Below are 57,671 nucleotides of genomic sequence, written 5' to 3'. Positions count from 1 at the left end.
GTTGAAGCAATGCGTGCCAACGACTATAATTTAGGTGGCGAACAATCTGGGCATATTGTCTTCTTAGATTTAAATACGACTGGAGATGGTATTTTAACGGGTGTCCAATTATTAAATGTCATGAAACAAACTGGTAAAACTTTATCTGAATTAGCATCGGAAGTTGCAACATATCCACAATTATTAGTCAATATTCGTGTATCAAATAAACATGAAGCGATGTCTGTACCAGCCATTAAAGAAATTGTAGAACAAGTTGAGTCAGAAATGAATGGAGAGGGACGCATTTTAGTACGTCCGTCGGGGACTGAACCTTTATTACGTATTATGGCAGAGGCACCAACGCAGGAGCTTTGTGATGACTATGTGCACCGTATTGCAGAAGTGGTAGAAAGAGAGATTGGATTGTCAAATGAGTAGACGACATGCAAGAAAAAGTAAATTACCAATAATGATGTCTATCAGTGTTTTAGTAATCTTAAGTGGCGTTATAGCAATATGGTTTTTATGGCAAAAACCAAGTGTTAAAATGGAGCAATCAAGCCAAAGTATGTCTGAAACGACAAAAGCATCTAGTACAAATGTATCGAATACGACAACAACAGTTGCCCAAGAACAAGGTGTAACAATTGTGAATGGCATTTTAGTCGTGAATAAAAAGCACCCATTACCTAGCACGTATAATAAAGGTGAAGATCCACAAGCAAAAGCAGCATTAGAACGTTTAAAAGCGGATATGAAAGCTCAAGGATTTTCTATTTCTGACCAATATAGTGGTTTTAGAAGTTATGAATATCAACAAGAAGTATATGGTAATTATGTAAAACGTGATGGTGTAGAAATGGCAGACACCTATTCTGCACGTCCGGGATATAGTGAACATCAATCAGGGTTGGCATTCGATATTTTAAATGGTAGCGGACAATTACTAGGTGACTCTCCAGATGATACACAAGCGGTTGAGTGGTTAGCAACCCATGCACATGAATATGGTTTCATTATTCGATTTCAAAAAGGAAAAGAAGCATTCACAGGGTACCAAGCTGAACCTTGGCATATTCGTTACGTGGGAGAGCAAGCTGGTGAAATTTACGAATCAGGTAAGTCTTTAGAAGAATACTTGAATGTGTCAGGTGGGAATTACGAATAATCAATAAAAAGTCTTGTTCTATATAGACGATGTCGCCTATAATAGATACAAGGCTTTTTGTAAATAAAGATATAATATCAAGTGAATGATGTAAGGAATGAAGCATGATGAAAAAAATAGGTATTCTCCCAAAATTGATTGTACTCATGGTTTCTGTTGTGGCAGTTTCTTTATTTATGACCTCCTTGTTTATGCGTGAATACATTTATACACGCGAAAATGATGTCATTGCCGAAGAAATCAAATCAACAGCAAAATTAGTTTCAAAAAATGATAAAATAAAAGATATTATTAAATCAAGAAAACAAGATATATTTGTTCAAGAATATGCTTTAGATGTGATGAAATTAACTCAAGTTGATTTTATTGTTGTCATGGATATTGATTTCATTCGTTATTCGCATCCGACCTCTGATTTAGTTGGAGGTGTTTTTTCAAATGTTGAAGATGCTAGTGCAACATTAACACTTGGTGATCATTATAGCGAACAAAAAGGAACGCTGGGAGAAGGTATTCGATTTTTTACGTCTATTTATGATGACGACGGTACAATTATTGGTGTTGTTTGTGTAGGCTATACTAAGAAAACTGTGTCCGCTCAAATTTGGAAAGCACAACTTCAATTATTAACAGCACTTTGTATAGGATTATTTGTTGCGGTGATTTTGGCAGTACTCTTTGCAAAATGGTTAAAAAAAGTGTTGTTAAATTTAGAACCCGAAGAAATTGCTCAATCGGTTATTGAAAAAGAACTTATTTCAGAGCATGTTACCGAAGGGATTATAGGAATAGGGCTGGATAAACGTATTATTTTTGCCAATAGTAGTGCCAATGCATTATTAAAAAAAGCCAATATAAAAGTGTCTTTAGAAGTAGGAAAAACATTACCAGAAGATTTATACGACTTATTTTTTAAAAATGCTTTAGAAAAAGAGCTAGTTAAACACGATATGCAAATGATTGTGAATGATACAGAATTTTTAATGAATAGCAATCCTATTTATTTACATAGAAAATTATATGGAGCTGTTGTCACATTAAGGGACCAATCTGATATGCAACAACTCATTACAGAATTAAGTGGAACAGAAAAATATAATGATAGCCTAAGAGCTCAAAATCATCATTTTATGAATCAAATGCATGTTTTGCAAGGCTTGATTGATTTAGGATTATTTGATGAAGTTGAAAGCTACATTAGCTATTTAAAACAAGATTATCATGCACAAATAGGGCATATATCAGACACAATAAAAGTACCTGCTATTACTGGTTTATTGCTTGGTAAATCAAGAGAAGCAAGTCAACAACATATTACGTTTACGATTGACTCTGATTCAGCGATTGAGCAAAAAGCAGGAAGAGATACTTTATATCATGATTTAACAATTATTTTAGGTGTTCTTATTGATAATGCTATGGAAGCTGTACAATCAACCCCAACAAAAACGATTGAAGTTTATTTGATGGCTAATGATGACGAGCGTGTTGTATTATGTACCGTCACAGATACTGGAGTAGGTATTCCGGAGACATTAAAACAGATTATTTTTGAAAGGGGTTATTCAACAAAAGGGGCAAATAGAGGATATGGGTTAGAAGCTGTCGCAACAATTGTTCAAAAATATGGTGGAACGATTGATGTGATTAGTCAAGTAGATAAAGGAACACGAATAAATATTGAGTTACCAATAACGGAGGAATAAGCATGCGTATATTGATTATTGAAGATGACCCAATGGTAGCGATGATTCATCAAGAATATGTGAAACGATTAGATGAAAAATATGATGTCAAACATGTGAAAACATTAAAAGAAGCGAAACGGGAATTAGAAAACTATCTATTCGATATTGTTTTATTAGATAATTATTTACCAGATGGACAAGGGGTGTCTTTTTTAGAACATTGTAAAGGGTTAGCAGTCATCATGATTACAGCAGCTAATGATAGTATGACTGTAAAAACAGCACTTTCTAGTGGCATTGTCGATTATTTAGTAAAGCCCTTTGTGTTTGAACGGTTTTCACAAGCGATTGAAAAGGCAAAAGTGTACTGTGGTTTGTTATCTAAGGAAAAAATTAGTCAAGACAATATTGATAAATACTTTAATTTTGAAAAAGAAACAATAACATTAGATTCTCTTCCAAAAGGATTAGCAAAAATTACATTAGCAAAAGTCATTGCTCAAATTCTGACACATCAAAGTGGATTTACGACACAAGAAATTGCAGATGAATTGGATATTTCTAGAATTACCATAAAAAAATATTTGAACTATTTAGTAGACGTAGAGGCTTTATTAGAAGATGTTAATTATTTAACCTTAGGCAGACCGGTATCTATTTACACAATAAAAAACATGGATATATTAGAAAATCTATAAATTGTGTTAGGTGTCCCGCTGTTAGCAAAAACATTGATATAATGTTGTTTATAAGCTGTTGTAAATGGTTGTTTTTTAATAAATCACATTTTCATTTACATAACTTACATAAGTTTAAATACTTTTTTATAATTGAATATTCTTTCACAAATGGGTATAGTAGTTCTTGTCAGTATTATGTGAAAAAACGTACATACTAGATATATTATGATAAAGGAGTTTATTATGGAAAACGGAAATATTATTGATATATTCGTCAAAACATTAGCGACAGAAAAAATCAATACAGCTATCATTTCAAGTATTGCAATTATTTTATTAGGTTACTACTGTCGTAAAAGAAATCTTTTCTCTGAAAATACAGGTAAAGTGTTAACAAATGTTGTACTAACAGTATCATTACCAGCATTAGCTTTTAACTCATTTTTAGCAGATATTGATCAAAAGAAATTAACACAAGGTATCAACATTTTGATTTGGGGTATTTTAGTTTATATTCTATTGATTGTTGTATCAAAACCATTATTTGCGAAATTTAAAGGTGATCAACAAGATACAATGCGTGTGTTATCAATTTTTGGTTCAACAACATTCTTTGGTATCCCTATTGTTACAGCGATTTATGGTCCAACTGGAACATTATATGCATCAATTTTTAACATTGGTTATCGTATTTTCTTGTATTCTTATGGATACATTAAAATGAGTGGCTTGAAAATGACAAGCAAAAACATTAAAACAATGTTCTTAAATCCAATCGTTATTGCGACATTCTTAGGTTTATTCATTTGGTTATTCCAAGCGTATTTACCACAAGTAGCAGTGGCTGTGAAAGATGCAAAAACAGGCGAAATGGTTATGAAAAACTACGCATTCTTACGTTTTGACCACACATTGCCACAATTTAAACAAATTTTAACATATTTAGCAGGTTTATGTTCTCCACTAGCATGGTTGGCTATCGGTTCAACTTTAGGTTCAGTAGACTTCAAAGAAGCTTTAGCAGACAAACCAACATGGTACTACACTCTTGTTAAATTGATGATTATTCCTGCACTTAACGTTGCTATTTTAGCTGTATTAACAATGACAGGTATTCTACCAGTTGACTTGACAGCTTTAGGTACAGTTGTTGTCATGATGGCAACACCACCAGCAACAGTAGCAGCAGCTTATGCAATTAGCTTTGATAAAGATGCGGTATTAGCTTCAAACGCTTCTTTATTAGCAACATTAGGAGCTGTTGTATTAACACCAATCTGGATTGTTATTGTACAACTTATTGGTTCAACAGGTTTATTTAAATAAAGTATGTGAAAAAAGTATTTTGAAGCTCTTGCTTTTGAAATACTTTTTTTTCAATCACAAAATGATATAATAGACAATGCGAGGGATTAAAAAATTCGCATTATTAACGATTTGAAATTAAAGGAGAATAATTATGGCATTTAAAGTAGTATGTTATGGCGTACGTCCAAACGAAGTACCTTATTTTGAAAAATTAAATAAATACAACTATGATTTAGTATTAGTTGAAGACTTATTAACAGCAAACAATGCAGAAGAGGCAAAAGGTATGGATGCTGTGATTTTACGTGGAAACTGTTTAGGTAACCGTGCAAACTTAGAAAAATTTGCAAGTTATGGTATTAAATACGTATTTACACGTACTGTTGGATTTAACCATATTGATTTGCAAGCAGCTGCAGATTTAGGATTAAAAGTTGCACGTGTACCAGGTTATTCACCAAATGCTATTGCAGAATTAGCTTTAACATTAGCTATGTCATTATTGCGTCATGTGTCACATACTGTTAATAAAACATCAAACTATGATTTCCGTGTGGATAGTACAATGTTCAGTAAAGAAATCCGTAACTGTAAAGTGGGTATTATCGGAACAGGTAAAATTGGTTTAACAGAAGCATCATTATTTAAAGGCTTGGGTGCAGACGTTTATGGATACGATGTATTCCAAAGTGATGCTGCAAAACAAGTGGTTAAATTTGTTGAATTAGATGAATTATTAAACCAATGTGATATTGTAAGTATTCATGTGCCATATTTCCCAGGACAAAACGACAATATGGTAAATGCAGAATTTATTTCAAAAATGAAAGACGGTGCTATTTTAATCAATACAGCCCGTGGCGAATTACAAGACAACAAAGCGATTTTAGAAGCTTTGAAATCTGGTAAATTAGACGGATTTGGAACGGACGTATTCGCCGATGAAGCACGATTCTTCTTCAAATCATTTGAAAACGGAAGCGATATTCCAGATGAAACAGTTCGTGAGTTAGTTGATATGTATCCACGTGTGTTAGTAACACCACACGTTGGTTCAAACACAGACGAAGCATTATCAAATATGATTGAAATCAGTTTTGATAACTTAAATGATGTGTTAACAAAAGGTGAAACAGTAAACGCTGTTCAATTACCTGAAGCAAAATAATCAAAAAAGCAAAAACAGAAAAACCATTCTTACAAATGCAAGAATGGTTTTTCTATTTTTATCTATTTTTAGGAGCTCTTTTTAATGAGCGCTAATTGTTTTATCCAAAGAAATTTCAATAAAATAAGAGCAAGTTAACACTTCAAGACGCTTGTCATCTTTTGTCGTTTTGAATAATTTATTTAAAACAAAATCAATTTCAGATTCTTTAATTTTTCGTTGTTTATTGATAATCACAAGATTATTGTGTTTTTTTGCTTCTGTATAAATAACAGTTGTTTGACCAAGTGAATAAATTTCAACCAATTGTGCATCGGTATGTGCTAATTGTTCATTGACAAGTTGAGGATGACTATTGGTAATGTTAACAAGCCTCATAAAAAACACCTCTTTTATTTTATATAATTCTATTATATACTAAAATGTGAAAATATAAAGGTTTTTTGTGAAATCGGGTGGAAAAATGTATGATTTTTTTGAAAATTTAAGGCATCAAACAATTTTATCCTTTGTTCCTTTTCAACAAGAACATCTTTTATATGCTGTTACAGCTAAAGAACAAGAAAAAGTGATTGGGACAGGGGTTATAGGACGTAATCCCTATCATCCTTATTGTGATGAGATATTTATCTTTGTTGAAAATGCACATAGAAGAAAAGGTGTTGGTACATCATTATTGAAGCGTTTGGAAAAGTATTCTTCACAAACATTAAAATGTTCGGTGTATTCTGATGAAGATGTTGCTGTTTCGTTTTTACAAAAAAATGGATTTAAACGCAGACGGCAATGTTTTGAATATGACACATCGCTAGCCTTGTTATGTTTAAGTCCAAAGGTTGATATTGTATCATGTGGTTCTGCCATTCCTGCTATTTTATTAGAACAACTTTACATAGATTATAGTAAAAATCATGAGCAAGTAAGTCCTATGAGCAATCTAATAACGAAACAAGACTGGTACGATGTATTTCTTAAAGATGTAACGACCCACTACTGTTATTATACTCTTGACACATCAGCCTATGTGATTGCTGAACAGGTAGATGAAAAAACCATTGCCATTTGTTATATAGGCGGAACATTAAGCAAACCAGATATGCTTGATTTTATTGAAACTGTCTTATACACATACCAACAAACATTCGATGTACTATTTGTTGAAATAGATAGTACTGATATGCGTGCTTTATTATTGCAACAATTTGTCGGATATTCCACGCAACCGAGCTATGATGCATATTTAAAAAATACTAAAAATAAAGTATAATAGAAAAGATTTGAGTGAATAGAAGAAATAGGAGAAGAAAATGAGTTTAACGAGTGAAATACAAAAACGTCGCACATTTGCCATTATATCGCATCCAGATGCAGGGAAAACGACGATTACTGAACAATTACTACTATACGGTGGAGCGATTCGTCAAGCCGGAACAGTTAAAGGAAAGAAAACAGGAAAATTTGCTAAGTCTGACTGGATGGAGATTGAAAAGCAACGTGGTATTTCTGTGACAAGTTCTGTCATGCAAGTGGATTATGACGGAAAACGCGTTAATATTGTCGATACACCAGGGCATGAAGATTTTTCGGAAGATACGTACCGTACGTTAATGGCTGTGGACAGCGCCGTTATGGTTATTGATTCGGCTAAAGGGATTGAACCACAAACAAAAAAACTATTTAAAGTTTGCCGTATGAGAGGTATTCCGATTTTTACATTTATCAATAAATTAGACCGTGACGGGCGTGAACCATTAGAATTAGTTGCTGAATTAGAAGATGTCTTAGACATACACGCCTATCCAATGAACTGGCCAATGGGAATGGGGAAAAACTTTTTAGGATTGTATGACCGCTACAATAAACGTGTCGAGCTTACTCATCCAGAAGAAAATGGAGGCAATGATTATTTACCACTGAATGATAGTGGTGAAGTTGACGGTGACTATGCATTCAAAACATCATCTATTTATGATCAAACATTAGAGGATATTTTATTATTAGATGAAGCAGGAAATGCCTTTTCTAAGGAAGCTATCGAACAAGGTGAATTAACACCTGTATTTTTTGGATCAGCCTTAACAGGTTTTGGCGTTCAAACATTCTTAGATGCATATGTTGACTTTGCACCAGAACCTCAACCAACAAAAACGGAGACAGGAGATGCTGTTGAGCCAAATACACCTGAATTTACAGGATTTATTTTTAAAATCCAAGCGAATATGAATCCTGCTCACCGCGATAGAATAGCATTCGTACGTATTTGTTCAGGGGAATTTACACCAGGAATGGATGTTGTGGTGAATCGTACCAATAAAAAAATGAAACTATCGCATACAACACAATTTATGGCAGACTCTAGAGAAACAGTCCAAACAGCTGTTGCAGGTGATATTATTGGTCTATACGATACAGGAAATTTCCAAATTGGAGATACCATTTATACAGGTAAAAAGGCAGTGCAATTTGAAGCCTTACCACAATTTACACCAGAGATTTTTATGAAAGTAACAGCTAAAAATGTTATGAAACAGAAATCATTCCATAAAGGCGTTGAACAACTCGTTCAAGAGGGGGCTATTCAATTATACAAAACTTATCATACAGAAGATTATATTTTAGGAGCAGTTGGGCAATTACAATTTGAAGTGTTCCAATATCGCTTATTAAACGAATATAATTCCGAAGTAGTCATGACACCAATGGGAAATAAAATTGCAAGATGGATTAAAGAGGAAGACTTAGATCCAAATATGTCATCGAGTCGGAATTTACTAGCAAGGGATAGATTTGGAAATCCAGTATTTTTATTTGAAAATAGTTTTGCAGAACGTTGGTTTATAGATAAATATCCAGATATTGAATTGATGACATTATTATAATAACAAGAAAGTACACATTGATTTGTGTACTTTTTTGTCATTTTTAGCAATAAAAAGAGAAATTCCGTATTATTTTTTTTTGAAAAGTGCTTTTTTTATTGAAAAACTATTTTCATTCGGGGGGGGTATGGTATAATTCGGTTAATGTTTATTTTACGAATAAAAGGTAAGTGAAAATAAAGATTCTATATAGTAAGAAAGGATACGACAAGTCGTTTATGAAAAAAAAGAAAATTTATGATGGAGAATTTGTTGAAACAGACCGTGTCACGCGTTTTGCATTGCATAAATCAGGCAAAAATTGGATTCGAATTGCTCTATCAAAAATAGGGTTGTTTAGGCTGTTTCGTGGTGCCAAAGCAGAAGTACTAATGGATACTACGTCCTTAGAAATTGATGAATTAGACACACAAAAAACAAATGCCAATTTATTAAAAGGGCTAACTACAGCTGGTGCTTTACTTGGTGGAACTGCCATTGTGACATCAACACAAGCATATGCCCAAGATGATACAACTTATATCGAAAAAGTAGCTGAAACAGAAAATGTTATTGCGAATAAAGAGAAAGTTGTATTAACAACAGAAAAGAATACGGAAGATAGTGCATCTTCTGAAAAAGATGCATCATTGTCTGATTCTGAAAGTGTATCATTATCTCAAAGTACCTCAGAATCACTAAGTACATCTGATTCTGAAGTGATAGCTCACTCAGAAGTACTCTTAAATGAGAAAGATACAACATTAACGGAAACTGTCAATAATGAATTAGTAGACATTCGTCCTGCCATGTTTCGTTCTGCACTTCAAGGGCAACCAATCCCTGCTGGAACATCATTTAGAACAGGTGAAACTGTCGATAGTAAAAGCTTATCATTAAGCACAAGCGAAAGCTTGTCAACAAGTCAGTCATTAAGCACAAGCGAAAGCTTGTCAACAAGTCAGTCATTAAGCACAAGTGAAAGCTTGTCAACAAGTCAATCACTAAGCACAAGCGAAAGCTTGTCAACAAGCCAATCCTTAAGTACAAGTGAAAGCTTATCGACAAGTCAGTCATTAAGCACAAGTGAAAGCTTATCGACAAGTCAATCCTTAAGTACAAGTGAAAGCTTGTCAACAAGCCAATCATTGAGCACAAGCGAAAGCTTGTCAACAAGTCAATCACTAAGTACAAGCGAAAGCTTGTCAACAAGCCAATCCTTAAGTACAAGTGAAAGCTTATCGACAAGTCAATCCTTAAGTACAAGCGAAAGCTTGTCAACAAGTCAATCACTAAGCACAAGTGAAAGCTTATCGACAAGCCAATCCTTAAGTACAAGTGAAAGCTTATCGACAAGTCAGTCATTAAGCACAAGTGAAAGCTTATCGACAAGTCAATCCTTAAGTACAAGTGAAAGCTTGTCAACAAGTCAATCACTAAGTACAAGCGAAAGCTTGTCAACAAGCCAATCCTTAAGTACAAGTGAAAGCTTATCGACAAGTCAATCCTTAAGTACAAGCGAAAGCTTGTCAACAAGTCAATCACTAAGCACAAGTGAAAGCTTATCGACAAGCCAATCCTTAAGTACAAGTGAAAGCTTATCGACAAGTCAATCACTAAGCACAAGTGAAAGCTTGTCAACAAGCCAATCCTTAAGTACAAGTGAAAGCTTGTCAACAAGTCAGTCACTAAGTACAAGTGAAAGCTTATCAACAAGTCAGTCATTAAGCACAAGTGAAAGCTTATCGACAAGCCAATCCTTAAGTACAAGTGAAAGCTTGTCAACAAGTCAGTCACTAAGCACAAGTGAAAGCTTGTCAACAAGCCAATCCTTAAGTACAAGTGAAAGCTTATCGACAAGTCAATCCTTAAGTACAAGTGAAAGCTTGTCAACAAGCCAATCATTAAGTACAAGTGAAAGCTTATCGACAAGTCAATCCTTAAGTACAAGCGAAAGCTTGTCAACAAGTCAATCACTAAGCACAAGTGAAAGCTTGTCAACAAGCCAATCCTTAAGTACAAGTGAAAGCTTATCAACAAGTGAGTCACTAAGCACAAGTGAAAGCTTATCAACGAGTGAGTCACTAAGCACAAGTGAAAGCTTGTCAACAAGCCAATCCTTAAGTACAAGTGAAAGCTTATCGACAAGTCAATCCTTAAGTACAAGTGAAAGCTTGTCAACAAGCCAATCCTTAAGTACAAGTGAAAGCTTATCGACAAGTCAATCCTTAAGTACAAGCGAAAGCTTGTCAACAAGTCAATCACTAAGCACAAGTGAAAGCTTGTCAACAAGCCAATCCTTAAGTACAAGTGAAAGCTTATCAACAAGTGAGTCACTAAGTACAAGTGAAAGCTTGTCAACAAGCCAATCCTTAAGTACAAGTGAAAGCTTATCGACAAGTCAATCCTTAAGTACAAGTGAAAGCTTGTCAACAAGCCAATCATTAAGTACAAGTGAAAGCTTATCGACAAGTCAATCCTTAAGTACAAGCGAAAGCTTGTCAACAAGTCAATCACTAAGCACAAGTGAAAGCTTGTCAACAAGCCAATCCTTAAGTACAAGTGAAAGCTTATCAACAAGTGAGTCACTAAGCACAAGTGAAAGCTTATCAACGAGTGAGTCACTAAGCACAAGTGAAAGCTTGTCAACAAGCCAATCCTTAAGTACAAGTGAAAGCTTATCGACAAGTCAATCCTTAAGTACAAGTGAAAGCTTGTCAACAAGCCAATCCTTAAGTACAAGTGAAAGCTTATCGACAAGTCAATCCTTAAGTACAAGCGAAAGCTTGTCAACAAGTCAATCACTAAGCACAAGTGAAAGCTTGTCAACAAGCCAATCATTAAGTACAAGTGAAAGCTTATCAACAAGTGAGTCACTAAGTACAAGTGAAAGCTTGTCAACAAGTGAGTCATTGAGCACAAGCGAAAGCCTATCAACAAGTCAGTCATTAAGTACAAGTGAAAGCTTGTCAACAAGTCAGTCACTAAGCACAAGTGAAAGTCTGTCAATGAGTGAAATATCAGGGGGTAATAACCATAACACAGATATTATTCCAGGTATTTCAGATAAACCTCTATTGATTTTAGTCGGATCAGAAACTCCAGAGAATGCAGATGGTGCTTCAAGTATGTTAGATAATAGTGGTACTACAACTATGTCAGAAATGGCTGATAAAGTACAACAAGTATTACCTCATACGGGACAAAAAGATCAAAGTGCTGGATTATTAGGTGTAGGTATGTTACTTGGTGGTGCAGGTTTAATCGCTGCTAAAAAGAAAAGAGAAGCAGAGGAACCTTTAGATTAAAAATGTCATAAAAGAGAGTAGGTAGGCCTACTCTCTTTTTAAGTAAATATAAGACATTATCTGAAAAATGTGTTACAGTATTTTTATGATAATATACAGAAGATAATGAGAAGGAGATAAAATATGAGAGTTCATATAACAAGTTTGCACGGGCATGCCAGTATTAGTACTGCTCAAAATGCACAACAAATGATAGCATCGGTTGCAAGAGATATGGGGTTTAATGAATTATCTATTTATGCTTATCCTGTTTCTGTTGATTCAGAATCAGAATTAAGCAAACGATTGGATGGGATTGTGGCAGGTATTTCTCATCAAGATATCGTATTCGTCCAATTTCCAACTTGGAATGGTATGGAATTTGATAAAAAATTGATTTATAAATTAAAATTATATAATCGCTTAAAATTGATTATTTTTGTTCATGATGTCATTCCATTGATGTTTGACGGCAATTATTATTTAATGGATGAAACAATAGAATTATTCAATTTAGCCGATGCATTGATTTTACCAACTGCTAAAATGTACGAACGTTTAAAAGAAGCTGGATTAAAAAATGAACGTGTTATTTTCCAACAAATATGGGATTTTACACACCATTTAACATTGAATAAACCTAGTTTTAAGAAAATTGTTCATTTTGCAGGACAAGCACGTAAGTTTGAGTTTTGTAATAACTGGCATTTAGACTATGTTTTGCGGTTATATGGCTCTGATGCCGAATTAAAAGAGGGTGTTAATGTTCAATTTAGAGGATGGCATAATCGGGATCAACTATTATTAGCTTTATCTGAAGGTGGGTTTGGTTTAGTATGGTCTGAAAATAACTTTTGGAGTCAATATATGACAATGAATGTATCATATAAAATAAGCACATATTTATCTGCTGGGATCCCGATTATTGCTAGAAAAGGTATTTCTAATCAACAACTTATCGAAGAGAATGGATTGGGGATTATTGTGGATTCCCTAGAAGAATTAAATCATGTTCTTTCGGAAATGACGGAGCAACGTTATCAAGAATTAGTGACGAATGTTGAACAATTTAGCTATTTATTACAAAATGGCTATTTTACAAAAAAAATATTTGTTGATGCAATTCATGCTGTTCAAAAAAAATAACCGTGCATACGGTTATTTTTGGTTCTATAATCAATCTTATTAGCGGAAGTAGAGTCCCACCAATAAGATTTGACGAAGAGCCTATTTTTTTTGGTTTTTATATAGACTAGCAATACGTTTATTTGATTTGAATAATGCATCAATAATAAAAATAGCTAAAGCAATTAACGTCGCAATTTGAATGGTTTCTGATAAATATTGATTAAATTTTATAGCATTTCCACTGATGTAAAAATAAACACATCTAAAAATAGCTAGTCCAGGTACTATTGGTAAAAAACCTGGAATAAAAAACATTGTTACAGGTGTTTTGTAAACACGAGCCATGAGTTGACTGTATAGTGCAACGAGTAAACTGGCATAGAAGTTGGCTAGCATACCAGTTATTGGGAGTAATAAAAAATATGCAATCCAACAAATAAGTCCACCTATTCCTGCAGGGATAAGAAATTTTTTAGGAGCATTAATCATGATAGCTCCCGCATATACAGCAACAAAGGACGATATAATTGCAACAATTAACGACATCATGAAATTAAGTTCCCTCCTCCTGATAAAATAAGCCCTACGGCTACTCCTAACGCAATAGAAAGAGCAATGATGACAGCTTCTGCACATCTTGCAAAGCCAGATAAATAATCACCGTGGAATGTATCTCGAATGGCATTTGTAATAATTGTTCCTGGTACCATTGGCATGATACTACCTACCATGATGGCGTCTAATGACAAATGATGAGGAAATTGTTTCACGAAAATAGTCCCAATAATTGCGGCAATAATAGAGGCAATCACGTTTGAGAAAAAAGTTGTAGATTTTAAAAAACGCCCCACTCTAAAAATAAGAACAAGAAAAATTGCATTTAATAATGTTACAGTACTGTCATATATATTTCCACCTAACATAATAGTAAATCCAATGGCTAAAATCAATGTCGCAATATCTATTGATAACTGACTATATTCTTGTTCATCAAGTGTTGTTAATTGTTCATAAGCATCCTCGATTGATAATCTATTTGCGCATAAATTTCTAGAAATATCGTTTACTTTATGGATTTTCCTTAAATCAGTTGTTCTTGTTTTCACCCTATGTATCAATGAAATAGCCTTAATACTTGTATCATCTAATGTAATCATAATGCCAGTAGGTAGAACAAATGCTTCAGTATGTTCTAATAACGACAGTTTTAAAATATGTTCGACTGTTTCTTCAACACGATATGTTTCAGCATTGCTCTCTAACATGATTTTTCCAGCTAATAATGCTATATCTGCAATTTTTTTATAGTCCACGATGCAAGCCTCTCTAGTTTTTTTCTTTATTATAAAGTGGTTCACACATGTCGTCAATGAAGAACAAAGATAAAGATCAGTTAAATGAAGAGTATATATCATACAGAATAAGGATTATATACGCTTGTAGAGAAATTGAAAATAACGAGATGAACTGATTGTTTGTGGAATCAATCAGTTCATCTCGTTTAAATTATTTTGAGGGTAGTTCTATAATCTTTATTTCACTAATTTTATTAAGAAGTAATGCTTTTTACCACGACGAATAATAATAAATTTTTCTTCAAAAGAATATTCACCTGTAATAGTAAAGTCAATATCGGTTATTTTTTCACCATTCAAGGTAATCGCACCATTTTTAATATCTTCACGTGATTGACGACGACTAGGTTCGATACCAATATCAACTAACCACTCTGCAAAATTAGCATTAGGTGTAGTCGTTTCAAATGTAGGCATATTTTTAAAACCTTGTTCAATTTCTGAAGCATTTAATGTTTTAATATCTCCAGAAAATAGAGCTTGTGAAATTTTTAAGGCGTCTTTTAAAGCTTGCTCTCCATGAACGAAGAGTGTGACTTCTTCAGCCAAACGTTTTTGAGCTTCTCTTTTATGAGGTTCTGTTTCAACACAATGTTCCAATGTTTCAATTTCTTCTTTAGACAGGAAAGTGAAGTATTTTAAATATTTGATAACATCACGGTCATCTTGATTTAACCAAAATTGATAAAATTCATAAGGAGTTGTTTTTTCGGGATCTAACCATACAGCACCACCAGCTGTTTTTCCAAATTTAGTACCGTCAGATTTTAACATTAAAGGAATAGTTAATCCATATGCTTGAGCTTCATGACCTTTTTTCTTACGAATCAATTCAAGTCCTGCTGTAATATTTCCCCATTGATCTGCACCACCAATTTGTAGTTGGACATTCTCATGTTCAAATAGATGTAAAAAGTCCATAGATTGTAAAATTTGGTACGAAAATTCAGTAAATGAAATCCCAGTTTCTAAACGACTTGCCACAATATCTTTAGAAAGCATTGTATTCACATTAAAATGTTTACCGAAATCACGTAAAAAATCTAGTAATGATAAATCTTTTGTCCAATCATGATTATTAACGAACTTAACAGCTGATTTATCTTCATCAGATGTTACAAATAATTTTTTCATTTGAGCTGTTAATTTTTCAACATTTTTTTGTACAGTTTCCATAGACTGTAACTGACGTTCGCTCGTACGACCACTAGGATCACCAATAGAACCAGTTGCACCACCAATTAAAATAACGGGTTGATGTCCTGCTAATTGAAAGCGACGTAAAATCATAAATGGAATTAAGTGACCAATATGCATGCTATCACCTGTCGGATCGACACCGCAATAAACAGCAATTTTTTGTTTATTCGTAAGCTCTTCTAAACCTTTCTCATCTGTTTGTTGATTGATAGCACCTCTCCATGCTAAATCTTGAATAATTGACATATAAAAACCTCCTAAAACATAAATAAACGTCCCTAATCCAAAGGACTAGGGACGATTAATACCGTGTTACCACCCAAATTATTTGTTTATAAAACAAATCACTCGTACAATTATCGCTTGTTAAACGCTTGTTCACACAAGTAGCTCCAAAGTGTACTTCACTTATTGATTGTATTAGCTTTCACCCAACGCTAACTCTCTTCAAGACACGATCAATAAACTACTATCTTTTTCATCGCTTATAATATTGACACGATTATAACAAAGCGATAAAAGTGTGTCAAGAAAAATTCTTGCTCTACAACTGTATTAAGTATATAATACAGTTGTAGGAGGGTTATATGTCTAGTAAAAAAAGGATATTTTTTAAATTATTTTTAGTATGTACTTGCGTTATTTATATCATTTCTTCGCTTTCAATCACATTGGCACATCAACAGATTTCTTTGGTAGATATTGTTAAACAAGAAGGTCTGACATCGCAACAAGTACCCGTATCTGCACTTGTTGTAGATGCAGATACGGGACAAATTTTGTTTGAAGAAAATTCTGAAAAAATTTGGGAAACAGCGAGTTTAGCTAAATTGATGACCGTTTATTTAGTGTTAGATGCAATGAAGAGTGGACAATTCACAAAAGACACCATTCTTTATGCAACAGAAGAAGATGAAAAAATAAGTCAAATTTATTTATTAAGTAATACAACAATCGTCAAAAATCGAGCATATAGTATTGAAGATTTACTATTCATGTCTTTAATGAGTTCCTCTAATGTTGCTACGATTATGCTAGCAAAAGCTGTCACAAATAATGATATATCATTGTTCATTGATCAAATGAATCAAAAAGCAAAAAAATTAGGTATGGTAAAGACTTCTTTTACAAATCCTACTGGAGCTATTACACACGATTTTCAAGGCTTTATTCATACCCCGCATTACGATGAATCAATGCCTAGTCAATCTACGGCGCAAGATTTAGCACGTTTATGTTTTTCTTTATTGCAAGAGCATGAAGAGATTTTAGAATATACGAAGTATTATGAAGTTATCGTTAATGAGAAAACACCTTATGCAGAGTTGTTAACAAATACAAATGTGTCATTACAACAAGGAGGAACTTTTTTTGAAGGTGTAGACGGCTTAAAAACAGGTTCTAGTCCGGGAGCACAATTAAATTATATTCAAACAGTTAAACGTGGAAACAAACGATTGATTGAAGTCGTATTAGGTGTAGGAAAGTGGGATAATGAAGAAGATAAATATGCACGGCACAAAATAGCAAATGCTCTAGCAAGCCACGTGTATCGTGACTATGAAGAAACAGAATTATTACCAGTAGGAACACACACCATTCACAATACAAAAATAGAATTGGATAAATCGTTTAGTGTATTTGTCAAAAAAGATAGGCTAGGAAATATTTATTTAAAGGAGAATACAGTCGTCTATGATGCTCCGTTAGGATATATTGGTGAACCAATCCGTTTTCCAATGAAACAAGTAGGTTTTGTGCAAGAGATTATCGAGCAACCACTCGATATACTATTTATTTTATTCGTAAGTATTTTAGTACTTATTTTAGTTGTTGTTATAATCATAAAGAAATTCCTTTGATAAATCAATAATTGACAAATCAATTATTGTTTGGTAAACTACATAAAAGAGGTGATGTGATGTCATTAAGAGAAATGAGTCAGTTGTTTTATCAAATTAAATTACTCGATCAAAAAATAACGCAATTATTTGAACACGTAACAGGTTTTAGTTTGACAAGATACGAAATGATTATGGAAATTAGCCAAAATAATGGTTGTTCACAAAATAGACTTCAAGAACATTTACAAATTGATTCAGCCGCCGTTACACGACATTTGAAAGTGTTAGAGGAAAAAGGTTATGTCACTAGAAAAAGAAATCCTGAAAATAACCGAGAAGTTTTAGTGTATTTAACAGATAAAGCAAGAAAAAGCATTGAAAAATGTCATGAGCATCAAACTCTATTACAAAAAGCTATTGATGAAAGTTTTACACAATCTGATCTTCATCAAACAGTAGATTTATTAAGGAAACTTGATGATAGCTTAAATACTATAACGGAGGAATAGCATGTCTATTTTATCAATCATTTTAGTTGTTTTAACGGCCCTAGAATGTTTTTATATTATGTATTTAGAAACGATTGTGACAGATTCTAAAAATACATCTCGTGTATTCAATATTTCACAGGAGGAATTAAAAGGAAGTACAGTTAAGACATTGTTTAAAAATCAAGGTATTTATAACGGATTACTTGGAGTCGTTTTATTATACGCTACTTTATTTTCTGAAAATGCTATTGAAATCAGTGCCATTATTCTTGTGTATATCTTTATATGTGCCCTTTATGGAGGATTTACTTCACAAAAATCCATTATATTAAAGCAAGGCGGACTACCTATACTTGCTTTATTAAGTTTATTCTTTTAAATACATCAAAAGAGATAAATCGATAACAGATTTATCTCTTTTGATATACAATTACCCACGTTTTACGGAGTATTTTGAAAAGTCCCAAATATCTGTGATAAGTCCTTCGTAAAACTCTGGTTCATGACACACCATTAAAATACTTCCTTTATATTCTTTTAATGCTCGTTTTAATTCTTCTTTAGCATCTACATCTAAGTGATTGGTTGGTTCATCTAAAATGAGTACATTACTTTCTTGATTTTGTAGTTTACATAAGCGCACTTTTGCTTGTTCTCCCCCACTTAAAACACGTACTTGACTTTCGATGTGTTTTGTTGTTAAGCCACATTTTGCAAGAGCAGCTCTCACTTCAGCTTGATTTAAATAAGGGAATGTGTCCCATATCTCATTTAGGCATGTTTTAGATAAATCTCCAGACATTTCTTGTTCAAAGTAACCTATCTCTAAAAATTCTCCTTTTTCAACTTTCCCCTCAAGAGTTTGGATAAGCCCTAACAAACTTTTTAACAAAGTTGTTTTCCCGATACCATTTGAACCAATAATTGCAATTTTTTGTCCACGTTCCATTGTTAAGTTTAAAGGCTGTGTTAAAGGTGTATCGTAGCCGATAACAAGATTTTCTGCTTGAAAAATAAAACGTCCAGGAGTTCTAGCGGGTAGGAAATGAAAAGACGGTTTTGGTTTTTCTTGAACTAGTTCGATTTTATCCATTTTATCTAATTTTTTTTGACGCGACATAGCCATGTTACGTGTCGATACGCGTGCTTTATTACGTGCAACAAAATCTTTTAAGTCTGCAATTTCTTTTTGTTGACGATTATAGGCTGCCTCAATTTGTGCTTTTTTCATAGCATATACTTCTTGGAATTTATCATAATCTCCGATATAACGTGTTAAAGACTGGTTGTCCATGTGATAAATTAAATTGATAACACTATTTAAAAATGGAATATCATGAGAAATTAAAATAAACGCATTTTCGTATTCTTGTAAATATCTACGGAGCCATTCAATATGCTCGGCATCTAAATAGTTTGTAGGCTCGTCTAATAATAAAATATCAGGTTTTTCCAAAAGTAATTTTGCCAGCAAAATTTTTGTACGTTGACCACCACTTAGTTCTGTTACATCAGAGTCTAAACCGAATGCACTAATGCCAAGAGCACGAGCAACTTCTTCAACTTTTGCATCAATAATATAAAAATCATGATGCTCTAGTAACTCTTGAAGTTCACCTACTTCTTCCATTAAGCTATCCATGTCAGCATTCTCATTTGCCATTTCCATATAGATGTCGTTTATTCTTGTTTCAATGTCATACAAGTGTTCAAATGCGCTTTGTAGTACTTGACGAATACTCATTCCCTGTTCTAAAACAGTATGCTGGTCTAAATAACCAACACGTACACGCTTTGACCATTCGACTTTTCCTTCATCGGGTTGTAATTTTCCCGTGATAATATTCATAAATGTAGATTTTCCTTCTCCATTCGCACCTATTAGACCAATATGTTCCCCTTTTAATAATCGAAATGATACATCATCAAAAATAGCACGATCCCCAAAACCATGTGTTAAATGTTCAACGTTTAATATACTCATGGATAACTCCTTTTCTTTACTCAATATGCGTATTATATAAAAATGAAAAAACTCTCGCAAGAAAAAATACTAAGAAATCTATTTTTCTATTAGACATCGACGTGTTTACTAGTATTACCCTATGAATTTTGGTATACTTTTTAGAAGAATATAGTCTTATGACAAAGGATAGATAGATGAGTAAATTACTTGAAAAAATGAACGAACGTCAAAAAGAAGCTGTTCAACATACAGAAGGACCATTACTGATTATGGCGGGTGCTGGTAGCGGAAAAACACGTGTTTTAACACATCGTATTGCCTATTTGGTGGAAGAAAAGCATGTCAATCCGTGGAATATTTTAGCCATTACATTCACAAATAAAGCCGCAAAAGAAATGAAAGAGAGATTAGAGTTATTAGTAGGTCATGTGACCCGTGATATGTGGGTATCGACATTTCACTCCATGTGCGTACGTATTTTAAGACGAGAAGCAGAACTGATTGGTTATTCTCGTCAATTTTCTATTGCCGATACAAGTGAACAAAAAACATTGATGAAGCGTGTTATCAAAGAAAGAGGATACGATCCAAAAAAGGTAAATGAAAAAGTATTACTTTCTGTTATTAGTGATGCAAAAAACCAATTATTAACACCCGAAAGTATGAAAGAGGAAGCATCTACGTGGTTTGAGGATGTTATTGCAGACTGTTATCAAGATTATCAAAACTTGCTGATGAAAAATCAGTTGTTTGATTTTGATGACCTAATTATGAAAACTGTGGAATTATTTGAACAATATCCTGATGTATTGAGCTATTATCAACAAAAATTCCACTATATTCATGTTGACGAGTATCAAGATACGAATAAAACACAGTATACATTAGTTAGACAATTAAGCCGTTATTTTAAAAATATTTGTGTCGTTGGGGATGCCGATCAAAGTATTTATGGTTGGCGTGGTGCTGACATGAGCAATATTTTAAATTTTGAAAAAGACTTTCCAAATGCAAAAACAGTTTTACTGGAACAAAATTATCGTTCCACTAAAACCATTTTAAATGCAGCGAATAATGTAATAGATAATAATCAAGAGCGTGTCGCTAAAACATTATGGACACAAAATGATACAGGAGATACGATTACACTTTACAATGCCTTTTCAGAAAAAGATGAAGCGAGTTATGTTGCTCAAAAAATTAAGCAATTACAAACAGAAAAAGTGTATGTATCAAAATATAATGATATAGCTGTATTATATCGTACCAATGCACAATCTCGTTCTCTTGAAGAAGCATTTATGCAATACGCTATACCTTATAAAATTTACGGGGGATTACGATTCTATGATAGATTAGAAATCAAAGATATTTTAGCGTATTTACGTTTGATTGATAATCCAAAAGACGATTTGAGTTTTGAGAGAGTTGTGAATGTACCTAAGCGTAGTGTTGGAAAAACAAGCTTGGAAAAATTAGCTAGTTTTGCAAGAGAACGTAATTATTCTCTTTTTGAAGCAACAGAGCACTTAGAAGAAACTGGTTTAGGAACAAAGGCAAAAAATGGGATTTTATCTTTTGTAGCGCTTATTAAAAAATGCCAAATAGCATTGGAAGAATCGACGATAACACAATTATTAGATATGTTACTAGAAAAATCAGGATATACTGAATGTCTTGAAATGGAAGGGACATTAGAAGCTCAAGCAAGACTAGAAAATATTCAAGAATTTAAGTCTGTTACCAAAACATTTGATGAACAATTACAAACAGAAAATTTAGAAGATATAGAAGAAGTAATTTCTCCATTAACGCGTTTCTTGTCCGATTTTGCTTTGGACGGAACGCTTGAAGAAGATGAAACAAATGAGCATTATGTCACATTGATGACACTACATGCAGCCAAAGGATTAGAATTTCCAGTTGTGTTTATAGTGGGTATGGAAGAAACTATTTTTCCTTCAAGTAGAAGTGTGTTTGAAGAAGATATAGAGGAAGAAAGACGCTTGATGTATGTTGGGATGACTCGGGCAGAGAAAAAATTATTTCTGACACATGCCAGTTCTAGATTGCTATATGGTGATGTTAAACGAAATAGAGCTTCACGCTTTTTAGAAGAGATTAGCGATGTGTATGTTGATGTACCTGAAAATATAACACCACAAACAACGATAACAAAACCATTTAAAGTACCTTTTGTACAAAAGAAAGTTGTGACGCAAGAGAACCGACAATTTAGTGTTGGTGATAAAGTAAAACATACAAAATGGGGTATTGGTAGAGTTGTGCGAATTAGTGGTAAAGATGTAGATACAACAATAGATATTGCATTTGAAAACCAAGGCATTAAGACACTGTTAGCAGCATTTGCACCAGTTGAAAAAATCTAAATTTATCTTTTACTTTGATAATTTTATAAGACGAGGAGTATACAATGGCTAATCAAATAGCAAAAAAACGTATTGAAGAGCTACGGACGGTGATACAAAAACATAATTATCAATATTATGTTTTAGATAATCCAACAATAAGTGACTCTGATTATGATGCTTTATACAAAGAATTAGTGGCGTTAGAAAAAGAGAATCCAGAATTTATAACAGAAGACTCCCCTACACAAAAAGTAGGAGGTGTGATTTTACAAGGTTTTCAAAAAATAGAGCATGATACACCGATGTTAAGCTTGTCAAATGCTTTTAGTAAAGAAGACTTAATACAATTTGACAAACGTATAAAAGATAGTATTCATCAAGAAGTTGCCTACACTTGTGAGTTGAAAATTGATGGTTTAGCTATCTCGTTAAAATATGTTAATGGAAAATTCGTGACGGGAGCAACAAGAGGAGATGGGCGCATTGGCGAAGACATTACGCAAAATTTAAAAACCATTTCATCTATTCCTTTAAAGTTGCAAGAAAATATCACATTAGAGGCACGTGGAGAATGTTTTATGCCTAAAAGTGCATTTGTTTCTTTAAATGAACAACGTGAATTATTAGGAGAGCCAATTTTTGCCAATCCACGCAATGCAGCAGCGGGAAGTCTTAGACAGTTGGACAGTGCCATTACGGCAAAAAGGCAATTAGATGTATTCCTATATGGTGGAGATATTCCTAGTATTGACACACAAGAACAATTGTTACAAGCATTAAAACAAGTTGGTTTAAAAATTAATCCAGAAACAAAAATATATCGTTCGATTGATGATGTTTGGTCATACATAGAAACGATTAGCCAAGAACGACAAAATTTACCGTATGATATTGATGGTATTGTCATTAAAGTCAATGATTTCCAACAACGAGAAGAAATAGGTTATACAGTAAAAGCTCCAAAATGGGCGATTGCCTATAAATTTCCGGCAGAAGAAGTGCAAACAAAAATACTCGATATTCAATGGACTGTCGGCAGAACAGGCGTTGTGACGCCAACAGCCATTATGGAACCTGTTTTTGTTGCAGGTTCAACTGTGCAACGTGCCAGTTTGCATAATGTTGACTTATTGAAAGAAAAAGATATTCGTCTAGGGGATACTGTTATCTTACATAAAGCAGGCGATATTATACCTGAAATTAAAACCGTACTATTAGAAAAAAGACCGAAACAATCAGTGGTATACGATATACCTACACATTGTCCAGAATGTCAAAGTCAACTTGTTCATTTACAAGATGAAGTAGCTTTGCGTTGTATCAATCCACACTGTGCTGCTCAAATTAAAGAAGGTGTTTCCCACTTCGTTTCACGACAAGCCATGGCAATATTAGGTATGGGTACAAAAATCAGTGCAAAAATATTTGATGCACATTTGATTGAAGATGTTGCAGACTTATACTATTTGACACTTGAACAATTATTAGAATTGGATAAAGTACAAGAAAAAACAGCAACTAATTTATTAACGTCTATCGACAATAGTCGTCATCACTCAATGGAAAAATTATTATTTGGATTAGGTATTCGTCATGTTGGTAGTAAACAAGCACAACAATTATCAAGTGCTTTTGGGAGTATACAAGCTTTGCGACAAGCCACCATCGAAGAATTAGTTGCGATTGATGGCATAGGTATGGTTATTGCAGAAAGCGTTGTGACATATTTTAAACTTCCAGAAGTGCATGTATTATTAGAGAAACTAGAAAAAGCACATGTGAATATGACGTATACAGGTATTCAAAAGTCAGATGTTGCACAAAGTGTCCTAACAGATAAAACAGTTGTTTTAACAGGGAAATTAGAACGTTTCACAAGAACACAGGCGTCTGAGTACATTGTTAAATTAGGTGGAAAAGTGACAGGAAGTGTATCTGCTAAAACAGATATTGTCATTGCAGGAGAAGATGCCGGTAGTAAGTTAGAAAAAGCAAAAGCGCTAAATATTTTAGTATGGAGTGAAGATGATTTACATCGTTTAATTGAAGAACATATAGAAAGTATAGGTGGATAATGAGTGAAATTTTATAAAAGAGCACTGCTAATTGCGTTTCTTTTTGTCCTTGTTGGATGTGCTAAAAATAACAGTACACCTCAAACACAAAAAGTCTCCGATGAAGGAAATGTTGTTGTGACAAATAATAGTGATAATGCTAATGACTATAAAATGATATTATTAGACGGGAAATATCCGACATCAAAAACAAGAGGAGCATCATTGACATTATTAACACCAGTCAATATTGCTGAATTTGAAGTAGGATTGACTGACTTATCTAAAATACAATTTCCTGCGAATCAATATTATTTTTTAGAAGGTCAATACCTACCAAATCAAGATATCCAAAAATGGTTACAAGTTCAAAATGGAGAAAATCCAGATGGATTAAATAAATCTAACACACCTAAAGCTATCTCAACTATTTTAGAACAGGATTATATGCTTTTAGTAGATAATGGATATGAGTTAAATGGTGTTAGTATTGGTATTGCCTTAAATCCGCAAGTAAACGATACACTATTATCGGACAATAATTTATTAGAATTAGGAAAAGAAGCAGCAACAAAAATTGTTGAACGTATTAGAACGAAAGAAGGCATGGGAAATATCCCTATCCTTATTGGTTTATTCAAACAATCTATTGATAACGGCGCCTCACGAGGTTCGTACTTATCTTATGCCGTATCTAAATCAGGTGTGTCTTTATCTGAATGGAAACCAGTAAATGTTGAAAAACGTCTATTTCCCTTAGATAATGATAAAACAGATGATGTCAGTGTTTTCTCTACTTTTAAAAAATCTGTTGAAAGCTTCTTCCCTAACTTAAATGGGATTGTAGGGGAAGCAACATTTATTGACGGCACAATGAGTGAATTGAATATAACCGTGACAACACAATTTTATGGACAGTCTGAAATGATTGCTTTAACACAATTTTTAGTTGAAAAAGCAAATGCATATAGCGCAAGTAATCTCAACGTTAAAATCAAAGTCGAATCTGTTCGTGGAACAGAAGCCGTTATTCATAAAAAACAAGGCGAAACAGTATTTCATTCCGTTGTGTTGCACTAATAAATCTTTTACAGTGGTTGACCCAAAAAATCATAATTGGGTCAACCACTGTTTTTCTATTGACATACTATAGTTTCTATTCTACAATTAGTTAAACGGTTAGTTAGTTAAGTGACTAACTAATGAACGGGTGATAAATAAAAAGAAAGGAGTCCAATATGCAAATCAATCCAACGAGTAATATTCCAATTTTTTTGCAAATAGCAGAACAGTTAGAAAATTTAATTTTTACGGGTGTCATAAAAGAAGAACAACAAGTTCCCTCAACTACAGAATTGTCGGTATCTTTGTCTATCAATCCACATACCGTATTAAAAGGCATGAATAAACTTGTTGAAGAAGACATATTGTATAAAAAAAGGGGAATGGGAATGTTTGTAAAAATAGGTGCTCAAGACAAAATTCGTGAAAAAAGAAAAGATATATTTAAAGAAAAATTATTAAAACAGTTTATCGAAGAAGCAAAAAAATTAAACATGACACAAGAAGAAGTTGTTGCAGTCATTAAGGAGGGATTTGCTCATGAATAGTATTCAAGTAAAAAATATAAAAAAACATTTTGGTAAATCTATTGTATTAGAGAATGTCAGTATGACTTTTCAAGAAGATAAAATTTATGCTTTATTAGGTAGAAATGGTGCTGGTAAATCTACACTAATGAAAATTATTACAAATCAATTATTTGCAGATGAGGGAACTGTACTACTCGACAATGAAGTGCTAACAGAAAATGCGAATGTTTTAAAAGATGTTTATATCATGAGTGCTGAGGCAACTTTTCCCAAAGATATGAAAGTCAAAGAAATTTTACATTGGACACAGCAGTTTCATCTTAATTTTGATAAAGAAAAAGCTTTAAAACATGCAGAATTATTTGGACTACCTCTCAAGAAAAAGCTTCTAAACTTTCTACAGGTTACCAAACGATTTTGAAATTAGTCTTAGCTATGAACAATCATGTGCCGTATGTTATTTATGATGAGCCTATTTTAGGATTAGACGCCAATCACCGTGAATTATTTTATAAACTTTTATTACAAGGATATGAAGATAGACCACATACCATTATTATTGCTACACATTTAATTGAAGAAATTGCACATGTGGTAGAGCACGTTGTTATTATTGATAAAGGAAGAGTGCTCCTTGATGAAGATGTCGATACATTATTAGAACGAGGATATAGTATATCTGGAAACACACAAGATGTTCAACAGTATGCAGCTGGTAAAAATGTTTTAGACATTGACACAATAGGAGCATTGAGTGTTGCTTATATATTAGGTACAGTAGAAGATGATTTACCTGAAACACTAACTGTTTCAGCAATTAACTTACAAAAAATATTTGTGAAATTAACAGATAAAGGAGTTGTTTAAGATGGTATATCATGCACCAAGCAAGTTTCTTTTAAAACAAATATTCTATGGAATGAGTGTCATATTTGTTTATTTATTCACATTGTTAATTGTTGCTTTTCCTTTTCCATTAAAATCAGTGAGTACTACTTCTATTACGGTATTACTGATAGCAAGTGCTACAATGATAAAATATTATTCCTTTTTCTTAACAAATCAATTCACTCGAAAACAAATCTACATTAGTTTTTGTACGACATTTTGTATCATGGCTTGTATGATGTATGCACAAAATTTGATTTTTGAACAACTGGCGTTTTCTTTACATAAACTTAGTCCGTATGAAAGTGCTCTTTCTTTTTATAATACTTTTGGTTTTTTGGATAAAGTATTTTATATTGGTTTAGGTATTTTGATGACACAAATTGGTATGCTAATCGGGCTTCTCTATTTAAAATTCAATAAAAAAATAGTTGTGATAATAGCGGTTATACTGTGGTTTACTTTACCGGTTAGTCTCGAAATTCTCATGTATTTTTTTAAAGAATCAATCGTAATTTTAGTCATTCGCTTAACAGGTTTTCAAAATGGAGCCTTTCATGCATTTAATCTTGTCGAAATTGTATTTGGATTGATTGCGTGTTTTATGTTTATAAATGCAGCTATCAATAAAAAAATAGTGATGAAATAAAGGAGAATAAGTATGAAACTACAGCAATTATTCCTCTTTCAGTTCCTTAAACTATTAAAGATAAGTCTAATAATATCGAGTATATTAAGTGCGCTCGCTTTAATTTCTTATTTTTTAGTAGGATACTACTTACAAGATTTCACAATAGATATTGTGAGTATTTTAGGAATAGGTATTTTTTTTATAGGATACAATGTAGCAACTTATTTTGAGTTTTTGTTGAGAAATCAATATACAAGAAAACAACTCTTTTTCTCAACGCTATTAGTGGCAATAGCCATGATTATGACCATGTCTATACTAGTCGTTGTGAGTGGCTTCCTTTTAAAAAACTTAGGTATCCGTATATATGTAGATGGTGCCGTTTATCATCATACGTACATATTTAGCGGTGTTGTCATTTTAGTTTTTGAAGCATTTTTAATTGCCATGGTGTCTATTTTAATGGGAAGTTTATATGTGAAATTCGGTAACTATTTATTTTATACATTGCTTATCATTAGTTTTGGTATAGGTTTTATTGGTTCTGAAGTGAACTATCATGAAGTGTTGTTAAAATGGATGATAATATTATTTGATATACAACACGGTGTGATGAATGCTATTCATATGACTGTGTTTTTAGTCGGTATGAATGCTTTGTTAATAGCTATTTATTATATAATCAATCGAAAACTACTTATCAGATAAAAAATCCTCACAAAGAGAGTAATCTCCTCTCTTTGTGAGGATTTTCTCATATTTTACGATAAATAAAGTATTTTGGTTTCGTGTTTCTAAAATACTTATGGTATACTATATTTTGTATAACTATCGAAAGGAAGAATTTAATGGCGATTACAGAAAAAGATGTGTACCATGTTGCCAAGCTAGCAAAATTGTCTTTTAAAGAGAATGAAATAGTAGGATTTACTGAAAAATTAAGTAATATCATTGACATGGTTGAACAATTAAACGAAGTCGATACAACAGGTGTACCTGTTACAACACATGGGTATCCCGTTGTAAATGTATTTAGAGAAGATATTGCAGAACAAGGAACCGATAGAACAGAGTTGTTTGAAAATGTTCCACATGGTGCAGATGGGTTCATTAAAGTACCTGCAATGATAGAAGGTGGAGGTGACGCATAATGTTTGAAACATTATATGAGATGCATACAGCTCTAGCCAATAAAGAGATCACATCTGTCGAATTGACAGAACGTGCTTTCGATAGAATTGCACAAGTGGACGGAAAAGTTGAGGCATTTTTAGCGTTAAACAAAGAACAAGCCTTAGAGCAAGCAAAACAAAGTGATGAAAAAGGGTATGATAAAGATAACTTTACCTTGCAAGGCTTACCAATTGGTATTAAAGATAATATCGTTACAAAAGGTTTAAAAACAACGGCAGCAAGTCGTATGCTAGAAGATTTTGTACCAATTTATAATGCGACAGTTATGGAAAAATTAAATCATGCGGGTGCTGTGACAATCGGAAAATTAAATATGGATGAATTTGCCATGGGTGGAAGTACAGAAACATCGTACTTTGCCAAAACAAAAAATCCATATGATTTAACTAAAATTCCTGGTGGTTCTTCTGGTGGTTCTGCAGCGGCGGTTGCCTCTTTAGAAGTACCAGCATCTCTAGGGTCTGATACAGGAGGGAGTATCCGTCAACCAGCAGCATTCACGAACTTGATCGGAATGAAACCAACATATGGACGTGTATCTCGCTATGGTTTAATTGCATTTGCATCAAGTTTAGATCAAATTGGTCCAATGACGCATACGGTTAAAGACAATGCACTTGTTTTACAAACGATTAGTGGAGTAGATAAACATGATTCTACATCGTCTGCTTTATCTGTTCCGGATTTTTCTGAAAAATTAACAACAAGTGTTAAAGGATTACGCATTGCTTTACCAACAGAATATTTACAAGAGGGTATTAGCAAAGAAATTCGTGAAAGTATTTTAAAAGCGGCGGATATATATAGACAATTAGGTGCCATTGTAGAAGAAGTGAGTTTACCGCATTCTAAATATGGTATTCCAGCATATTATATTATTGCTTCATCTGAAGCATCATCTAATTTACAACGTTTTGACGGTATTCGCTATGGGTATCGTTCTGAAAATGTATCTAATTTAGAAGATGTTTATGTCAACAGCCGTTCGGAAGGTTTTGGAACAGAAGTAAAACGTCGTATTATGTTAGGAACATTTTCATTAAGTTCTGGTTATTACGATGCTTACTTTAAAAAAGCAGGTCAGATTAGAACATTGATTAAACAAGACTTTGAAGATGTTTTTGAAAAATACGATGTTATCTTAGGACCAACAACAACGACAACAGCCTTTGGTATTGGAGAGCATTTAGATGATCCTATCGCTATGTACATGGCAGATTTATTAACTGTACCAGTAAACTTAGCGGGTGTTCCAGCTTTATCTATGCCAGCAGGTTTTGATAAAAATGGATTACCAATTGGTATGCAGTTAATTGGTCGTTACTATGATGAAGTAACATTGTATCAAGTGGCACAAGCATTTGAAACAGAAACACAATACTATAAACAAAAACCAGTACTATAAGGAGAGTAAAAAATGAATTTTGAAACAGTAATTGGACTTGAAGTTCATGTTGAATTAAAAACAGATTCTAAAATGTTCTCTCCAACACCGGCTCATTTTGGAGCAGAACCGAATACAAATACAAATGTGGTTGACTGGGGATACCCAGGTGTTTTACCAACATTGAATAAACAAGCAGTAGAATTTGGTATGCGTGCTGCACTAGCATTAAATTGCCAAATATCTCAAGAAACAAAATTTGACCGTAAAAACTATTTTTATCCAGATAATCCAAAGGCTTATCAAATTTCACAGTTCGACTATCCAATAGGACATGATGGTTGGATTGAGATTGATGTAAAAGGTGAAAAGAAAAAAATCCGTATTGAACGTTTGCACTTAGAAGAGGATGCAGGGAAAAACACGCATGGTACAGACGGCTATTCGTACGTAGACTTAAATCGTCAAGGTGTTCCATTGGTGGAAATTGTATCTGAAGCTGATCTACGTTCACCAGAAGAAGCTTATGCTTATTTAGAAGCATTAAGACAAATTATTTTATACACCGGTGTTTCTGATGTAAAAATGGAAGAAGGATCTATGAGATGTGATGCGAATATTTCCATTCGACCTTACGGACAAAAAGAGTTTGGAACAAAGACAGAATTGAAAAACTTAAATTCGTTCAATAATGTACGTAAAGGACTAATTTTTGAAGAAAAACGTCAAGCAAAAGTATTGCGTTCTGGTGGTGTTATTCAACAAGAAACAAGACGTTACGATGAAGCAACAGGAGAAACGGTGCTTATGCGTGTTAAAGAGGGAGCGAGTGATTATCGTTACTTCCCAGAACCAGATTTACCACATCTATCTATTTCAGATGAATGGGTGGAAACGGTACGCCAAAGCATCCCAGAAATGCCTGCAAAACGACGTCAAAGATATGTTGCTGAATATGGATTACCTGAATATGACGCAATGGTCTTAACTTTAACAAAAGAAATGTCAGACTTCTTTGAAGCAACTGTGCAAGAAGGTGCAGATCCAAAACAAGCATCTAACTGGTTAATGGGAGATGTTTCAGCTTATTTAAATACTGCTAAACTAGAATTGTCAACTATTCAACTAACTCCTCAAAACTTAGCTGGAATGATTCAGTTAATTGAAGATGGTACAATTTCTTCTAAATTAGGAAAAACTGTCTTTAAATTACTTGCAGAAAAAGGTGGTAATGCCAAAGAAGTTGTGGAACAAAATGGCTTAGTACAATTAAGTGATCCATCAGTATTGCGTCCTGTTATTCAAAGTATTTTAGATAACAATGCGCAATCTATTGAAGACTTCAAAAATGGTAAAGATAGAGCGGTTGGCTTCCTTGTTGGACAAATTATGAAACAAACAAAAGGAAAAGCGAATCCGACTATTGTGAATACATTATTATTAGAAGAGTTAGGAAAGAGATAAAATGAGTGAACCAGCGATTAAATATCGTTTAATAAAAAAAGAAAAACATACAGGTGCTAGATTAGGAGAAATCATTACACCTCACGGGACGTTTCCAACACCCATGTTCATGCCTGTTGGGACATTAGCGACTGTGAAAAGTATAGCACCAGAAGAACTAAAAGAAATGGGTGCTGGCATCATTCTAAGCAACACATATCATCTATGGTTAAGACCAGGAGAAGATATTGTTGAACAAGCAGGTGGTTTACACAAATTCATGAACTGGAATCAAGGTATTTTAACCGATTCAGGTGGTTTCCAAGTGTTCTCACTAAGTGATATGAGAAAAATCACAGAAGAAGGTGTACACTTTAGAAATCATTTAAACGGTTCTAAAATGTTTTTATCGCCAGAAAAAGCAATCAATATTCAAAATAAACTTGGTCCAGATATTATGATGAGTTTTGATGAATGCCCACCATTTTATGAAAGTCATGACTATGTTGAAAAATCGATTAACCGTACAACAAGATGGGCTGAACGTGGACTGAAAGCCCATGCTAATCCAGATAGACAAGGATTGTTTGGTATTTTGCAAGGTGCCGGTTATAAAGATTTACGTTTACAACATGCAAAAGACATGATAGGACTTGATTTTCCCGGATATTCCATCGGCGGTTTATCCGTAGGTGAATCAAAGCAAGAAATGAATGATGTGTTAGATTACTTAACACCCGTCATGCCTGAAAATAAACCACGTTACTTAATGGGTGTTGGTTCTCCCGACGCATTGATTGACGGTGTCATTCGTGGTGTAGACATGTTCGACTGCGTATTACCAACACGTATCGCAAGAAATGGAACATGCATGACAAGTAAAGGACGCCTAGTTGTCAAAAACGCTGTTTACGAACGTGATTTCAGACCGATTGACGAAAAATGCCAATGTTACACATGTAGAAACTACACAAGAGCGTACGTCCGTCATTTGTTTAAAGCAGATGAAACATTTGGATTACGCCTAACAAGTTATCATAATTTGTATTTCTTGTTAAATTTGATGAAACAAGTAAGACAAGCCATCATGGACGATAATTTGCTTGAATTTAAGCAAGCATTTTTTGAAGAGTATGGACTAAATGTAGAAAACCCTAAAAATTTCTAAAGGAGCATAAAAATGGAAGGATTATTAAATTTTTTACCAATGATTATTATTGTTGGTGGTATGATGTTTTTCATGTCAAGAACACAAAAAAAACGTATGCAAGCAATGCAAGAAATGATGAATTCAATTCAAAAAGGAACTGAAATTGTCACAATCGGTGGTTTACATGGAGTTGTAGAAGAATTAAACGACGATACAGTCGTTCTTGATTGTGAAGGTGTGTATTTAACATTTGAACGCCGTGCGATCGGACGTGTTGTTTCAACCTCAACTGTTTCAGTAGAAGACTTACAACCACGTGATGATGTTGAAGTTGAAGAAGAAACAACGGCAGAGTAAACATGATATTAGAAGAGTGGTTTCAACTAAAAGCTAAACAATTTCACTGTTTAGGATATGACCAAGTGACGTCTACTGACATTGCATCGTTCTTTTTTGAGTTTGCTTGGAAAAGAAAAACACCAAATTTTTATACAGAACAAGTGAATGTCATTGTACGTTTAACACCGAACCAATATTTTGATTTTAGAACAATGCAAATTCAAACGAATCAATCTACCACTTTAGAGGATATTGATTTTTCAGAATTATTTTAAAAAAATCATTAAAAAATATTGAAAATACAATGACGGTTTTATATAATAAGAACAAATAAATCAAATGTGATGTGACTAGTAATTATAGAATCTTTTTCAGAAAGCTAGTGGTTGTTGTGAACTAGTAAAGAGATATAGTGAATCCACACATCAAAACAAAACTTTGAAAACATATTTATATATGACTAAATTGTTTCGCTTGGGACCGTTAAATCCCGTTGAGTGCAAAGTAGATATGACTACTTTGAAACTGGGTGGTACCGCGAAATCAATCCATTTCGTCCCTTGTCTAAGACAACGGACGAAATGGATTTTTTGCATTTTAATCAAAACAACAAAAACGAAAAAGAAAGGAAGAAAAAATATGTTAGATATTAAACAAATTAGAGAAGATGTGACCACTTTTAAAGAGCTAGGGAAAACAAGAGGTGTCGAAGAACAAATTTTTGATACATTGATTGCCTTAGACGAAGAACGTCGCGAACTGATTGTCCAAACAGAAGATTTAAAAAAACATCGTAATGAAGTATCAGAATTGATTGCACAACTAAAACGTAACAAAGAAAATGCTGATGATAAAATCGCTGAAATGAAAGAAGTTGGAGAGAAAATCAAAACGATTGATGAACGATTAGCTGTCATCGAAGAAGAATTAACAGATATGCTCGTACGTATTCCAAACATGCCTCATAGTAGTGTGCCTGTAGGAGCTGATGAACAAGATAATGTGGAAGTACGTCGCTGGGGAACACCGAAAACATTTGGTTTTGAACCAAAAGCCCACTGGGAAGTTGCAGAAAATTTAGGTATTTTAGACTTTGAAAGAGGAGCAAAAGTATCAGGTAGTCGATTTGTATTCTATAAAGGGCTGGGTGCTCGATTAGAACGTGCGTGCTACAACTATATGTTAGACATGCATATTTATGAACAAGGATACACAGAAATGGTAACACCTTACATTGTGAATGCAGCATCAATGTTTGGGACAGGACAATTTCCTAAGTTTAAAGAAGATGTGTTCCAGTTAACAGATGAACGTGATTTGACATTGATTCCAACAGCAGAAGTACCTTTAACAAATTATTATCGTGATGAAATTTTAAAAGAAACACAATTACCAGTGTACTTCACGGCGTTAAGCCCATCATTCCGTTCAGAAGCAGGAAGTGCGGGACGTGATACAAGAGGATTGATTCGCTTGCACCAATTCCATAAAGTTGAAATGGTTAAATTCTCTCATCCAGATACATCATACGATGAATTAGAAAAAATGACAGTTGATGCAGAAGCTATTTTAAAAGGTTTAGAATTACCATACCGTGTATTAGCATTATGCACAGGCGACATGGGATTCTCAGCGGCTAAAACATACGACTTAGAAGTATGGATTCCTGCGCAAGACACATACCGTGAGATTAGTTCATGCTCAAACTGTGGTGATTTCCAAGCACGTCGTGCTAAAATTCGCTTTAGAAACGAAGAAACAGGGAAAGTAGATTACGCTCACACATTAAATGGCTCTGGTCTAGCCGTTGGACGTACTGTAGCTGCTATTTTAGAAAATTACCAAAATGAAGACGGTAGTGTTACAGTACCAAAAGCACTTGTGCAATACATGGGTGGTATTGAAAAAATCGAAAAAATATAAAGGAGTACATAATGAATAAACAAATTGCAACATTTGGTGGGGGATGCTTTTGGTGTATGGTAGAACCTTTTGACACAAGAGCAGGCGTTATATCAGTAGTATCAGGATATGCTGGTGGAGATGTTGAAAACCCAAAATATGAAGATGTTAAACATCAGCTGACCGGGCATGCGGAAGTTGTGCAAATAGAGTTTGATGCCGACATCATGCCTTATGAAACATTATTAGACATTTATTGGCAACTAACAGATCCAACGGATGCCTTTGGACAATTTGTTGATAGAGGAAGTTCTTACAGACCGGTTATTTTTTATCACACACAAGATCAAAAAGAATTGGCTGAACTTTCCAAAAAACTAGAAGAAAGTGGACGCTTTGACAAACCGATTGTAACGGCAATCGAACCGTTTAAAAACTTTTATTTAGCAGAAGAGTATCATCAAGATTTTTATAAAAAATCACCTGAACGCTACAAACAATCTCATGAAGAATCCGGGCGAGAAGATTTTATAGAAGCACATTGGAAAAAGTAGATGTACGTCTACTTTTTCTTTTTACATTAGGAGTAAAAAGATAAAAAAGGTAAATTTTTATTGAAAAATATCTGTTTATAAAGAACAAAATATAAATTATAGCAGTTTAAAGTATGTATTTTTCACTTACAAATCACAAGTGGTTAATGGTAACAGAAAAGAGATAAGTGCCAAAAACGTTGATCTGACGGGGAAATAAAAAAGTTTGAAAAAAAAAAAAAAGTTTGAAAAAGGTGTTGACAAAAAAAAGGTGTGTTGGTATGATGTATAAGTCGTCGCAAGGGACGACAAAACGACTGGAAACAGTCGACACAGCCCTTTGAAAACTAAACAAAGACAAACCAAATGTGTAGGGACAACATCCAATGGATGTGTCAAAACAAAAACAATAAATCTGGATGGAAACATCCAAAGATAAGTCAGCAAAAAAGAGCTTAAAAACTTTTATATTTAATGAGAGTTTGATCCTGGCTCAGGACAAACGCTGGCGGCGTGCCTAATACATGCAAGTCGAGCGGAGCTTAGAAGATGCTTGCATTTTCTAAGTTTAGCGGCGGACGGGTGAGTAACACGTGGGTAACCTGCCCATCAGATAGGGATAACAGTCGGAAACGACTGCTAATACCCAATAGGCTTGTGTATCGCATGATACACAAGGGAAAGACGGTGTAAGCTGTCGCTGATGGATGGACCCGCGGCGTATTAGCTAGTTGGTGAGGTAACGGCTCACCAAGGCCATGATACGTAGCCGACCTGAGAGGGTGATCGGCCACATTGGGACTGAGACACGGCCCAAACTCCTACGGGAGGCAGCAGTAGGGAATCTTCGGCAATGGACGAAAGTCTGACCGAGCAACGCCGCGTGAGTGAAGAAGGTTTTCGGATCGTAAAACTCTGTTGTTAGAAAAGAACACCTTTTAGAGTAACTGCTAAGAGATTGACGGTATCTAACCAGAAAGCCACGGCTAACTACGTGCCAGCAGCCGCGGTAATACGTAGGTGGCAAGCGTTGTCCGGATTTATTGGGCGTAAAGCGAGAGCAGGCGGTTCCTTAAGTCTGATGTGAAAGCCCACGGCTCAACCGTGGAGGGTCATTGGAAACTGGGGGACTTGAGTGCAGAAGAGGAGAGTGGAATTCCATGTGTAGCGGTGGAATGCGTAGATATATGGAGGAACACCAGTGGCGAAGGCGACTCTCTGGTCTGTAACTGACGCTGAGTCTCGAAAGCGTGGGGAGCAAACAGGATTAGATACCCTGGTAGTCCACGCCGTAAACGATGAGTGCTAAGTGTTGGGAGGTTTCCACCTTTCAGTGCTGTAGTTAACGCATTAAGCACTCCGCCTGGGGAGTACGACCGCAAGGTTGAAACTCAAAGGAATTGACGGGGACCCGCACAAGCGGTGGAGCATGTGGTTTAATTCGAAGCAACGCGAAGAACCTTACCAAGTCTTGACATCCTTTGACCACTCTAGAGATAGAGAATTCCCTTTGGGGACAAAGTGACAGGTGGTGCATGGTTGTCGTCAGCTCGTGTCGTGAGATGTTGGGTTAAGTCCCGCAACGAGCGCAACCCTTATGATTAGTTGCCAGCATTCAGTTGGGCACTCTAATCAGACTGCCGGTGACAAACCGGAGGAAGGTGGGGATGACGTCAAATCATCATGCCCCTTATGACTTGGGCTACACACGTGCTACAATGGACGGTACAACGAGCAGCGAACTCGCGAGGGTAAGCGAATCTCTTAAAGCCGTTCTCAGTTCGGATTGTAGGCTGCAACTCGCCTACATGAAGCCGGAATCGCTAGTAATCGCAAATCAGCACGTTGCGGTGAATACGTTCCCGGGTCTTGTACACACCGCCCGTCACACCACGAGAGTTTGTAACACCCGAAGCCGGTGGGGTAACCGTAAGGAGCTAGCCGTCTAAGGTGGGATAGATGATTGGGGTGAAGTCGTAACAAGGTAGCCGTATCGGAAGGTGCGGCTGGATCACCTCCTTTCTAAGGAAAAGAAGGAAAGCACAACAGGGGCGTCTTGTTTAGTTTTGAGAGGGTTGAAAGACCTAATCAAGAGGTTGGGGGATTAGCTCAGCTGGGAGAGCGCCTGCTTTGCACGCAGGAGGACAGCGGTTCGATCCCGCTATTCTCCATAGAGTACGGTAGTACTCGAAGAAGACCTTTGACAACTGAATACATAGAAAACAAACCAAGAAAATTTTACCGAGAAGAGTTTTTTAAAAGAGAATCGCAACATACAGGAAATGTATGGTAGGTTAAGTAAATAAGGGCGCACGGTGAATGCCTTGGCACTAGGAGCCGAAGAAGGACGGGACGAACACCGAAATGCTTTGGGGAGCTGTAAGTAAGCAATGATCCAGAGATATCCGAATGGGGGAACCCACTATCCGTGATGGGATAGTATCCATTAGTGAATACATAGCTAATGAGAAGGTAGACGCAGGGAACTGAAACATCTCATTACCTGCAGGAAGAGAAAGAAAAATCGATTTCCTGAGTAGCGGCGAGCGAAACGGAAGGAGCCCAAACCAGTCAGCATGCTGATTGGGGTTGTAGGACTACGATGTGAGAGTGAGTTTTATAGACGAATGGCGTGGGAACGTCAGCCAAAGAGAGTGAAAGCCTCGTAGTCGAAATGGAATGAGCCTCTAGTAGCATCCTGAGTACGGCGGGACACGAGGAATCCCGTTGGAATCCGCCAGGACCATCTGGCAAGGCTAAATACTCCCTAGTGACCGATAGTGAACAAGTACCGTGAGGGAAAGGTGAAAAGCACCCCGGGAGGGGAGTGAAAGAGAACCTGAAACCGTGTGCTTACAAGTAGTTAGAGCCCGTTTATGGGTGATAGCGTACCTTTTGTAGAATGGACCGGCGAGTTACGATAGCGTGCGAGGTTAAGTTGAAGAGACGGAGCCGAAGCGAAAGCGAGTCTGAATAGGGCGAGATAGTACGTTGTCGTAGACCCGAAACCAAGTGACCTACCCATGTCCAGGTTGAAGGTGTGGTAAGACACACTGGAGGACCGAACCAGGGCACGTTGAAAAGTGCTTGGATGAGGTGTGGGTAGCGGAGAAATTCCAATCGAACTTGGAGATAGCTGGTTCTCTCCGAAATAGCTTTAGGGCTAGCCTCGTTGTGAGAATCCTGGAGGTAGAGCACTGTTTGGACTAGGGGCCCATCTCGGGTTACCGAATTCAGATAAACTCCGAATGCCAGAGATTTATAAACGGGAGTCAGACTGCGAGTGATAAGATCCGTAGTCGAAAGGGAAACAGCCCAGACCACCAGCTAAGGTCCCAAAGTGTCTGTTAAGTGGAAAAGGATGTGGGATTGCTTAAACAACTAGGATGTTGGCTTAGAAGCAGCCACCATTTAAAGAGTGCGTAATAGCTCACTAGTCGAGTGATCCTGCGCCGAAAATGTACCGGGGCTAAACAGACCACCGAAGCTGTGGATTGACGTGAAGAGCGTCAGTGGTAGGAGAGCGTTCTAAGGGCGAAGAAGCCATACCGTAAGGAGTGGTGGAGCGTTTAGAAGTGAGAATGCCGGTATGAGTAGCGAAAGACGGGTGAGAATCCCGTCCACCGAATAACTAAGGTTTCCTGGGGAAGGCTCGTCCTCCCAGGGTTAGTCGGGACCTAAGGCGAGGCCGATAGGCGTAGTCGATGGATAACAGGTTGATATTCCTGTACTTGTCACAACTGATTGAGTGATGGAGGGACGCAGGAGGTTGAAAGAGTCCACTGATGGAATAGTGAGATCTAAGCAACGAGTTTGAAGATGAGTAAAATGCTTGTCTTTATAAGAATGAGTTGTGATGGGGGCTTGAAAGGAAACGAGTAGAGTCTATCTTATCAATCACACTGCCAAGAAAAGCTTCTAGCGAGGCTGTGACAACCCGTACCGCAAACCGACACAGGTAGTTGAGGAGAGAATCCTAAGGTGAGCGAGCGAACTCTCGTTAAGGAACTCGGCAAAATGACCCCGTAACTTCGGGAGAAGGGGTGCTGATGGAAGCATCAGCCGCAGTGAATAGGCCCAAGCGACTGTTTATCAAAAACACAGGTCTCTGCAAAATCGAAAGATGACGTATAGGGGCTGACGCCTGCCCGGTGCTGGAAGGTTAAGAGGAGTGCTTAGCGCAAGCGAAGGTATGAATTGAAGCCCCAGTAAACGGCGGCCGTAACTATAACGGTCCTAAGGTAGCGAAATTCCTTGTCGGGTAAGTTCCGACCCGCACGAAAGGCGTAACGATTTGGGCACTGTCTCAACGAGAGGCTCGGTGAAATTATAGTACCTGTGAAGATGCAGGTTACCCGCGACAGGACGGAAAGACCCCATGGAGCTTTACTGCAGTTTGATATTGAGTGTTTGTGTGACATGTACAGGATAGGTAGGAGCCTAAGAGGTGGGGACGTCAGTTTCCAAGGAGGCGCTGGTGGGATACTACCCTTGTGACATGAACCCTCTAACCCGAGTCATGAAGACGTGACTGGAGACAGTGTCAGATGGGCAGTTTGACTGGGGCGGTCGCCTCCTAAAGAGTAACGGAGGCGCCCAAAGGTTCCCTCAGAATGGTTGGAAATCATTCGAAGAGTGTAAAGGCAGAAGGGAGCTTGACTGCGAGACGGACAGGTCGAGCAGGGACGAAAGTCGGGCTTAGTGATCCGGTGGTACCGTATGGAAGGGCCATCGCTCAACGGATAAAAGCTACCCTGGGGATAACAGGCTTATCTCCCCCAAGAGTTCACATCGACGGGGAGGTTTGGCACCTCGATGTCGGCTCGTCGCATCCTGGGGCTGAAGTCGGTCCCAAGGGTTGGGCTGTTCGCCCATTAAAGCGGCACGCGAGCTGGGTTCAGAACGTCGTGAGACAGTTCGGTCCCTATCCGTCGCGGGCGTAGGAAATTTGAGAGGAGCTGTCCTTAGTACGAGAGGACCGGGATGGACACACCGCTGGTGTACCAGTTGTTCTGCCAAGGGCATCGCTGGGTAGCTATGTGTGGACGGGATAAACGCTGAAAGCATCTAAGCGTGAAGCCCCCCTCGAGATGAGATTTCCCATCTGAGAAGAGTAAGACCCCTGAGAGACGAACAGGTAGATAGGCTAGGAGTGGAAGTGCTGTGAGGCATGGAGCGGACTAGTACTAATCGGTCGAGGACTTAACCAAAAGAGCAGAAGAGGTAAGAAGGAAGGGTAAGTGGCTATGTATTCAGTTGTGAGAGGTTTGAAAGAACTTTTCTAAAAGCGAGAAAGTGTGGTAATGATGGCAAGAAGGACACACCTGTCACCATGTCGAACACAGAAGTTAAGCTTCTTAGCGCCGAGGGTAGTTGGGGCATTGCCCCTGTGAGAGTAGGACGTTGCCACGCTTTTGAGAATGGAGGTTTAGCTCAGCTGGGAGAGCACCTGCCTTACAAGCAGGGGGTCAGCGGTTCGATCCCGTTAACCTCCATAAGAGTGATTAGCTCAGTTGGTAGAGCATCTGACTTTTAATCAGAGGGTCACAGGTTCGAGCCCTGTATCACTCATCTTAACCTTGCAAGAGAGTAAGGGAAGAAAGAGAGCGGATGTGGCGGAATTGGCAGACGCACCAGATTTAGGCTCTGGCGAAGAGATTCGTGGGGGTTCAAGTCCCTTCATCCGCATGGGAGAAAAAGCCGGCTTAGCTCAGTTGGTAGAGCATCTGATTTGTAATCAGAGAGTCGAGGGTTCAAGTCCTTTAGCCGGCATAGAAGAGATGCGAAAGTAGTTCAGTGGTAGAACACCACCTTGCCAAGGTGGGGGTCGCGGGTTCGAACCCCGTCTTTCGCTTATTATGTATGAGAGAGTACATAATAAATGCCGGGGTGGCGGAACTGGCAGACGCACAGGACTTAAAATCCTGCGGTGAGTGATCACCGTACCGGTTCGATTCCGGTCCTCGGCATAGAAGTGAGCACCCATAGCTCAATTGGATAGAGTACTTGACTACGAATCAAGCGGTTACAGGTTCGACTCCTGTTGGGTGCATTCATGTTAGACATGAGAAACGGGAAGTAGCTCAGCTTGGTAGAGCACTTGGTTTGGGACCAAGGGGTCGCAGGTTCGAATCCTGTCTTCCCGACTTTTATATATTTAGGCGGTGTAGCTCAGCTGGCTAGAGCGTTCGGTTCATACCCGAGAGGTCGGGGGTTCGATTCCCTTCGCCGCTATAAGATCTATGTAGGACCTTTAGCTCAGTTGGTTAGAGCTATCGGCTCATAACCGATCGGTCGTAGGTTCGAGTCCTACAAGGTCCATTTATGGAGGATTACCCAAGTCCGGCTGAAGGGAACGGTCTTGAAAACCGTCAGGCGTGTAAAAGCGTGCAAGGGTTCGAATCCCTTATCCTCCTTAACTCGAAAGAGTATAATATTATCGCGGGATGGAGCAGTTGGCAGCTCGTCGGGCTCATAACCCGAAGGTCGTAGGTTCAAGTCCTACTCCCGCAATGTTAAAACATGGTTCCGTGGTGTAGGGGTTAACATGCCTGCCTGTCACGCAGGAGATCGCGGGTTCAAATCCCGTCGGGACCGTTAAAACGCATAATGTGTTTCTTTTATGCGGGTGTAGTTTAGTGGTAAAACTACAGCCTTCCAAGCTGTTGTCGCGAGTTCGATTCTCGTCACCCGCTTATAAGATAAATTATCTTATAAACATAAGGGCCTATAGCTCAGCTGGTTAGAGCGCACGCCTGATAAGCGTGAGGTCGATGGTTCGAGTCCATTTAGGCCCACTTATATTTAGGCCCGTTGGTCAAGCGGTTAAGACACCGCCCTTTCACGGCGGTAACACGGGTTCGAGTCCCGTACGGGTCATTATTTTATGGAGGATTACCCAAGTCCGGCTGAAGGGAACGGTCTTGAAAACCGTCAGGCGTGTAAAAGCGTGCAAGGGTTCGAATCCCTTATCCTCCTTAACTCGAAAGAGTATAATATTATCGCGGGATGGAGCAGTTGGCAGCTCGTCGGGCTCATAACCCGAAGGTCGTAGGTTCAAGTCCTACTCCCGCAATGTTAAAACATGGTTCCGTGGTGTAGGGGTTAACATGCCTGCCTGTCACGCAGGAGATCGCGGGTTCAAATCCCGTCGGGACCGTATGGTTCAGTAGCTCAGTTGGTAGAGCACTTGATTGAAGCTCAAGGTGTCGGCAGTTCGACTCTGTCCTGAACCACTTTTAGCGGGTGTAGTTTAGTGGTAAAACTACAGCCTTCCAAGCTGTTGTCGCGAGTTCGATTCTCGTCACCCGCTTATAAGATAAATTATCTTATAAACATAAGGGCCTATAGCTCAGCTGGTTAGAGCGCACGCCTGATAAGCGTGAGGTCGATGGTTCGAGTCCATTTAGGCCCATTGATAAAGCATTTTTTCAACATTTTGGGGAAATACTCAAGAGGCTGAAGAGGCGCCCCTGCTAAGGGTGTAGGTCGCATAACGCGGCGCGAGGGTTCAAATCCCTCTTTCTCCGTTGCTTTATCAGCATGGCCCGTTGGTCAAGCGGTTAAGACACCGCCCTTTCACGGCGGTAACACGGGTTCGAGTCCCGTACGGGTCATACTAAGAGAACGCTATAGCGTTCTTTTTTGGCTCTTCGTCAAATTGTGTTGGTGGAGAGAAATAGTGAGTATGTTGGTAGTGAATGGCATTAACCATTCACTACCTTTTTCACATTCTTTTTCTGCCACTGAGAATGGTGTTGTATGATTAAAATACGCAATCTAAAATAAGAAAAACGTCTGTAGCCATAGGCAATCCGTTTGATGACTTTAATATGATTGTTGATAGCTTCTGTGATACCGTTTGAATAAGGTGTGGTAAAAGCTTGATAAATACCATTCTGATAGGTTTTAAAAATATCAAATTTCTTTCTAAACCACTCTGGTAATGACGGGTCAATATGATGAATAACCTCCATAAATGACTCAAAATCTCGCTGTCTATAAGCATATCTCAACTCTTGTACAAACTCATATGCTTGTTTTAAAACAGGACTATAGTCTAATAATCTATCCAGGATTTGTGCGTGTGTCAGATATGTTTTAAAGGATTGGTGATAGTGATAGTCTGTATCATTTACATCAAAGGCATCTTTTAATAATAATTTCCAGTATTTCTTTAAGTGTTTATAAGCCTTTTCTTCTTTTTTAAAGGTGTTCATTTCTTTTATACGTAGTGTATTTAAATTCCGATGTATATGTTGTATGATATGAAATCTATCTGTGACAATAACGGCATTAGGAAAAACCTTCTGAATAAGTTTGCCATAATTGGCATTCATATCCATAACAAGATAGCGAACGCTATGTCTTGCTTTTTTAGAAAATTGTTTAAAATAAGTGATTAAATGGTCTAATTGGCGACTAGGTAACACATCAATAATACGGTGCGTCAATCCGTCTACACAGATAAAACTCATCTTCCCTAAATGAGATGTCACAGACTTAAATTCGTCGATACATAGTACCTTAGGTAGATAATGAAAAGACGGTTTAACTTGTTTTGTATATTTATCTAAGACACGTTGTACGGTCACATCAGATACAAAGTGGTCTTGGCAGATATGTTTTCTTGAAATATTTTTCGTTAAATCAAGTGCAATAAGTTGTTTTAATTCTTTAGAAATACAACAATGTTTATCGACTAAAGAACACGAAGAAGAACAGGTTTTTAGACACGTTTTACAGCGATAACGGGTTCTTTTAAGAAGTAAAACAGTTTTGATTTGTCTAAACTTTGGTAATAATGTTTTCGTTTGATATGTCCCATGTTTGATGAGTGTTTTAGCATGACAATGTGGACAGGTGTGGCAAGGCTTTGTCCAAGTACCTTTAATAAAGTGGTGTGGAATACCATTTATTGTTTTTTCTTCTAACCAATGTTCATCAGCTATGAAAGATTTATCTGTTAATGTCAATAATTTTTTTGTATAATAATCCATGAGAAATACCTCCTTGTTTAATTGTGGTGATTTAATCATACAGGTATTTCTCTTTTTTTGTCCACTTTTATATACAAAATCGTGTTGGTGGATTATTCCCACCAACACGATTTATTATAGAGCCTCTTTTTTTATCTACTTTTATATACAAAATCGTGTTGATGGAAGCAATCTATCAACACGATTTATTATAGAGCCTTTATTGTAGAGCCAAAATGAGATTATTAGAATGTACTACATCTATATTTGACGACATTAAAGATATACTGTTACAATATTATCAATATAAAGACGGTAAGTATACTTATCAGCATGCCTTTAACTCAATGTTGATATATTGGTATACTTGAAAGGAGATAGAAGATGACAAGTTTTAAAGCAATTCAAGTTGAGCAAACAGAAAATGGGGTTGTAGCAAGTGTAAAACAAATAACACAAGATGCATTATCAAATGGAGAAGTAGAAATTAAAGTGGCATATAGTTCGCTAAATTACAAAGATATGCTAGCATGTCAAACGAATGGTGGTGTTATTAGGCACTATCCAATGATTCCAGGAATTGATTTTAGTGGAATTGTTGTAAAATCAGAATCAGAGGAATTTGCAGCTGGAGATAAGGTTTTTGCAACAGGATTTGATATAGGTATGACACATACAGGAGGTCTTTCTGAATATGTGCGTGTTCCGGATAAATGGTTGATGCATCTTCCTCAAAATTTATCTTTGGAAGACATCATGGTATATGGAACAGCTGGATTAACAGCGGCTTTATGTGTAGCAGCACTTGAAAGAAATGGTTTATCGGTAACTAATCAACCGAATATTCTTGTCACAGGAGCAAGTGGTGGGGTAGGAAGCATTGCTGTAAGTATTTTATCTAAAATGGGATTTAAGCACATAACAGCATTGGTACGCAAATCTTATCAAGAATCTGTTGTAAAAGAATTAGGTGCAGCAAATGTGTTGTATCCGGAAAATATTGATATAGGTCATAAAAAATTAGCTAGAGAACAGTTTCATTTTGTAATTGATACAGTAGGGGGAGATGTACTTAGCCAGCTGTTTCCACAGGTCTATTATAATGGATGCCTTGCTTTGTGTGGGAATGCGGGAGGTGTCCATATTAAGACCAATGTATTACCGTTTATTTTAAGAGGTATAGCCGTTGTTGGTATAGATTCTGTTCAATGTTCTATGAAAAAAAGACAATATGTTTGGGAAAAACTTTCAAATGAATGGTATGTCCTTCCGTCACTTCGTGTTCAAGAAGTGTCTTTAGAAAATAGTTTATCCGTGATAGAAGAGATAAAAAATGGACAACATACAGGACGTACAGTTGTTCGTATGTCATCGTGATAACCCAAGCTATCGTATATACCTAGATGAGTGAAAAGTGTTTAATATTTTCTTAGAGTGAGAATGTTTATGACGACAAATAAATGTCTTTTTGTAGTTATACCCGATGTGCTGATAACAAGAATTTCTCTAGAATACTGACATTTTTATAACTAGATATAATAAAAAGCTGAGGAAATCCTTGTTGATTTTCTCAGCTTTTTTGTTTTAATTAACGAGTTTTGTGCCGACCTTTTCTACAGTTTCTGCAATATTGCGGCAATGGTCAGAAATACGTTCTAGATTACTTAATAAATCCATAACGAAGATACCGGATTCTGCAGTTGATGTCCCTTTGTTCATACGGCGAATATGTTTGTCACGAATATCGACTTTTAATTGATCGACTTCACGTTCAATGGCAATGATGCGTTCAATACTTTTTGTGCTTGCAGTTGAGACAGCATCTATGGAGCATCTGAAACCTTCTAAAACAATAGTATAGACATAATCAAGTTCTCTTGAAACATCTTCTCCTAAATGTAAGCCTTTATCTAATAACTCATCTGCGTATTCAGCAATGTTCTCGGCATGGTCAGATACACGTTCAACATCATGAACAGCAGAAAATAAGTAGTCAATTTTTGATAAATCTTTATCAGATACATTATTTTGTTTGGATAATTCAACAAGATATGAAATGATTTCTTTTTCATACAAGTTTACTTCTTTTTCATAACGCAAAGCATTTTGAATAGCTTTTTTGTCATTTTCTTTGATTGCCTTGATAGCATGTGTCATTGTTTTTTCCGCTTTTAATGACATTAAAACAAATTCGTATAATACATTATTTAATGCAATAGCAGGTGTTTGTAATAAATAATTGTCTAGATAAGTGTAGTTATGTGCTTCTTCTTGTTCTTTTTCTTCTTCGGTAACTGGTAGAATCCAGTAAGATAATTTTACGAGATAGTTAGCAAATGGGAATAGAACAATGACATTAATAATATTAAATAATGAATGTGCATTGGCAATTTGTCTAGGTACATTGCCTGGATCGAGAGGTTCTACGATACTCGATAATAAACCAGTTAAGAATAACACAAAGTAAATTGTTCCAATAATATTAAAACATAAATGAATAATAGCAACACGTTTTCCTTTTCGTGATGTACTTAATGAACTAATAAGGGCAGTTGTACAAGTCCCAATATTATCTCCAAAAATAATATATAATGCTGTAATAAAAGGGACAACACCATTAGATGCTAATGCAATTAAAATACCAATGGTTGCTGCTGAACTTTGTAAGGCTAGTGTCATTAAAAAACCAAGACCAATACCTAAAATGGCATTATCACCATAATTCACAATTAACTCTTTAAACACAGGTGAGTGTTTTAATGGCTCTAATGTCGATGATAGCATTGTCATTCCAATAAATAACATCCCAAAACCAACTAAAATACTGGAAGAGTCTTTGATAATACTTCTTTTAGCTGTAGCTCCTAACAGCATTCCAGCACCAATAACAAGAGGTGCCCATTTTGATAAGTTTAACGTTACTAATTGGGCTGTAATAGTTGTTCCAATATTTGCACCAAAGATGATACCGACAGCTTGTTGTAGAGTCATTAAACCAGCGTTTACGAACCCTACAACCATGACTGATGTAGCAGAGGAGCTTTGAATGACCATTGTCACAAAAGCTCCGACTAAGACAGCCATGAAACGATTTCGTGTCAGTGATTGAATAATACCTTTTAATTTATTTCCTGCAACTTTTTGTAACCCATCTGCCATCATTTTCATGCCGTATAAAAATAAGCATAATCCAGCAATAGCACCTAGTATCATATCTAGTGTCATAGTATTCTCCTAATAAAAGTAATGTTAGCTTTATTTTACAACAAAAAATTTTTTTATCTACTTAAAAAATGATGAGAAAAAAGAGTAGAAAAGCATTCTTTTCTACTCTAAAAAGACTGATTAGATTGCCCATTCTCCATTTCTGAAAATTGGGACACGGCTACCGTCTTCACGAATACCGTCAATATCCATATATTCAGATCCAATCATGAAATCAACGTGTGTTGTTGAAATATTTAAGCCTGCTTCTTTTAATTCAGCTTGTGTCATTTGAACACCGCCTTCTAGACTTGAAGGATAGGCAGAGCCAATAGCAAGATGATTTGATGCATTTTCATCGAATAATGTATTGAAGAATGTTAAACCAGACATAGAGATAGGTGTTTTATGTGCGACAAGTGCAACTTCGCCTAAACTACGTGCACCTTGTTGTTCAATTAGTTGTTTGATAGTATCTTCACCTTTTTCAGCAGTAACATCTGTGATTTGACCGTCTTTAAATGTGAATTTCATACCCTCAATAACAACACCTGCATAGCTTAACGGTTTTGTACTAGAAACATAACCGTCAGCACGGCGATAGTCTGGAGCTGTAAAAATTTCCTCTGTTGGCATATTTGCAATGAAAACTTCACCTTGTGCATTTGTACTACCAGCAGATTCCCAAATGTGATGTTTTGGTAAGCCAAGTGTTAAATCTGTTCCAGGAGCTGTGTAGTGCAAAGCATCAAATTGTTCTTTGTTTAATATTGCAGCTTTTTCATTTAATAATGCTTCGTGTTTTGTCCAAGAGCTAATTGGATCTTCGTCATAAATTCGATTCATTTTAAAAATAGCATCCCATAGAGCATCTACTTGCTCTTCTTCTGTTTCTAAATGAGGGAAAATCATTTTTGCCCATGCAGGACTAGAGGCAGCACCTAATGTCCAACTAATTTTATTTGATTGTGTAGCAATACGTTGTTCGTTTAATGCAATATTTAATGCTTCTTGACGTTTAGCAATACGTAATGTATCGACACCTTCAAAAGCATTAGGTGCAGATGAACGAATGACTAATCTACTTGCTTTTTTATTTAAAAAGTGAGTAGATTCTTGTTTCACATAATCCGGAATCGTTGTTAAATCACTTTCAGGCAAGTGAATAAGTGTTTCTTTAGAAACAATATCATCAACCCATTGAACAGATACTTCACTTGCACCATATTCATAAGCTGTTTTGACTAATAAACGAGCAAAATGTGCTTGTTCTACATCAACTGTTAAACGAACAGTATGTCCTTTTTGTACATTTATTCCTTTTTTAATCAATAAATGTGCATATTTTTCTAACAATATATCAAAATTTTCTAATGCCATATTTTACTCCTAACTATTTGTTTTCAAAAGAAGTGATAAGTTGTTTTGAGAAGTTTTTTAAGTTTTCAATATCATCTTCTTCGGCATTTAACTCTATTTTTACACTTTCAGCACCTTTTAAAGCACCTGTTTTACCGAATTGTTCTTCAAATAAGATAACAGCTTGGCAATAATGATCATAATAAGTATCCCCAGAACCAAAGACACCAAAGACTTTTCCGGATAAATCTTCTTCGGCTAATTCTTCATACAAATCAACGATTTCATCTGGTAATTCACCGTCACCATAAGTGTAAGAACCAACAAGACATAAATCATATTTTTGGAAGTCGCTTGCGCTTGCTTGAGAACACTCTACAACATCTACTTGAGCACCTAATGCTTCAAGAGATTCTGCTACAATATCTGCACACTCTTCTGTACTCCCTGTTAAACTTGCAAAAACAACTAAAGCTGAAACCATTCGTTTTCCTCCAATAAATGTAATAATTTTCTTTAGTATAACATAATATAGGACTAAAGACTGTGTTTTTAGTTCTCTACATTAACTATAATGATAACATAAATAAGAAGAGGAGGGAAGATAATGGATATTTTGCTTTTAACGAGTGGATTTATAGGAATTTTAATCATTATTTTTAGTAGATATGCTCTCTTTGGTGGATTGATGACGATTGTATCTTTTTTGACCTATTTTACACTTTTAGGTACAGGTCAGTGGGTATATCTCATTTTGTTATTATTTGGATTATCTTTAATTGCATTAGAATTTATTGTGCCGAGTTTTGGTATCATTGGTGTTACAGGAACAATTATGACAGGAATGGGATTGTTTATGTCTAGTGCCTCTCCAATGCGAACGCTGCTTAATTTTTCTATTGCTTTATTGATAACCGTTGTATTGGCAATGTTACTGATTAAAATAGGTTATAAAACAAGATTGGGTAGAGGACTTGTTTTAGTTGATCGACTATCTGATTCAGGTGGATTTAAATCGTATCAAGATGATTATCAACGCTATTTGCACCAAATTGGAAAGACAACAACAAGTTTAAGACCAGTTGGTAGAGCAATGTTTGATGGAGAAGAAGTGGAGGTGTTATCAACTGGAGAGATGATTGATGCATCGAAAACAGTTGTAGTATACAAAGTAGAAGGTAATAAAGTATTTGTAAGATTAAAATAAGGAGGTATATATATGGAAATTGAACAATTTTTACCATTGATTATTATTGTTGCTGTATTTGTTGTGGCACTATCTATTTTCTTAACATTTGTGCCATTAGGGTTATGGGTAACAGCACATTTTTCAGGTGTTAAAGTGAGCGTGATGACACTTGTAGGAATGCGTTTAAGACGAGTAGCACCACATCGTATTATTCAACCGATGATTAAAGCAACAAAAGCAGGTTTAAATATTAGTATTGATAAATTAGAGGCTCACTATTTAGCAGGTGGGGATGTCAATATGGTTATTGACGCATTGATTGCAGCACAACGTGCGAATATTGATTTAGAATTTGAACAAGCAGCAGCGATTGATTTAGCAGGTCGTAATGTGTTTGAAGCTGTTCAAGTAAGTGTAAATCCGAAAGTCATTGAAACACCTGTTATTGCAGGGGTTGCAATGAATGGGATTGAAGTTAGAGCAAAAGCAAAAGTGACTGTTCGTGCAAATATTGAGCGTTTAGTCGGAGGTGCGGGAGAAGAAACCATTATCGCACGTGTTGGAGAAGGTATTGTCACGACTGTTGGTAGTGCGGCACATCATTCTATTGTTTTGGAAAATCCAGATTCTATTTCACAAACGATTTTAAGAAAAGGGCTTGATTCAGGAACAGCTTTTGAAATCTTATCCATTGATATAGCCGATGTTGATGTGGGTAGAAATATAGGAGCGAAATTACAAGCAGAACAAGCTGAAGCCGATAAAAAAATTGCTCAAGCAAAAGCAGAGGAGCGTCGTTCTTTAGCGATTGCACAAGAACAAGAAATGTTAGCAGAAGTGCAACGTATGAAAGCGAAAGTAGTCGAAGCAGAATCTCTTGTACCGCAGGCACTTGCTGAAGCACTCAGAACAGGTAAATTAGGTGTCATGGATTACTATAAAATGAATAATGTCATTGCTGATACACAGATGCGTCAAACTATTGCAGGCGACAAAGGAGATAAAACAGCCGATATTATTCATGAATAGGAGTGATGAATATGCTTAATTTTTTCTTGCTCCTAGTAGGTGCTATGATTTTAGGTTCTCTTACTTCCCCAGATAAGAAAAAAAGAGGTAGACATGTAAAACGTCAAGACTGGGAAGTAACACATAAAATTACCAATCAACTCAAAAAAACATATCGTGAGTTAAATGAAGAATTTCAAAAAACAAAAGTCGTTGTTCATCAACCAAATCAAACTATTTTACAAGAGGATGTTGAAGATGAAGAATCTTATGAAACAGAATTGACAACACCGATGAGTATGGAAGTTGATGATGGAGAAGTTTATACAGATAGAGAGTGGGAAGTTCTTTCTCATACGGAGGTGTCTACACCAAAACCTGTGAAAAAGAAAGCTTTAACACCCTTACAAAAAGCGTTGATTTACACAGAAATTTTAGGGAAGCCTAAAGGATTAGATGATTAAACGAGGGGGTTAGCCTCCTCGTTTTTATGAATATGGGAGGGTAAAAATGATTATTCATTTACAATCTTTTTCTACTTGCAAAGGAGCTAGAGCAAGAGTTTACCAAAATGGGTATCGTTGTGGTACCTTTCAACAAAAAAATGGAGATTATCTTACTGTTGAGAAGATTGATACAAAAAAAGAAGTAAGATTAGAAATAGACTATTTTTATCAACATCCATTGATATTTTTAGTGATATGGTTATTTTGTATTGTCTTGAGTATTTTGTTTCAGGATATAGTTATTCTCCCTGTTAAAACCGTACAGTTTACCTTTCTTCCACATCAGACAGATGTGTCGGAGTTAGTATACAATGATTCTTTACACAAAGTAACAGGTGTGAATGTTAAAGAGGTTTCACAAAAATATTTTTATAAAAAACGTTATATTTGTTTTGTTATAGGTATTGTTTTGATAATTCTTTTCTTAGGTTGTTTGTTCTGGAAATTTTGAAAATAAAACGGTTTGAAAACTTGTTGTATCAATGTTTTTATGAAAAAACAATACACTATATTGAGTGTTAAGGGGGTTCTGGCACAATATATAGTGTTTTTGTCTTGCAAAGGTGGGTTGGTATTGCTATAATGTTCAAAGTGAACAACTAAGGTGGTGAGGATATGAAAGTTGTATATATGTCTATGACAGGACAAACAAAAAAATTTGTAAAAAAGCTTGAAATGGATAGTTTAGAAATTACAATGAGTAATGCTTTTCAAGAAATTTATGAACCTTATGTTGTCGTTGCACCAACGTATGAAATTGAAGCAACGAGTATTTTAAATGATTTTATTGAAACAGGAAATAATCAAGCGTATTTGAAAGGTATTGCAGGTGGTGGAAACCGTAACTTCAATACACTATTTTGTTTTACAGCAAAAGATTTGGCAGAACAATATCAAGTGCCGATATTACATATGTTTGAGTTTCAAGGATCAAATTATGATGTGGAATATTTTAAGGAAAAGGTGAGAGAACTTGGAGAATCCTAAAGTTGTATCAAAAATGCAAGAAGTAACGTACTTCAAACTGAATAATGAATTAAATCGTCCAGTAGACGGTAAAATTCCAATGCACAAAGATAAAGAAGCAGCAAGAGCTTATTTCCTAGAGCATGTTAATCCAAATACAGTATTCTTTTATACATTGGACGAAAAATTAGATTATTTAATGGATAATGATTATTTAGAACGTGAATTTTTGGAAAAATATGACCGTCAATTTGTGAAAGAATTGATGTCTATTACATACGCTAAAAAATTCCGTTTTAAATCATTTATGTCTGCCTTTAAGTTTTATACACAATATGCATTAAAGACGAATGATGGAAAACGTTACTTAGAACGTTATGAAGATCGTATTGTTTTTTGTGCGTTGTATTTAGCAAATGGAGATGAAGCTTTGGCGACACAATTAGCTTCAGAAATGATTCATCAACGTTATCAACCAGCAACACCAACATTTTTAAATGCAGGACGTAAAAGACGTGGAGAGTTAGTATCATGCTTTTTAATTCAAGTGACAGATGATATGAATAGTATTGGACGTGCTATCAATAGTGCTTTACAGTTATCACGTATTGGTGGTGGTGTTGGAGTTTCTTTAAGTAATATACGTGCGGCAGGAGATCCAATTAAAAAAATTGAGAATGCATCAAGTGGTATTGTTCCTGTTATGAAACTATTAGAAGATAGTTTTAGCTATTCTAATCAATTAGGACAAAGAAATGGTGCGGGAGCTGTTTATTTAAATGTTTTCCATCCAGATATTGTATCTTTCTTATCTACAAAAAAAGAGAATGCAGATGAAAAAATTCGTGTGAAAACATTGTCTTTAGGTCTTGTTGTTCCTGATAAGTTTTATGAATTAGCAGCTAAAGATAGTACAATGTATTTATTTAGTCCTTATGATGTTGAACGTGAGTATGGTGTTCCATTCTCTTATGTGGATATTACAAAAGAATATGATAATTTAGTCAATAATCCAAATATTAAAAAATCAAAAATTCAAGCACGTGAATTAGAAAATGAGATTAGTAAACTTCAACAAGAATCAGGTTATCCATATATTGTTAATATTGACACAGCTAATCGTTCTAATCCAATTGATGGTAAAATTATTATGAGTAATCTATGTTCAGAGATTTTACAAGTTCAACGTCACTCTGTTATCAATGATGCTCAAGAGTTTGAAGTTTTAGGAACAGATATTAGTTGTAATTTAGGGTCAACAAATATTCCGAACTTGATGCAATCACCAGATTTTGGTAAATCAGTGGAAGCTATGGTACGTGCATTAACATTTGTTACAGATGCATCAAATATTGTTGCCGTTCCAACAGTACAAAATGGAAATGCCAAAGCACATACGATTGGTTTAGGTGGTATGGGATTACACACTTTATTTGCATTAAATAAAATGGAATATGGTAGCCCAGAGTCAGTTGAATTTACAGATGTTTATTTCATGTTATTGAATTACTATACATTGTTAGCCAGTCATAAAATTGCAAAAGAACGTGGCATCAGTTTTGATGGATTTGAAAAGTCAAAATATTACACTGGTGAGTATTTTGATGTGTATACAAAAGAAGATTACACATTCCAATTTGATAAAGTAGCTGCTTTATTTGAAAATATTCACGTGCCAACTGCACAGGATTGGGAACAATTAAAAGCAGATATCCATGAAGGTGGATTGTATCATCAAAATCGTTTAGCGATTGCTCCAACTGGTTCTATTAGTTATGTAAATGAAACATCTGCAAGTTTACATCCAATTACACGTTTAATTGAAGAACGTCAAGAGAAAAAAACAGGTAAAACATATTATCCAGCACCTTATTTATCAAATGATACATTACCATTTTATAAATCGGCGTATGATATTGATATGAGAAAAGTCATTGATGTGTATGCTGCGGCACAAAAACATATTGATCAAGGTATGAGCTTAACCTTATTTATGCGTTCAGATATTCCAGAAGGAATGTATGAATGGAAAAAAGGTCGTACAAGTAAAATGACAACAAGAGATTTAAATATTTTACGTAATTATGCATGGAAAAAAGGGATTAAATCCATTTATTATGTCCGTACATTTACAGAGAATAGTGAAGAAATCGGAAGTAATGCATGTGAAAGTTGTACAATTTAATAGTGTTAGTCGTGTTGGTTTTTAACCAACACGACTTTTGGTGAAAAAGGAGATTATCATGAATATTCTAATCATTGTTACAGGTGGCATCGCAGCGTATAAATCTCTTGATTTAGTTAGTCAGTTGATGAAAAAAGGTTATCGTGTAAGAGTTGTGATGACGAAAAATGCTCAAAAGTTTGTGACACCATTATCGTTTCAGGTGTTAACAAAACATGAAGTATATATAGATACATTTGATGAGGTTGATGCAAGTAGTATTCAACATATTGATTTAGGAAAATGGGCAGATAAAGTCATTGTTGCACCAGCAACAGCAAATATAATCGCAAAATTGGCTAATGGTATCGCAGATGATTTAGCATCTTCTTTATTGTTGGCTGTAACACCTTTGTCGAAAGTGTATGTGGTTCCTGCGATGAATACAAATATGTACGAGCATCCAATCACACAAAAAAATCGACAAAAACTATCTGAATTAGGGATGTCAGTGTTAGAAGCAGACACGGGAGTATTAGCTTGTGGAGATGTTGGGAAAGGGAAATTTCCAAAAGTAGAACGTATTATCGAAGAGATATTCACGTCTATTGACAAAAATGTGTTAATAACAGCGGGGCCGACAAAAGAATTTATTGATCCTTTTAGATGTATTACCAATCCGTCTAGTGGTAAAATGGGCGTTGCTTTGGCAAGAGAGTTTGCTAAAGTAGGTGCGAATGTTACATTAGTAACGAGTGTTCCTATTTTAGAACATATCCCCAATATAACAGTTGTACCGATTGTGAGTACACAAGATATGTATGAAGCAGTTGTGTCACGTTTTGAGCAACAAGATATTATTATAAAAGCGGCGGCAGTGTCAGACTATACGCCAATAGAAGTATTTGATAAAAAAGTGAAAAAACAAGACGGAAACATAACAATAACCTTCAAACGTACACCTGATATTTTAAAATATATAGGCACACATAAAAAATCACATCAAATAGTTGTTGGATTTGCCGCTGAAACACATGATTTAATACAATATGCGTCAGAAAAAATCGACAAAAAACATTTAGATATGATTGTTGCCAATGATATTTCTAAAGCCGGAATTGGTTTTGGTTCTGATGATAATGAAGTGTATTTGATTGATGCGGATAAACATGTCGAAAAAATAGAAAAGGTAAGTAAAATTGAGATTGCCAAAAAAATCGTACAACGATTATTAAGTATGTCTAGCTTATAATGAAAAAGGTTTAAAATCGAGAGGGATTTTAAACCTTTTTTATTAGTTGAACAGTGGGTATAGTTTTTTAGTGGATTTTATCATTTCAAAAACAGTCTATTTCCTATATAATAGAGGGAGATAAGGAGGCGAGTTATGCAAGAATTTGAAAAAAAACAGTTAACCTTGTGGGATAAAGCACAAGAGTTTGATAAAATCATCCATTATATTGATTTGTTAAAAGAGCCAACTTATGAACATTTAGGAAAGAAAGTATCCGCTTTGAATAATGTTAGACGATACTATGAAGCCATTGATTTACTGGAAACGATAAAAGAAGATGGGAAAAATGATGGCACATGGTATTATCGTTATGGATATGCGTTAATTTGTTTAGAACAATATCAAAAGGCAGAAGAATATTTACGACAAGCTGTTGCCTTGAATGATAAAGACGGGGACGCATGGTACTTGTTAAGTGTCCTTTATGAATATTATTTACCCAATGAAGAAAAATTAAGTGAAGTGGTTGAAACATTACAAACGGTGTCGTATTTATCCGAAGATTTATTGCCCCGAGAATTTTTACAAAATCAACAATTTAATCGAGAATATGTATTATTTGCCAAAACAGATGTACCAAATAAAGACCATATTATAAACGACTATCAAAAGTTTATTCAAGCTTTAGAAAAAGTTGTCAAATATCATCATCAAATCCCAAAATTAGTGATTAGTTTAGCAAAATCCATTTTACAGAAGATTGATGAACAGATTGAATTAGATTTAGAAAATAGTTTAGAAAGTGAATTATCATATATTTTATCTTGGTTTGGTGTAGATGAGATGATATATGAGCGGAGTTTATATATTTTTACATATACTCTGTTTTTTGGAAAAGAAGAACACGCATCTCCAGAGAATTTGTTAACGATTTTGACGGCAAGTGATGAAGAAAACTATCAATTTATTATTGATTTCATTGATTTATTACCAGCTGAAGAACAAGAGGTTCATGCAGAATGGAAAGTAGGTGCATACATACATTTAGGTGAGTATGGACAAGCGATAAATGTTTTAGAACAGTATCGTGAGGATAATAAGAGAAATAGTCAGTGGCATTATACCTATGGCTTTTGTTTAATGCATTTTTCAGAATATGAAAAAGCTAAAGAATATTTACTTTTAGCTGTTGAGTATGATTATACAAATGAACAAGCATGGCGATTACTTGAACATGTCTTTTTAGAAGGCTTAGATGATTTGACAAATGCGAATTGGGCAAGAGAACAAAGAGAAAAGTATTGTATTGATGATGAAAAGGGAGAGTATTAGTATGAACTTAAAAGAATTAGTAGGTAGACAAGCAGCAAATTATGTAAAAGATGGTATGATTGTTGGGTTAGGAACAGGTTCCACAGCATATTATTTTGTAGATGAAATAGGACAGCGTGTTCAAAA

46 protein-coding genes, 25 tRNA genes, 3 rRNA genes, 1 pseudogene and 2 other annotated features (2 of these 77 only partly in view) are annotated in these 57,671 nt (G+C 35.6%); of the genes and pseudogenes, 66 read left to right on the top strand and 9 right to left on the bottom strand.

What is annotated here, in order from left to right:
• From H1220_07640 to H1220_07615, 6 genes are all read left to right on the top strand, one after another.
• A protein-coding gene (locus H1220_07640; protein ID QMI85554.1) for a phosphoglucosamine mutase crosses the window boundary here: on the top strand, positions 1-420 show its 3' end. It extends 942 nt beyond the left edge of the window; 420 of the gene's 1,362 nt are visible here — the last part of the coding sequence; the start codon falls outside the window, past its left edge; it ends in the stop codon at positions 418-420.
• A gap of 31 nt (positions 421-451) precedes the next feature.
• Positions 452-1,150, top strand: coding sequence for a M15 family metallopeptidase (locus tag H1220_07635; GenBank protein QMI86689.1), 699 nt, complete (start codon positions 452-454; stop codon positions 1,148-1,150).
• A 104-nt stretch (positions 1,151-1,254) separates the two neighbouring features.
• Positions 1,255-2,856, top strand: a complete 1,602-nt coding sequence (locus H1220_07630; GenBank protein QMI85553.1) for a GHKL domain-containing protein — start codon at positions 1,255-1,257, stop codon at positions 2,854-2,856.
• A 2-nt stretch (positions 2,857-2,858) separates the two neighbouring features.
• Positions 2,859-3,536: a response regulator gene (locus H1220_07625; GenBank protein ID QMI85552.1), complete on the top strand. Its 678-nt coding sequence runs from the start codon at positions 2,859-2,861 to the stop codon at positions 3,534-3,536.
• 225 nt (positions 3,537-3,761) lie between these two features.
• Positions 3,762-4,844, top strand: coding sequence for an AEC family transporter (locus H1220_07620; GenBank protein ID QMI85551.1), 1,083 nt, complete (start codon positions 3,762-3,764; stop codon positions 4,842-4,844).
• A gap of 133 nt (positions 4,845-4,977) precedes the next feature.
• Positions 4,978-5,994, top strand: a complete 1,017-nt coding sequence (locus H1220_07615; protein ID QMI85550.1) for a lactate dehydrogenase — start codon at positions 4,978-4,980, stop codon at positions 5,992-5,994.
• An 81-nt stretch (positions 5,995-6,075) separates the two neighbouring features.
• Here H1220_07615 and H1220_07610 read toward each other — a convergent pair whose 3' ends face one another.
• Complete coding sequence (locus tag H1220_07610) at positions 6,076-6,372, bottom strand: DUF1827 family protein (GenBank protein QMI85549.1); 297 nt, start codon at positions 6,370-6,372, stop codon at positions 6,076-6,078.
• A gap of 85 nt (positions 6,373-6,457) precedes the next feature.
• Here H1220_07610 and H1220_07605 point away from each other — a divergent pair, with 85 nt between their 5' ends.
• From H1220_07605 to H1220_07590, 4 genes are all read left to right on the top strand, one after another.
• Entirely contained in the window at positions 6,458-7,261 is an 804-nt protein-coding gene (locus tag H1220_07605) for a GNAT family N-acetyltransferase (GenBank protein QMI85548.1), read from the top strand.
• 40 nt (positions 7,262-7,301) lie between these two features.
• On the top strand, positions 7,302-8,873 hold the full coding sequence (locus H1220_07600) for a peptide chain release factor 3 (GenBank protein QMI85547.1): 1,572 nt from the start codon (positions 7,302-7,304) through the stop codon (positions 8,871-8,873).
• Positions 8,874-9,091: 218 nt separating this feature from the next.
• Positions 9,092-12,160: an accessory Sec-dependent serine-rich glycoprotein adhesin gene (locus tag H1220_07595; GenBank protein ID QMI85546.1), complete on the top strand. Its 3,069-nt coding sequence runs from the start codon at positions 9,092-9,094 to the stop codon at positions 12,158-12,160.
• A gap of 123 nt (positions 12,161-12,283) precedes the next feature.
• Positions 12,284-13,285, top strand: a complete 1,002-nt coding sequence (locus tag H1220_07590) for a sugar transferase (protein ID QMI85545.1) — start codon at positions 12,284-12,286, stop codon at positions 13,283-13,285.
• Between the two features lie 81 nt (positions 13,286-13,366).
• On the opposite strand, the gene H1220_07585 is transcribed toward H1220_07590, so the two are convergent.
• The 3 genes from H1220_07585 to H1220_07575 all read right to left on the bottom strand — a co-directional run bounded on the left by H1220_07585 (position 13,367) and on the right by H1220_07575 (position 16,068).
• Complete coding sequence (locus H1220_07585; GenBank protein ID QMI85544.1) at positions 13,367-13,816, bottom strand: threonine/serine exporter family protein; 450 nt, start codon at positions 13,814-13,816, stop codon at positions 13,367-13,369.
• Complete coding sequence (locus H1220_07580; protein ID QMI85543.1) at positions 13,813-14,580, bottom strand: threonine/serine exporter family protein; 768 nt, start codon at positions 14,578-14,580, stop codon at positions 13,813-13,815. Before H1220_07580 ends, H1220_07585 begins: the two co-directional genes overlap by 4 nt.
• A gap of 219 nt (positions 14,581-14,799) precedes the next feature.
• Positions 14,800-16,068 carry a tyrosine--tRNA ligase gene (locus H1220_07575; GenBank protein QMI85542.1) on the bottom strand — a complete coding sequence of 423 codons (1,269 nt, stop codon included), beginning with the start codon at positions 16,066-16,068 and terminating at the stop codon, positions 14,800-14,802.
• 44 nt (positions 16,069-16,112) lie between these two features.
• Positions 16,113-16,313, bottom strand: a binding site (T-box leader).
• Positions 16,314-16,409: 96 nt separating this feature from the next.
• On the opposite strand from H1220_07575, the gene H1220_07570 reads away from it, so the two are divergent.
• The 3 genes from H1220_07570 to H1220_07560 are packed head-to-tail and all read left to right on the top strand — an operon-like array spanning position 16,410 to position 18,536.
• A complete protein-coding gene (locus tag H1220_07570) occupies positions 16,410-17,684 on the top strand; it encodes a D-alanyl-D-alanine carboxypeptidase (protein QMI85541.1) in 1,275 nt (424 codons plus the stop codon).
• 59 nt (positions 17,685-17,743) lie between these two features.
• Positions 17,744-18,175 carry a MarR family transcriptional regulator gene (locus H1220_07565; GenBank protein ID QMI85540.1) on the top strand — a complete coding sequence of 144 codons (432 nt, stop codon included), beginning with the start codon at positions 17,744-17,746 and terminating at the stop codon, positions 18,173-18,175.
• Position 18,176: 1 nt separating this feature from the next.
• Complete coding sequence (locus H1220_07560) at positions 18,177-18,536, top strand: DUF1304 domain-containing protein (GenBank protein ID QMI85539.1); 360 nt, start codon at positions 18,177-18,179, stop codon at positions 18,534-18,536.
• A 51-nt stretch (positions 18,537-18,587) separates the two neighbouring features.
• Here the strand turns inward: H1220_07560 and H1220_07555 are convergent, their stop codons facing one another.
• Positions 18,588-20,141 carry an ABC-F family ATP-binding cassette domain-containing protein gene (locus tag H1220_07555; protein QMI85538.1) on the bottom strand — a complete coding sequence of 518 codons (1,554 nt, stop codon included), beginning with the start codon at positions 20,139-20,141 and terminating at the stop codon, positions 18,588-18,590.
• A gap of 176 nt (positions 20,142-20,317) precedes the next feature.
• Between H1220_07555 and pcrA the strand changes: the two genes are divergently transcribed.
• The 43 genes and pseudogenes from pcrA (at position 20,318) to H1220_07340 (ending at position 43,221) form a co-directional block, all read left to right on the top strand.
• Complete coding sequence (gene pcrA / locus H1220_07550) at positions 20,318-22,513, top strand: DNA helicase PcrA (GenBank protein ID QMI85537.1); 2,196 nt, start codon at positions 20,318-20,320, stop codon at positions 22,511-22,513.
• 44 nt (positions 22,514-22,557) lie between these two features.
• Positions 22,558-24,570: an NAD-dependent DNA ligase LigA gene (gene ligA, locus H1220_07545; protein QMI85536.1), complete on the top strand. Its 2,013-nt coding sequence runs from the start codon at positions 22,558-22,560 to the stop codon at positions 24,568-24,570.
• 3 nt (positions 24,571-24,573) lie between these two features.
• Positions 24,574-25,629, top strand: coding sequence for a CamS family sex pheromone protein (locus H1220_07540; protein ID QMI85535.1), 1,056 nt, complete (start codon positions 24,574-24,576; stop codon positions 25,627-25,629).
• Positions 25,630-25,787: 158 nt separating this feature from the next.
• Positions 25,788-26,159: a GntR family transcriptional regulator gene (locus H1220_07535; protein QMI85534.1), complete on the top strand. Its 372-nt coding sequence runs from the start codon at positions 25,788-25,790 to the stop codon at positions 26,157-26,159.
• Positions 26,152-27,008, top strand: a pseudogene (locus H1220_07530) (ABC transporter ATP-binding protein). Before H1220_07535 ends, H1220_07530 begins: the two are co-directional and overlap by 8 nt.
• A 1-nt stretch (position 27,009) precedes the next feature.
• Entirely contained in the window at positions 27,010-27,678 is a 669-nt protein-coding gene (locus H1220_07525) for a hypothetical protein (protein QMI85533.1), read from the top strand.
• Positions 27,679-27,690: 12 nt separating this feature from the next.
• Positions 27,691-28,368 (top strand): hypothetical protein, encoded by a 678-nt coding sequence (locus H1220_07520; protein ID QMI85532.1) that lies wholly within the window; start codon positions 27,691-27,693, stop codon positions 28,366-28,368.
• A gap of 140 nt (positions 28,369-28,508) precedes the next feature.
• A complete protein-coding gene (gene gatC / locus H1220_07515; protein QMI85531.1) occupies positions 28,509-28,811 on the top strand; it encodes an Asp-tRNA(Asn)/Glu-tRNA(Gln) amidotransferase subunit GatC in 303 nt (100 codons plus the stop codon).
• Entirely contained in the window at positions 28,811-30,259 is a 1,449-nt protein-coding gene (gene gatA / locus H1220_07510) for an Asp-tRNA(Asn)/Glu-tRNA(Gln) amidotransferase subunit GatA (protein QMI85530.1), read from the top strand. Before gatC ends, gatA begins: the two co-directional genes overlap by 1 nt.
• 12 nt (positions 30,260-30,271) lie before the next feature.
• On the top strand, positions 30,272-31,702 hold the full coding sequence (gene gatB / locus H1220_07505; GenBank protein QMI85529.1) for an Asp-tRNA(Asn)/Glu-tRNA(Gln) amidotransferase subunit GatB: 1,431 nt from the start codon (positions 30,272-30,274) through the stop codon (positions 31,700-31,702).
• Position 31,703: 1 nt separating this feature from the next.
• Complete coding sequence (tgt, locus tag H1220_07500) at positions 31,704-32,849, top strand: tRNA guanosine(34) transglycosylase Tgt (protein QMI85528.1); 1,146 nt, start codon at positions 31,704-31,706, stop codon at positions 32,847-32,849.
• A gap of 12 nt (positions 32,850-32,861) precedes the next feature.
• Positions 32,862-33,188, top strand: a complete 327-nt coding sequence (yajC, locus tag H1220_07495) for a preprotein translocase subunit YajC (GenBank protein ID QMI85527.1) — start codon at positions 32,862-32,864, stop codon at positions 33,186-33,188.
• A 2-nt stretch (positions 33,189-33,190) separates the two neighbouring features.
• Entirely contained in the window at positions 33,191-33,445 is a 255-nt protein-coding gene (locus H1220_07490; protein QMI85526.1) for a hypothetical protein, read from the top strand.
• A 60-nt stretch (positions 33,446-33,505) separates the two neighbouring features.
• Positions 33,506-33,734: a binding site (T-box leader), on the top strand.
• A gap of 75 nt (positions 33,735-33,809) precedes the next feature.
• The gene (gene serS / locus H1220_07485) at positions 33,810-35,093 is read left to right on the top strand and encodes a serine--tRNA ligase (GenBank protein QMI85525.1); all 1,284 of its coding nucleotides are present in this window, start codon (positions 33,810-33,812) and stop codon (positions 35,091-35,093) included.
• Between the two features lie 11 nt (positions 35,094-35,104).
• Complete coding sequence (gene msrA / locus H1220_07480) at positions 35,105-35,626, top strand: peptide-methionine (S)-S-oxide reductase MsrA (protein QMI85524.1); 522 nt, start codon at positions 35,105-35,107, stop codon at positions 35,624-35,626.
• A gap of 449 nt (positions 35,627-36,075) precedes the next feature.
• Positions 36,076-37,635 (top strand): 16S ribosomal RNA (locus H1220_07475).
• A gap of 68 nt (positions 37,636-37,703) precedes the next feature.
• Positions 37,704-37,776 (top strand) — tRNA-Ala (locus H1220_07470).
• 120 nt (positions 37,777-37,896) lie between these two features.
• A 23S ribosomal RNA gene (locus tag H1220_07465) occupies positions 37,897-40,817 on the top strand.
• Between the two features lie 84 nt (positions 40,818-40,901).
• A 5S ribosomal RNA gene (gene rrf / locus H1220_07460) occupies positions 40,902-41,017 on the top strand.
• Together the 16S, 23S and 5S rRNA genes with 25 tRNA genes alongside form the textbook arrangement of a ribosomal RNA operon.
• A 10-nt stretch (positions 41,018-41,027) precedes the next feature.
• Positions 41,028-41,100 (top strand) — tRNA-Val (locus H1220_07455).
• 3 nt (positions 41,101-41,103) lie between these two features.
• Positions 41,104-41,176, top strand: a tRNA-Lys gene (locus H1220_07450).
• A 35-nt stretch (positions 41,177-41,211) separates the two neighbouring features.
• Positions 41,212-41,293, top strand: a tRNA-Leu gene (locus H1220_07445).
• Between the two features lie 11 nt (positions 41,294-41,304).
• Positions 41,305-41,377: transfer RNA gene (locus H1220_07440), tRNA-Thr, on the top strand.
• Positions 41,378-41,387: 10 nt separating this feature from the next.
• A tRNA-Gly gene (locus H1220_07435) sits at positions 41,388-41,459 on the top strand.
• 29 nt (positions 41,460-41,488) lie between these two features.
• Positions 41,489-41,574, top strand: a tRNA-Leu gene (locus H1220_07430).
• A 9-nt stretch (positions 41,575-41,583) separates the two neighbouring features.
• Positions 41,584-41,657, top strand: a tRNA-Arg gene (locus tag H1220_07425).
• A 20-nt stretch (positions 41,658-41,677) separates the two neighbouring features.
• Positions 41,678-41,751, top strand: a tRNA-Pro gene (locus H1220_07420).
• A gap of 14 nt (positions 41,752-41,765) precedes the next feature.
• Positions 41,766-41,839 (top strand) — tRNA-Met (locus H1220_07415).
• 13 nt (positions 41,840-41,852) lie between these two features.
• Positions 41,853-41,926: transfer RNA gene (locus tag H1220_07410), tRNA-Ile, on the top strand.
• A gap of 5 nt (positions 41,927-41,931) precedes the next feature.
• Positions 41,932-42,021 (top strand) — tRNA-Ser (locus tag H1220_07405).
• Between the two features lie 24 nt (positions 42,022-42,045).
• Positions 42,046-42,118, top strand: a tRNA-Met gene (locus tag H1220_07400).
• 11 nt (positions 42,119-42,129) lie between these two features.
• Positions 42,130-42,202 (top strand) — tRNA-Asp (locus H1220_07395).
• A 27-nt stretch (positions 42,203-42,229) separates the two neighbouring features.
• Positions 42,230-42,300, top strand: a tRNA-Gly gene (locus tag H1220_07390).
• A gap of 28 nt (positions 42,301-42,328) precedes the next feature.
• A tRNA-Ile gene (locus H1220_07385) sits at positions 42,329-42,402 on the top strand.
• Between the two features lie 10 nt (positions 42,403-42,412).
• Positions 42,413-42,484, top strand: a tRNA-Glu gene (locus tag H1220_07380).
• A 9-nt stretch (positions 42,485-42,493) separates the two neighbouring features.
• Positions 42,494-42,583: transfer RNA gene (locus tag H1220_07375), tRNA-Ser, on the top strand.
• 24 nt (positions 42,584-42,607) lie between these two features.
• Positions 42,608-42,680 (top strand) — tRNA-Met (locus H1220_07370).
• Positions 42,681-42,691: 11 nt separating this feature from the next.
• Positions 42,692-42,764 (top strand) — tRNA-Asp (locus H1220_07365).
• 3 nt (positions 42,765-42,767) lie between these two features.
• Positions 42,768-42,840, top strand: a tRNA-Phe gene (locus H1220_07360).
• A 6-nt stretch (positions 42,841-42,846) separates the two neighbouring features.
• Positions 42,847-42,917: transfer RNA gene (locus H1220_07355), tRNA-Gly, on the top strand.
• A gap of 28 nt (positions 42,918-42,945) precedes the next feature.
• Positions 42,946-43,019: transfer RNA gene (locus H1220_07350), tRNA-Ile, on the top strand.
• A gap of 26 nt (positions 43,020-43,045) precedes the next feature.
• A tRNA-Ser gene (locus H1220_07345) sits at positions 43,046-43,134 on the top strand.
• A 15-nt stretch (positions 43,135-43,149) separates the two neighbouring features.
• Positions 43,150-43,221: transfer RNA gene (locus H1220_07340), tRNA-Glu, on the top strand.
• A gap of 90 nt (positions 43,222-43,311) precedes the next feature.
• Here H1220_07340 and H1220_07335 read toward each other — a convergent pair.
• A complete protein-coding gene (locus H1220_07335) occupies positions 43,312-44,712 on the bottom strand; it encodes an ISL3 family transposase (GenBank protein QMI85523.1) in 1,401 nt (466 codons plus the stop codon).
• A gap of 255 nt (positions 44,713-44,967) precedes the next feature.
• On the opposite strand from H1220_07335, the gene H1220_07330 reads away from it, so the two are divergent.
• Entirely contained in the window at positions 44,968-45,960 is a 993-nt protein-coding gene (locus tag H1220_07330) for a YhdH/YhfP family quinone oxidoreductase (protein ID QMI85522.1), read from the top strand.
• Between the two features lie 207 nt (positions 45,961-46,167).
• Here H1220_07330 and H1220_07325 read toward each other — a convergent pair whose 3' ends face one another.
• The 3 genes from H1220_07325 to H1220_07315 all read right to left on the bottom strand — a co-directional run bounded on the left by H1220_07325 (position 46,168) and on the right by H1220_07315 (position 49,630).
• A complete protein-coding gene (locus tag H1220_07325) occupies positions 46,168-47,808 on the bottom strand; it encodes a Na/Pi cotransporter family protein (protein QMI85521.1) in 1,641 nt (546 codons plus the stop codon).
• A gap of 120 nt (positions 47,809-47,928) precedes the next feature.
• Positions 47,929-49,167, bottom strand: coding sequence for an aminopeptidase (locus tag H1220_07320; protein QMI85520.1), 1,239 nt, complete (start codon positions 49,165-49,167; stop codon positions 47,929-47,931).
• Between the two features lie 13 nt (positions 49,168-49,180).
• Positions 49,181-49,630 (bottom strand): flavodoxin, encoded by a 450-nt coding sequence (locus H1220_07315; GenBank protein QMI85519.1) that lies wholly within the window; start codon positions 49,628-49,630, stop codon positions 49,181-49,183.
• A gap of 123 nt (positions 49,631-49,753) precedes the next feature.
• On the opposite strand from H1220_07315, the gene H1220_07310 reads away from it, so the two are divergent.
• The 9 genes from H1220_07310 to rpiA form a co-directional block, all read left to right on the top strand.
• On the top strand, positions 49,754-50,353 hold the full coding sequence (locus H1220_07310; protein QMI85518.1) for a hydrolase: 600 nt from the start codon (positions 49,754-49,756) through the stop codon (positions 50,351-50,353).
• Between the two features lie 12 nt (positions 50,354-50,365).
• Positions 50,366-51,364: a flotillin-like protein FloA gene (gene floA, locus H1220_07305; protein QMI85517.1), complete on the top strand. Its 999-nt coding sequence runs from the start codon at positions 50,366-50,368 to the stop codon at positions 51,362-51,364.
• Positions 51,365-51,375: 11 nt separating this feature from the next.
• On the top strand, positions 51,376-51,807 hold the full coding sequence (locus H1220_07300; GenBank protein QMI85516.1) for a hypothetical protein: 432 nt from the start codon (positions 51,376-51,378) through the stop codon (positions 51,805-51,807).
• A gap of 46 nt (positions 51,808-51,853) precedes the next feature.
• Positions 51,854-52,300 carry a hypothetical protein gene (locus H1220_07295; GenBank protein QMI85515.1) on the top strand — a complete coding sequence of 149 codons (447 nt, stop codon included), beginning with the start codon at positions 51,854-51,856 and terminating at the stop codon, positions 52,298-52,300.
• Between the two features lie 164 nt (positions 52,301-52,464).
• A complete protein-coding gene (gene nrdI / locus H1220_07290; GenBank protein ID QMI85514.1) occupies positions 52,465-52,836 on the top strand; it encodes a class Ib ribonucleoside-diphosphate reductase assembly flavoprotein NrdI in 372 nt (123 codons plus the stop codon).
• Positions 52,837-52,849: 13 nt separating this feature from the next.
• Positions 52,850-55,000, top strand: coding sequence for a class 1b ribonucleoside-diphosphate reductase subunit alpha (gene nrdE, locus H1220_07285; protein ID QMI86688.1), 2,151 nt, complete (start codon positions 52,850-52,852; stop codon positions 54,998-55,000).
• A gap of 58 nt (positions 55,001-55,058) precedes the next feature.
• Positions 55,059-56,231: a bifunctional phosphopantothenoylcysteine decarboxylase/phosphopantothenate--cysteine ligase CoaBC gene (gene coaBC / locus H1220_07280; GenBank protein QMI85513.1), complete on the top strand. Its 1,173-nt coding sequence runs from the start codon at positions 55,059-55,061 to the stop codon at positions 56,229-56,231.
• Between the two features lie 135 nt (positions 56,232-56,366).
• The gene (locus tag H1220_07275) at positions 56,367-57,545 is read left to right on the top strand and encodes a tetratricopeptide repeat protein (protein QMI85512.1); all 1,179 of its coding nucleotides are present in this window, start codon (positions 56,367-56,369) and stop codon (positions 57,543-57,545) included.
• Position 57,546: 1 nt separating this feature from the next.
• A protein-coding gene (gene rpiA, locus H1220_07270) for a ribose-5-phosphate isomerase RpiA (protein QMI85511.1) crosses the window boundary here: on the top strand, positions 57,547-57,671 show its 5' portion. Its footprint extends 544 nt past the window's final position; only the first 125 of its 669 coding nucleotides appear in the window; the start codon lies at positions 57,547-57,549; its stop codon lies beyond the right edge, outside the window.

It is taken from the genome of Carnobacteriaceae bacterium zg-84 (genome assembly GCA_013874835.1).
Lineage (GTDB): Bacteria > Bacillota > Bacilli > Lactobacillales > Aerococcaceae > WM01.
The sequence above is the reverse complement of the archived record's forward strand: the minus strand, read 5'-3'. Positions and strand labels throughout refer to the sequence as shown.

What these genes read in the sequence shown, in the direction of transcription:
- gatA (QMI85530.1), top strand. Translation starts at nt 28,811, where the DNA reads ATGTTTGAAACATTATATGAGATGCATACAGCTCTAGCCAATAAAGAG.
- gatB (QMI85529.1), top strand. Translation starts at nt 30,272, where the DNA reads ATGAATTTTGAAACAGTAATTGGACTTGAAGTTCATGTTGAATTAAAA.
- H1220_07585 (QMI85544.1), bottom strand. Translation starts at nt 13,816, where the DNA reads ATGATGTCGTTAATTGTTGCAATTATATCGTCCTTTGTTGCTGTATAT.
- H1220_07635 (QMI86689.1), top strand. Translation starts at nt 452, where the DNA reads ATGATGTCTATCAGTGTTTTAGTAATCTTAAGTGGCGTTATAGCAATA.
- H1220_07600 (QMI85547.1), top strand. Translation starts at nt 7,302, where the DNA reads ATGAGTTTAACGAGTGAAATACAAAAACGTCGCACATTTGCCATTATA.
- H1220_07565 (QMI85540.1), top strand. Translation starts at nt 17,744, where the DNA reads ATGTCATTAAGAGAAATGAGTCAGTTGTTTTATCAAATTAAATTACTC.
- H1220_07555 (QMI85538.1), bottom strand. Translation starts at nt 20,141, where the DNA reads ATGAGTATATTAAACGTTGAACATTTAACACATGGTTTTGGGGATCGT.
- H1220_07615 (QMI85550.1), top strand. Translation starts at nt 4,978, where the DNA reads ATGGCATTTAAAGTAGTATGTTATGGCGTACGTCCAAACGAAGTACCT.
- floA (QMI85517.1), top strand. Translation starts at nt 50,366, where the DNA reads ATGGAAATTGAACAATTTTTACCATTGATTATTATTGTTGCTGTATTT.
- H1220_07620 (QMI85551.1), top strand. Translation starts at nt 3,762, where the DNA reads ATGGAAAACGGAAATATTATTGATATATTCGTCAAAACATTAGCGACA.
- H1220_07535 (QMI85534.1), top strand. Translation starts at nt 25,788, where the DNA reads ATGCAAATCAATCCAACGAGTAATATTCCAATTTTTTTGCAAATAGCA.
- yajC (QMI85527.1), top strand. Translation starts at nt 32,862, where the DNA reads ATGGAAGGATTATTAAATTTTTTACCAATGATTATTATTGTTGGTGGT.
- pcrA (QMI85537.1), top strand. Translation starts at nt 20,318, where the DNA reads ATGAGTAAATTACTTGAAAAAATGAACGAACGTCAAAAAGAAGCTGTT.
- H1220_07595 (QMI85546.1), top strand. Translation starts at nt 9,092, where the DNA reads ATGAAAAAAAAGAAAATTTATGATGGAGAATTTGTTGAAACAGACCGT.
- H1220_07295 (QMI85515.1), top strand. Translation starts at nt 51,854, where the DNA reads ATGATTATTCATTTACAATCTTTTTCTACTTGCAAAGGAGCTAGAGCA.
- H1220_07310 (QMI85518.1), top strand. Translation starts at nt 49,754, where the DNA reads ATGGATATTTTGCTTTTAACGAGTGGATTTATAGGAATTTTAATCATT.
- H1220_07320 (QMI85520.1), bottom strand. Translation starts at nt 49,167, where the DNA reads ATGGCATTAGAAAATTTTGATATATTGTTAGAAAAATATGCACATTTA.
- msrA (QMI85524.1), top strand. Translation starts at nt 35,105, where the DNA reads ATGAATAAACAAATTGCAACATTTGGTGGGGGATGCTTTTGGTGTATG.
- serS (QMI85525.1), top strand. Translation starts at nt 33,810, where the DNA reads ATGTTAGATATTAAACAAATTAGAGAAGATGTGACCACTTTTAAAGAG.
- H1220_07275 (QMI85512.1), top strand. Translation starts at nt 56,367, where the DNA reads ATGCAAGAATTTGAAAAAAAACAGTTAACCTTGTGGGATAAAGCACAA.
- H1220_07610 (QMI85549.1), bottom strand. Translation starts at nt 6,372, where the DNA reads ATGAGGCTTGTTAACATTACCAATAGTCATCCTCAACTTGTCAATGAA.
- H1220_07575 (QMI85542.1), bottom strand. Translation starts at nt 16,068, where the DNA reads ATGTCAATTATTCAAGATTTAGCATGGAGAGGTGCTATCAATCAACAA.
- H1220_07520 (QMI85532.1), top strand. Translation starts at nt 27,691, where the DNA reads ATGAAACTACAGCAATTATTCCTCTTTCAGTTCCTTAAACTATTAAAG.
- H1220_07525 (QMI85533.1), top strand. Translation starts at nt 27,010, where the DNA reads ATGGTATATCATGCACCAAGCAAGTTTCTTTTAAAACAAATATTCTAT.
- H1220_07630 (QMI85553.1), top strand. Translation starts at nt 1,255, where the DNA reads ATGATGAAAAAAATAGGTATTCTCCCAAAATTGATTGTACTCATGGTT.
- H1220_07300 (QMI85516.1), top strand. Translation starts at nt 51,376, where the DNA reads ATGCTTAATTTTTTCTTGCTCCTAGTAGGTGCTATGATTTTAGGTTCT.
- gatC (QMI85531.1), top strand. Translation starts at nt 28,509, where the DNA reads ATGGCGATTACAGAAAAAGATGTGTACCATGTTGCCAAGCTAGCAAAA.
- nrdE (QMI86688.1), top strand. Translation starts at nt 52,850, where the DNA reads ATGCAAGAAGTAACGTACTTCAAACTGAATAATGAATTAAATCGTCCA.
- H1220_07325 (QMI85521.1), bottom strand. Translation starts at nt 47,808, where the DNA reads ATGACACTAGATATGATACTAGGTGCTATTGCTGGATTATGCTTATTT.
- H1220_07315 (QMI85519.1), bottom strand. Translation starts at nt 49,630, where the DNA reads ATGGTTTCAGCTTTAGTTGTTTTTGCAAGTTTAACAGGGAGTACAGAA.
- H1220_07330 (QMI85522.1), top strand. Translation starts at nt 44,968, where the DNA reads ATGACAAGTTTTAAAGCAATTCAAGTTGAGCAAACAGAAAATGGGGTT.
- tgt (QMI85528.1), top strand. Translation starts at nt 31,704, where the DNA reads ATGAGTGAACCAGCGATTAAATATCGTTTAATAAAAAAAGAAAAACAT.
- H1220_07490 (QMI85526.1), top strand. Translation starts at nt 33,191, where the DNA reads ATGATATTAGAAGAGTGGTTTCAACTAAAAGCTAAACAATTTCACTGT.
- H1220_07570 (QMI85541.1), top strand. Translation starts at nt 16,410, where the DNA reads ATGTCTAGTAAAAAAAGGATATTTTTTAAATTATTTTTAGTATGTACT.
- H1220_07560 (QMI85539.1), top strand. Translation starts at nt 18,177, where the DNA reads ATGTCTATTTTATCAATCATTTTAGTTGTTTTAACGGCCCTAGAATGT.
- H1220_07625 (QMI85552.1), top strand. Translation starts at nt 2,859, where the DNA reads ATGCGTATATTGATTATTGAAGATGACCCAATGGTAGCGATGATTCAT.
- nrdI (QMI85514.1), top strand. Translation starts at nt 52,465, where the DNA reads ATGAAAGTTGTATATATGTCTATGACAGGACAAACAAAAAAATTTGTA.
- H1220_07590 (QMI85545.1), top strand. Translation starts at nt 12,284, where the DNA reads ATGAGAGTTCATATAACAAGTTTGCACGGGCATGCCAGTATTAGTACT.
- coaBC (QMI85513.1), top strand. Translation starts at nt 55,059, where the DNA reads ATGAATATTCTAATCATTGTTACAGGTGGCATCGCAGCGTATAAATCT.
- H1220_07605 (QMI85548.1), top strand. Translation starts at nt 6,458, where the DNA reads ATGTATGATTTTTTTGAAAATTTAAGGCATCAAACAATTTTATCCTTT.
- ligA (QMI85536.1), top strand. Translation starts at nt 22,558, where the DNA reads ATGGCTAATCAAATAGCAAAAAAACGTATTGAAGAGCTACGGACGGTG.